This window comes from Micromonospora sp. NPDC049047, from assembly GCF_040649135.1.
In the GTDB taxonomy this organism is placed as follows: Bacteria; Actinomycetota; Actinomycetes; order Mycobacteriales; family Micromonosporaceae; genus Micromonospora.
This window is the reverse complement of record NZ_JBEZEY010000032.1, coordinates 1-55,047: the sequence shown is the minus strand read 5'-3', so window position 1 is coordinate 55,047 and position 55,047 is coordinate 1. Positions and strand designations below refer to the sequence as shown.

The 55,047-nt window shown below is 72.0% G+C and carries 57 protein-coding genes (1 of these 57 only partly in view); 36 read left to right on the top strand and 21 right to left on the bottom strand.

What is annotated here, in order from left to right; all coding sequences use genetic code 11:
- The 9 genes from AB0B86_RS31875 to AB0B86_RS31835 form a co-directional block, all read left to right on the top strand.
- Positions 1 to 24 carry the 3' portion of a GNAT family N-acyltransferase gene (locus tag AB0B86_RS31875; RefSeq protein WP_357420401.1) on the top strand. The gene continues 747 nt to the left of window position 1, outside the view, so 24 of the gene's 771 nt are visible here — the last part of the coding sequence; the start codon falls outside the window, past its left edge; it ends in the stop codon at positions 22 to 24.
- Positions 21 to 983: a lysophospholipid acyltransferase family protein gene (locus AB0B86_RS31870; RefSeq protein WP_357411153.1), complete on the top strand. Its 963-nt coding sequence runs from the start codon at positions 21 to 23 to the stop codon at positions 981 to 983. Before AB0B86_RS31875 ends, AB0B86_RS31870 begins: the two co-directional genes overlap by 4 nt.
- Before the next feature lie 380 nt (positions 984 to 1,363).
- Positions 1,364 to 2,188, top strand: coding sequence for a DUF4097 family beta strand repeat-containing protein (locus tag AB0B86_RS31865; RefSeq protein WP_357420399.1), 825 nt, complete (start codon positions 1,364 to 1,366; stop codon positions 2,186 to 2,188).
- Positions 2,185 to 2,790 carry a PadR family transcriptional regulator gene (locus AB0B86_RS31860; RefSeq protein ID WP_357420396.1) on the top strand — a complete coding sequence of 202 codons (606 nt, stop codon included), beginning with the start codon at positions 2,185 to 2,187 and terminating at the stop codon, positions 2,788 to 2,790. Before AB0B86_RS31865 ends, AB0B86_RS31860 begins: the two co-directional genes overlap by 4 nt.
- 85 nt (positions 2,791 to 2,875) lie before the next feature.
- Positions 2,876 to 3,577: a response regulator transcription factor gene (locus AB0B86_RS31855; protein WP_355033347.1), complete on the top strand. Its 702-nt coding sequence runs from the start codon at positions 2,876 to 2,878 to the stop codon at positions 3,575 to 3,577.
- On the top strand, positions 3,574 to 5,124 hold the full coding sequence (locus tag AB0B86_RS31850; protein WP_357411147.1) for a HAMP domain-containing sensor histidine kinase: 1,551 nt from the start codon (positions 3,574 to 3,576) through the stop codon (positions 5,122 to 5,124). Before AB0B86_RS31855 ends, AB0B86_RS31850 begins: the two co-directional genes overlap by 4 nt.
- 62 nt (positions 5,125 to 5,186) lie before the next feature.
- Positions 5,187 to 6,845: a trypsin-like peptidase domain-containing protein gene (locus AB0B86_RS31845; protein WP_357420394.1), complete on the top strand. Its 1,659-nt coding sequence runs from the start codon at positions 5,187 to 5,189 to the stop codon at positions 6,843 to 6,845.
- A 185-nt stretch (positions 6,846 to 7,030) separates the two neighbouring features.
- Complete coding sequence (locus AB0B86_RS31840; protein ID WP_357420392.1) at positions 7,031 to 7,702, top strand: BON domain-containing protein; 672 nt, start codon at positions 7,031 to 7,033, stop codon at positions 7,700 to 7,702.
- A gap of 159 nt (positions 7,703 to 7,861) precedes the next feature.
- Positions 7,862 to 8,917, top strand: coding sequence for a glycosyltransferase family 4 protein (locus tag AB0B86_RS31835; protein ID WP_357420410.1), 1,056 nt, complete (start codon positions 7,862 to 7,864; stop codon positions 8,915 to 8,917).
- 28 nt (positions 8,918 to 8,945) lie between these two features.
- On the opposite strand, the gene AB0B86_RS31830 is transcribed toward AB0B86_RS31835, so the two are convergent.
- On the bottom strand, positions 8,946 to 10,391 hold the full coding sequence (locus AB0B86_RS31830; protein WP_357411141.1) for a protein kinase: 1,446 nt from the start codon (positions 10,389 to 10,391) through the stop codon (positions 8,946 to 8,948).
- Between the two features lie 165 nt (positions 10,392 to 10,556).
- Here AB0B86_RS31830 and AB0B86_RS31825 point away from each other — a divergent pair, with 165 nt between their 5' ends.
- The 8 genes from AB0B86_RS31825 (at position 10,557) to AB0B86_RS31790 (ending at position 20,153) form a co-directional block, all read left to right on the top strand.
- Positions 10,557 to 11,390 (top strand): patatin-like phospholipase family protein, encoded by an 834-nt coding sequence (locus AB0B86_RS31825; protein ID WP_357411139.1) that lies wholly within the window; start codon positions 10,557 to 10,559, stop codon positions 11,388 to 11,390.
- Positions 11,390 to 12,394, top strand: coding sequence for a 1-acyl-sn-glycerol-3-phosphate acyltransferase (locus AB0B86_RS31820; protein WP_357411137.1), 1,005 nt, complete (start codon positions 11,390 to 11,392; stop codon positions 12,392 to 12,394). The genes AB0B86_RS31825 and AB0B86_RS31820 overlap by 1 nt, the downstream gene beginning before the upstream one ends.
- Before the next feature lie 73 nt (positions 12,395 to 12,467).
- Entirely contained in the window at positions 12,468 to 12,788 is a 321-nt protein-coding gene (gene cutA / locus AB0B86_RS31815; protein WP_357411135.1) for a divalent-cation tolerance protein CutA, read from the top strand.
- Positions 12,789 to 12,836: 48 nt separating this feature from the next.
- A complete protein-coding gene (locus AB0B86_RS31810) occupies positions 12,837 to 16,610 on the top strand; it encodes a hypothetical protein (protein ID WP_357411133.1) in 3,774 nt (1,257 codons plus the stop codon).
- Positions 16,611 to 16,744: 134 nt separating this feature from the next.
- On the top strand, positions 16,745 to 17,794 hold the full coding sequence (locus AB0B86_RS31805) for an acyl-CoA desaturase (protein ID WP_357411131.1): 1,050 nt from the start codon (positions 16,745 to 16,747) through the stop codon (positions 17,792 to 17,794).
- Between the two features lie 267 nt (positions 17,795 to 18,061).
- Positions 18,062 to 18,595: a barstar family protein gene (locus AB0B86_RS31800; protein ID WP_357411129.1), complete on the top strand. Its 534-nt coding sequence runs from the start codon at positions 18,062 to 18,064 to the stop codon at positions 18,593 to 18,595.
- 113 nt (positions 18,596 to 18,708) lie between these two features.
- Positions 18,709 to 19,002, top strand: coding sequence for a 4a-hydroxytetrahydrobiopterin dehydratase (locus AB0B86_RS31795; protein WP_357411127.1), 294 nt, complete (start codon positions 18,709 to 18,711; stop codon positions 19,000 to 19,002).
- Positions 18,999 to 20,153 (top strand): FHA domain-containing protein, encoded by a 1,155-nt coding sequence (locus tag AB0B86_RS31790; RefSeq protein ID WP_357411125.1) that lies wholly within the window; start codon positions 18,999 to 19,001, stop codon positions 20,151 to 20,153. The genes AB0B86_RS31795 and AB0B86_RS31790 overlap by 4 nt, the downstream gene beginning before the upstream one ends.
- Positions 20,154 to 20,338: 185 nt before the next feature.
- On the opposite strand, the gene rocD is transcribed toward AB0B86_RS31790, so the two are convergent.
- From rocD to AB0B86_RS31765, 5 genes are all read right to left on the bottom strand, one after another.
- A complete protein-coding gene (gene rocD, locus AB0B86_RS31785; RefSeq protein ID WP_357411123.1) occupies positions 20,339 to 21,553 on the bottom strand; it encodes an ornithine--oxo-acid transaminase in 1,215 nt (404 codons plus the stop codon).
- Positions 21,550 to 22,365: a dimethylargininase gene (gene ddaH, locus AB0B86_RS31780; protein WP_357411177.1), complete on the bottom strand. Its 816-nt coding sequence runs from the start codon at positions 22,363 to 22,365 to the stop codon at positions 21,550 to 21,552. Before ddaH ends, rocD begins: the two co-directional genes overlap by 4 nt.
- Before the next feature lie 432 nt (positions 22,366 to 22,797).
- Positions 22,798 to 23,724, bottom strand: coding sequence for a thrombospondin (locus tag AB0B86_RS31775; protein ID WP_357411121.1), 927 nt, complete (start codon positions 23,722 to 23,724; stop codon positions 22,798 to 22,800).
- 121 nt (positions 23,725 to 23,845) lie between these two features.
- Positions 23,846 to 24,151: a hypothetical protein gene (locus AB0B86_RS31770; protein WP_357411119.1), complete on the bottom strand. Its 306-nt coding sequence runs from the start codon at positions 24,149 to 24,151 to the stop codon at positions 23,846 to 23,848.
- The gene (locus AB0B86_RS31765; protein WP_357420389.1) at positions 24,129 to 24,317 is read right to left on the bottom strand and encodes a hypothetical protein; all 189 of its coding nucleotides are present in this window, start codon (positions 24,315 to 24,317) and stop codon (positions 24,129 to 24,131) included. Before AB0B86_RS31765 ends, AB0B86_RS31770 begins: the two co-directional genes overlap by 23 nt.
- Before the next feature lie 225 nt (positions 24,318 to 24,542).
- Here AB0B86_RS31765 and AB0B86_RS31760 point away from each other — a divergent pair, with 225 nt between their 5' ends.
- Genes AB0B86_RS31760 through AB0B86_RS31750 form a run of 3 tightly spaced genes read left to right on the top strand, consistent with a single transcriptional unit; the run spans position 24,543 to position 26,486 of the window.
- A complete protein-coding gene (locus AB0B86_RS31760) occupies positions 24,543 to 25,430 on the top strand; it encodes a helix-turn-helix transcriptional regulator (protein WP_357411117.1) in 888 nt (295 codons plus the stop codon).
- Complete coding sequence (locus tag AB0B86_RS31755) at positions 25,423 to 25,623, top strand: DUF397 domain-containing protein (RefSeq protein WP_357411115.1); 201 nt, start codon at positions 25,423 to 25,425, stop codon at positions 25,621 to 25,623. Before AB0B86_RS31760 ends, AB0B86_RS31755 begins: the two co-directional genes overlap by 8 nt.
- A 53-nt stretch (positions 25,624 to 25,676) precedes the next feature.
- Positions 25,677 to 26,486, top strand: a complete 810-nt coding sequence (locus tag AB0B86_RS31750; RefSeq protein WP_357411113.1) for a DNA-formamidopyrimidine glycosylase family protein — start codon at positions 25,677 to 25,679, stop codon at positions 26,484 to 26,486.
- A gap of 167 nt (positions 26,487 to 26,653) precedes the next feature.
- Here the strand turns inward: AB0B86_RS31750 and AB0B86_RS31745 are convergent, their stop codons facing one another.
- Positions 26,654 to 26,875: an aminoglycoside phosphotransferase family protein gene (locus AB0B86_RS31745; RefSeq protein ID WP_357411111.1), complete on the bottom strand. Its 222-nt coding sequence runs from the start codon at positions 26,873 to 26,875 to the stop codon at positions 26,654 to 26,656.
- A gap of 187 nt (positions 26,876 to 27,062) precedes the next feature.
- Between AB0B86_RS31745 and AB0B86_RS31740 the strand changes: the two genes are divergently transcribed.
- The 4 genes from AB0B86_RS31740 (at position 27,063) to AB0B86_RS31725 (ending at position 30,890) form a co-directional block, all read left to right on the top strand.
- Positions 27,063 to 27,914 carry an LLM class flavin-dependent oxidoreductase gene (locus tag AB0B86_RS31740; RefSeq protein WP_357411108.1) on the top strand — a complete coding sequence of 284 codons (852 nt, stop codon included), beginning with the start codon at positions 27,063 to 27,065 and terminating at the stop codon, positions 27,912 to 27,914.
- Positions 27,911 to 28,336 (top strand): nucleoside deaminase, encoded by a 426-nt coding sequence (locus AB0B86_RS31735; protein WP_357411106.1) that lies wholly within the window; start codon positions 27,911 to 27,913, stop codon positions 28,334 to 28,336. The genes AB0B86_RS31740 and AB0B86_RS31735 overlap by 4 nt, the downstream gene beginning before the upstream one ends.
- A 350-nt stretch (positions 28,337 to 28,686) precedes the next feature.
- Positions 28,687 to 29,952, top strand: a complete 1,266-nt coding sequence (locus AB0B86_RS31730) for an AGE family epimerase/isomerase (RefSeq protein ID WP_357420387.1) — start codon at positions 28,687 to 28,689, stop codon at positions 29,950 to 29,952.
- On the top strand, positions 29,949 to 30,890 hold the full coding sequence (locus tag AB0B86_RS31725; protein ID WP_357411102.1) for a carbohydrate kinase: 942 nt from the start codon (positions 29,949 to 29,951) through the stop codon (positions 30,888 to 30,890). The genes AB0B86_RS31730 and AB0B86_RS31725 overlap by 4 nt, the downstream gene beginning before the upstream one ends.
- 139 nt (positions 30,891 to 31,029) lie before the next feature.
- On the opposite strand, the gene AB0B86_RS31720 is transcribed toward AB0B86_RS31725, so the two are convergent.
- The 3 genes from AB0B86_RS31720 to AB0B86_RS31710 are packed head-to-tail and all read right to left on the bottom strand — an operon-like array spanning position 31,030 to position 34,619.
- Complete coding sequence (locus AB0B86_RS31720) at positions 31,030 to 32,055, bottom strand: LacI family DNA-binding transcriptional regulator (RefSeq protein WP_357411100.1); 1,026 nt, start codon at positions 32,053 to 32,055, stop codon at positions 31,030 to 31,032.
- Positions 32,056 to 32,081: 26 nt separating this feature from the next.
- Positions 32,082 to 33,461: an FAD-dependent oxidoreductase gene (locus AB0B86_RS31715; RefSeq protein ID WP_357411098.1), complete on the bottom strand. Its 1,380-nt coding sequence runs from the start codon at positions 33,459 to 33,461 to the stop codon at positions 32,082 to 32,084.
- Between the two features lie 21 nt (positions 33,462 to 33,482).
- Positions 33,483 to 34,619, bottom strand: a complete 1,137-nt coding sequence (locus AB0B86_RS31710; protein WP_357420385.1) for a glutamate--cysteine ligase — start codon at positions 34,617 to 34,619, stop codon at positions 33,483 to 33,485.
- Between the two features lie 149 nt (positions 34,620 to 34,768).
- Here AB0B86_RS31710 and AB0B86_RS31705 point away from each other — a divergent pair, with 149 nt between their 5' ends.
- Both AB0B86_RS31705 and AB0B86_RS31700 read left to right on the top strand, forming a co-directional pair.
- Positions 34,769 to 35,062 carry a DUF6412 domain-containing protein gene (locus AB0B86_RS31705; protein ID WP_357411094.1) on the top strand — a complete coding sequence of 98 codons (294 nt, stop codon included), beginning with the start codon at positions 34,769 to 34,771 and terminating at the stop codon, positions 35,060 to 35,062.
- A 100-nt stretch (positions 35,063 to 35,162) separates the two neighbouring features.
- Positions 35,163 to 35,909 carry a membrane protein insertase YidC gene (locus AB0B86_RS31700; protein WP_357420383.1) on the top strand — a complete coding sequence of 249 codons (747 nt, stop codon included), beginning with the start codon at positions 35,163 to 35,165 and terminating at the stop codon, positions 35,907 to 35,909.
- 4 nt (positions 35,910 to 35,913) lie between these two features.
- On the opposite strand, the gene AB0B86_RS31695 is transcribed toward AB0B86_RS31700, so the two are convergent.
- Positions 35,914 to 36,585: a DedA family protein gene (locus AB0B86_RS31695; RefSeq protein ID WP_357420381.1), complete on the bottom strand. Its 672-nt coding sequence runs from the start codon at positions 36,583 to 36,585 to the stop codon at positions 35,914 to 35,916.
- A 57-nt stretch (positions 36,586 to 36,642) separates the two neighbouring features.
- Positions 36,643 to 37,257, bottom strand: a complete 615-nt coding sequence (locus tag AB0B86_RS31690) for a DUF1349 domain-containing protein (RefSeq protein ID WP_357420379.1) — start codon at positions 37,255 to 37,257, stop codon at positions 36,643 to 36,645.
- Between the two features lie 57 nt (positions 37,258 to 37,314).
- Between AB0B86_RS31690 and AB0B86_RS31685 the strand changes: the two genes are divergently transcribed.
- Together AB0B86_RS31685 and fabG are read left to right on the top strand one after the other, a co-directional pair.
- Positions 37,315 to 38,967, top strand: a complete 1,653-nt coding sequence (locus tag AB0B86_RS31685) for an alpha-amylase family protein (RefSeq protein WP_357411175.1) — start codon at positions 37,315 to 37,317, stop codon at positions 38,965 to 38,967.
- A 43-nt stretch (positions 38,968 to 39,010) separates the two neighbouring features.
- Entirely contained in the window at positions 39,011 to 39,769 is a 759-nt protein-coding gene (gene fabG, locus AB0B86_RS31680; protein ID WP_357411086.1) for a 3-oxoacyl-ACP reductase FabG, read from the top strand.
- 29 nt (positions 39,770 to 39,798) lie between these two features.
- Here fabG and AB0B86_RS31675 read toward each other — a convergent pair whose 3' ends face one another.
- From AB0B86_RS31675 to AB0B86_RS31665, 3 genes are all read right to left on the bottom strand, one after another.
- Positions 39,799 to 40,215, bottom strand: coding sequence for a hypothetical protein (locus tag AB0B86_RS31675; protein WP_357411084.1), 417 nt, complete (start codon positions 40,213 to 40,215; stop codon positions 39,799 to 39,801).
- On the bottom strand, positions 40,208 to 40,600 hold the full coding sequence (locus tag AB0B86_RS31670) for a hypothetical protein (RefSeq protein WP_357411082.1): 393 nt from the start codon (positions 40,598 to 40,600) through the stop codon (positions 40,208 to 40,210). The genes AB0B86_RS31675 and AB0B86_RS31670 overlap by 8 nt, the downstream gene beginning before the upstream one ends.
- A gap of 115 nt (positions 40,601 to 40,715) precedes the next feature.
- Positions 40,716 to 41,078, bottom strand: coding sequence for a cupin domain-containing protein (locus AB0B86_RS31665; RefSeq protein WP_357420377.1), 363 nt, complete (start codon positions 41,076 to 41,078; stop codon positions 40,716 to 40,718).
- 186 nt (positions 41,079 to 41,264) lie between these two features.
- On the opposite strand from AB0B86_RS31665, the gene AB0B86_RS31660 reads away from it, so the two are divergent.
- Complete coding sequence (locus AB0B86_RS31660) at positions 41,265 to 42,236, top strand: Gfo/Idh/MocA family oxidoreductase (protein WP_357420374.1); 972 nt, start codon at positions 41,265 to 41,267, stop codon at positions 42,234 to 42,236.
- Positions 42,237 to 42,253: 17 nt separating this feature from the next.
- Here the strand turns inward: AB0B86_RS31660 and AB0B86_RS31655 are convergent, their stop codons facing one another.
- The gene (locus tag AB0B86_RS31655) at positions 42,254 to 42,445 is read right to left on the bottom strand and encodes a DUF2795 domain-containing protein (protein ID WP_357411076.1); all 192 of its coding nucleotides are present in this window, start codon (positions 42,443 to 42,445) and stop codon (positions 42,254 to 42,256) included.
- A gap of 128 nt (positions 42,446 to 42,573) precedes the next feature.
- On the opposite strand from AB0B86_RS31655, the gene AB0B86_RS31650 reads away from it, so the two are divergent.
- A complete protein-coding gene (locus AB0B86_RS31650; protein ID WP_357411074.1) occupies positions 42,574 to 43,830 on the top strand; it encodes an erythromycin esterase family protein in 1,257 nt (418 codons plus the stop codon).
- 99 nt (positions 43,831 to 43,929) lie between these two features.
- Here the strand turns inward: AB0B86_RS31650 and AB0B86_RS31645 are convergent, their stop codons facing one another.
- From AB0B86_RS31645 to AB0B86_RS31635, 3 genes are all read right to left on the bottom strand, one after another.
- Positions 43,930 to 46,131: an MMPL family transporter gene (locus tag AB0B86_RS31645; protein ID WP_357411072.1), complete on the bottom strand. Its 2,202-nt coding sequence runs from the start codon at positions 46,129 to 46,131 to the stop codon at positions 43,930 to 43,932.
- The gene (locus tag AB0B86_RS31640; RefSeq protein WP_357411069.1) at positions 46,131 to 46,718 is read right to left on the bottom strand and encodes a TetR/AcrR family transcriptional regulator; all 588 of its coding nucleotides are present in this window, start codon (positions 46,716 to 46,718) and stop codon (positions 46,131 to 46,133) included. The genes AB0B86_RS31645 and AB0B86_RS31640 overlap by 1 nt, the downstream gene beginning before the upstream one ends.
- A 100-nt stretch (positions 46,719 to 46,818) precedes the next feature.
- A complete protein-coding gene (locus tag AB0B86_RS31635) occupies positions 46,819 to 47,253 on the bottom strand; it encodes a helix-turn-helix domain-containing protein (protein WP_357411174.1) in 435 nt (144 codons plus the stop codon).
- Positions 47,254 to 47,328: 75 nt separating this feature from the next.
- On the opposite strand from AB0B86_RS31635, the gene AB0B86_RS31630 reads away from it, so the two are divergent.
- The 5 genes from AB0B86_RS31630 (at position 47,329) to AB0B86_RS31610 (ending at position 53,172) form a co-directional block, all read left to right on the top strand.
- Positions 47,329 to 48,834 (top strand): MFS transporter, encoded by a 1,506-nt coding sequence (locus AB0B86_RS31630; RefSeq protein ID WP_357411067.1) that lies wholly within the window; start codon positions 47,329 to 47,331, stop codon positions 48,832 to 48,834.
- 31 nt (positions 48,835 to 48,865) lie between these two features.
- Positions 48,866 to 49,825 carry an ATP-dependent DNA ligase gene (locus tag AB0B86_RS31625; protein ID WP_357411065.1) on the top strand — a complete coding sequence of 320 codons (960 nt, stop codon included), beginning with the start codon at positions 48,866 to 48,868 and terminating at the stop codon, positions 49,823 to 49,825.
- 71 nt (positions 49,826 to 49,896) lie between these two features.
- Positions 49,897 to 50,346 carry a helix-turn-helix transcriptional regulator gene (locus AB0B86_RS31620; protein ID WP_357411063.1) on the top strand — a complete coding sequence of 150 codons (450 nt, stop codon included), beginning with the start codon at positions 49,897 to 49,899 and terminating at the stop codon, positions 50,344 to 50,346.
- A 5-nt stretch (positions 50,347 to 50,351) separates the two neighbouring features.
- Positions 50,352 to 50,762, top strand: coding sequence for a VOC family protein (locus AB0B86_RS31615; protein ID WP_357411061.1), 411 nt, complete (start codon positions 50,352 to 50,354; stop codon positions 50,760 to 50,762).
- 28 nt (positions 50,763 to 50,790) lie between these two features.
- Positions 50,791 to 53,172, top strand: a complete 2,382-nt coding sequence (locus AB0B86_RS31610) for an excinuclease ABC subunit UvrA (RefSeq protein WP_357411059.1) — start codon at positions 50,791 to 50,793, stop codon at positions 53,170 to 53,172.
- Positions 53,173 to 53,260: 88 nt separating this feature from the next.
- On the opposite strand, the gene AB0B86_RS31605 is transcribed toward AB0B86_RS31610, so the two are convergent.
- A complete protein-coding gene (locus AB0B86_RS31605) occupies positions 53,261 to 53,899 on the bottom strand; it encodes a helix-turn-helix domain-containing protein (protein WP_357411057.1) in 639 nt (212 codons plus the stop codon).
- A 61-nt stretch (positions 53,900 to 53,960) separates the two neighbouring features.
- Here AB0B86_RS31605 and AB0B86_RS31600 point away from each other — a divergent pair, with 61 nt between their 5' ends.
- Positions 53,961 to 54,629, top strand: coding sequence for a class I SAM-dependent methyltransferase (locus AB0B86_RS31600; RefSeq protein WP_357411055.1), 669 nt, complete (start codon positions 53,961 to 53,963; stop codon positions 54,627 to 54,629).
- Positions 54,630 to 54,644: 15 nt separating this feature from the next.
- Here AB0B86_RS31600 and AB0B86_RS31595 read toward each other — a convergent pair whose 3' ends face one another.
- Entirely contained in the window at positions 54,645 to 54,893 is a 249-nt protein-coding gene (locus AB0B86_RS31595; RefSeq protein WP_357411053.1) for a hypothetical protein, read from the bottom strand.
- Positions 54,894 to 55,047: the final 154 nt, after the last annotated feature.

Here is a 55,047-nt window from a genome sequence, read left to right as displayed (position 1 = left end):
TTCCTGGGCGAGGCGCACCGGTGACCGCCGGGTCGCACGACCTGTGGCGGCCGTCGTCGGGTTGCGACGACGACTGTCTGCCGCCGTACGGAGCGGTGCCCACCGTGTCGGTGCCTCGTCGGGTGCTGCGGTTGGCTGCCGTGGCCGGCATGCTGCTGGCCGGCGTCGGCCTGGTGCTGCTGCTGCCCGTGCTGCCGGTGCGGGAACGGCAGGCGGCGGTGCGCGGTTGGGCCCGGTTCACCGCACGGGCCTTCGGGGTCCGGCTGGTGATCCGGGGTCGGCTGCCCCGGCGGCGGGCGCTGCTTGTCGCCAACCATGTTTCGTGGCTGGACATCCTCGCGGTGCTTGCCGTCGCGCCCACCCGGATGGTGGCGAAGCGGGAGATCCGCTCCTGGCCGGTGTTCGGCCTGCTCGCCGCCGCGGCGGGGACCGTCTTCGTGGACCGGGCGCGGCCGCGGGCGCTGCCGGCCATGGTCGGCCGGGTCGCCGACACGCTGCGCGCCGGCCGGTCGGTGGCGGTCTTTCCGGAGGGGACGACCTGGTGCGCCGGTGCCGGTGCCGCCGACTGCCGTCCGGGCGGCGGTTTCCGGCCGGCGACCTTCCAGGCGGCCATCGACACGGGCAGCCCGGTGGTGCCGCTGCGGCTCGGCTACGCCTGCGCGGCCACCGGTACGACCACCACGGCCGCCGCCTTCCTCGGCGCTGACACGTTGCTGCGATCGGTGCTCCGGGTGGTAACGGCACGGGAGCTGGTGGTGTCGGTGACGGTCGCCGCCGCCCTGCATCCGGCCCGTACCGCCGATCGGCGGTTGCTGGCCCGGGCCGCCGAGTCGGCAGTACACCTGGTGCCGGCGGCGGGTGCGGCGACGCGGCCCCGGCTACATCCGGTGCCCACGGCGACCCCAGCGATCCCCGGGGTGCCCACGGCGACCCCGGCGGCGCCGCCGCCGGCCGACGGCGGCGAGTTGGATCTGGCGGCCTGAGGACGGCGCCCCCACGCCCGCACCCGCCACGATCGTGCTCGATCGCCCGCACCCGCCACGATCGTGCTCGATCGCCCGCACCCGCCACGATCGTGCACGATCGTGCACGACGCCACGATCGTGCTCGATCCAGGAAGTAGTGGCCTCGCCGACGTGGGATGCCACTGGTGCCACGATCGAGCACGATCTTGGCGGGTGGCGGGTGGCGGGTGGCGGGTGGCGGGCGGCGGGCGGCGAGCGAGCGGGCGGGCGGGATCGCAACGCGGGTCGTGGCGAGGTGGGCACGGTCAACTCGCGACCTGTCTTGTCGTGTCGCGATGTATCGCGTTACTGTGCTCCCTGTCAGGCGCGGATCCGCGCGCTGTCGAGAGGGGGACGCCATGGCCGGATGGACTGTCGAGAGCCCGCAGCGACTCACCGTGGACGGGCCGGTCACCCGACTGGACGTCCGCCTGGTCAGTGGGCGGCTCAACGTGGTCGCCGCCGACGGCCCGGCCCGGATCGACGTCGCCCAGGTGGGTCGCCGGCCGGTCCTGATCGACCATGCCGACGGCCGGCTCACCATCCGTCAGGAGCGCGGCCGGGGCTGGTCGGACGTCCTGCGGTGGTTCCGGATGTTCCACAGGTATCCACGGGTTGACGTCTCCGTCGCCGTGCCCGCCGACGTCCTCGCCGACCTGGGCCTGGTTGCCGGCTCGGTGGTCGCCTCCGGCCTGCGCCGGCAGACCCGGGTCAACGTCACCGCCGGCCAGATCACCCTGATGGGGCTGCGCGGCAACACCGACGCGCACATCACCTCCGGCCCGCTGGAGGCGCTCGGCGTCCGCGGGGACCTCACCCTGCAGACGGTCTCCGGGGAGGTGATCCTCGCCGACAGTGCCGCCGACCGGGTACGGGCGCAGACCGTCTCCGGCGCCATCACCTGCGACCTGGACAACCCCCGGCACAGCGAGATCCAGCTGACCACGATCTCGGGCCGCATCACCGTCCGGGTCCGCGAGGACAGCGACCTCGCCGTCCAGCTGCAGACCGCCGCCGGGCGGATCACCAGTGGCTTCCCGCAGGTGCGTGCCTCGACGTTCCCGCAGTCCAACTGTGCGGGAGTGATCGGCGCCGGCAACGGTAAGCTCTGGGCTTCCGCGACCTCGGGGAGCATCGCCCTGCTCGCCCGAGCTGTCGACAATGAGGGGGAGGAGCTGCCGTGACCTCCGTGTTCAGCCACGGGCGGCTCCGGCTCTACCTGCTCAAGCTGCTCGACGACGGCCCCAAGCACGGCTACGAGCTGATCCGTCTGCTGGAGGACCGGTTCCTCGGGCTCTACGCGCCCAGCGCCGGCACCATCTACCCCCGCCTGCAACGGTTGGAGGTCGAGGGTCTGGTCAGCCACACCGCCGCCGGGGGCCGCAAGACGTACGAGATCACCGACGCCGGCCGGGCGGAGCTGCACCAGCGGGCCGGTGAGCTGGTGGCACTGGAGGCGGACATCGCGGCCTCGGTGGCGGATCTCTCCACCCTGGCCGGCGACATCCGCAACGAGGTACGAGGCTCGGTGCGCGACCTCAAGCGGGAGCTGAGCGAGGCCACCCGGCAGACCCGGCGCACCCGGTGGGACGCGGCGCCACCCCGGCCGGCGTCGACCGGCGGGCCGCAGGCTGAGCTGCTCGACGAACTCGACAGACGCCTGCACGCGTTCAGCGCCGAGGTGAGCCGGTTGACGCGCGCCCGGCAGTTCAGCGACAGCCAGTTGCGCACCGCGATCCGGCTGCTCGACGGCGCCCTGGACGGGTTGCGCCGCCTGCTGCGCTGAGCGGCGTCGTCGAACTGCGACGACTCACAGGGTTTTTCCAGGAAGCGTCCAGCGCCGGTGCAGTGAGGTCACCGATGATGGGCCCATGCCCGCTACCCAGACCGAGGCGCGACTTCTCGTCGTCGAGGACGACCCCAACATCCTCGAACTGCTCTCCGCGAGCCTGCGCTTCGCGGGCTTCGACGTGGCCACCGCGACAAGCGGCAGCGCGGCCCTCAACGCCGCCAAGGACCACCGGCCCGACCTCGTCGTGCTCGACGTGATGCTGCCGGACCTGGACGGCTTCGAGGTCATCCGGATGCTGCGCGAGGGTGGCACCCGCACCCCGGTGGTCTTCCTGACCGCTCGGGACGCCACCGACGACAAGATCCGTGGGCTGACCCTGGGTGGTGACGACTACGTCACCAAGCCGTTCAGCCTGGAGGAGTTGACCGCCCGGATCCGGGCCGTGCTGCGCCGCACCACGACCGGCGGGCAGGCGCCCTCCCGGCTCACCTTCGCCGACCTGGAGTTGGACGAGGAGACCCACGAGGTGCACCGGGCCGGGCAGCGGGTGCAGCTCTCGCCCACCGAGTTCAAGCTGCTGCGCTACCTGATGCTCAACGCCAACCGGGTGCTGTCCAAGGCGCAGATCCTCGACCACGTCTGGAACTACGACTTCCGTGGTGACGACAACATCGTCGAGTCGTACATCTCGTACCTGCGGCGCAAGGTCGACACCACCCAACCCCGGTTGATCCACACGCTGCGTGGCGTCGGGTACGTGCTGCGCAAGCCGGCGGCGTGAACACGGTCCAGCAGGCGAAGGGACGGCTGCGGGGCGTACCGCTGCGGGTCAAGCTGGTGACCGCGGTGCTGCTGCTCGTCGCCGCCGCGCTGCTGGTGATCAGTTCGCTCACCACCGTTTTTCTGCGCAGCTACCTGGTCACCCAGGTCGACAGCGAGCTGACTGGTTACGCGCGCACCATCGAGAACGCTGTCGTCACCCCCCAGCAGGGCACTCTGGGGGTGCCGACCGACTATCTGGTGGTCATCATCAGCCCGAACCAGCCCCGGATCGTGATCTACGACGACAAGCGATTCGTCCCGGACGACCTACCACCGTGGCCGCCGGACGCCGCCGGTTTCGAGAAGTTGGAGGGTAAACCCTTCAACGTCCCGGCCCGGGACGGCAAGGTGCGCTGGCGAATGCGCTACATCGAGCTGCCAAACGGTCAGCTCGCGGCCATCGGTCAGCACCTCACCGACGTCGACCAGGCGGTGAAGCGCCTGGTCTGGATCGACCTGCTGGTCGGTGGCTCGGTGTTGATCATGCTGGCCTCGGTGGGCGCGGCGATCGTCCGGACCAGCCTCAAACCGCTCGTGGAGATCGAACGGACCGCCGCCGCCATCGCCGGCGGCGACCTGACCCGGCGCGTGCCCGACCCGGAGGAGGGTCAGGCCGAGCCCACCTCGGAGCTGGGCCGGCTCTCGCGTGCGCTGAACGCGATGCTCACCCAGATCGAGGCGGCGTTCACCGCCAGAGCCGCCTCGGAGATGTCGGCGCGTTCGGCGGAGAGCTCCGCCCGGGACGCCGCCTACGCCGCTCAGGCGTCCGAGGCGCGGGCCATCCGCTCCGAGGAACGGATGCGGCGGTTCGTCGCGGACGCCTCGCACGAACTACGGACCCCGCTGACCACCATCCGCGGTTTCGCCGAGCTGTACCGGCAGGGCGCGGCCCGGGAGCCGGAGCAGACCGCCGGCCTGCTGCGTCGCATCGAGGACGAGGCGGCCCGGATGGGGCTGCTGGTGGAGGATCTGCTGCTGCTCGCCCGGTTGGACCGGGAACGGCCACTCGCACTGACCCCGGTGGAGTTGCCGGTGCTCGCGTCCGACGCGGTGCAGGCCGCTCGGGTGATCGCCCCGGACCGCCGGATCGAGTTGGAGATCGTTCCCGGATCGGGCCCGCTCGTCGTCTCCGCCGACGACGCGCGGCTGCGTCAGGTGATCGGCAACCTGGTCACCAACGCGCTCACCCACACCCCGCCGGACGCCGAGATCCGGGTGCGGTTGCGGGCCGAGCCGGGCGGCCACGCCGTCATCGAGGTGGCCGACACCGGCCCGGGCCTCTCCCCGGAGCAGGCCGAACGGGTCTTCGAGCGGTTCTACCGGGCGGACGCGGCGCGCACCCGGCGGGCCGACGGCAACACCGGCACCGGCCTCGGCCTGGCGATCGTGGCGGCCCTTGTCGCCGCGCACGACGGCACTGTCGAGGTGGCCGAGACACCCGGCGGAGGGGCCACCTTCCGGGTCCGGCTGCCGCTTGTCGCACCGGTCGACGACGTCGCAGAGTGACTTTCAGCTAACTTCCAGGACGGTTCCAGGTTGATTGCAGTGCCGAGGGAGAAGGTAGTGCCATGACCGAGTACGAGTCCGACCCGCAGCGCCGGCCGGCCCCCACCGACGCCGAGCCGTCGCACCCCACCGCCGAGCTGCCACGCGACGAGCGCGCGCAGTCCGACTCCCCGACCACTCCCGTCCAGGTCGTGCCGGCGACCGGTGACGCGCAGCCCACAAGTGACCTGCGGGCCACCGGCGACGCGCAGCCGACCAGTGCCGCGCAGGCCAGTGGTGACACGCAGGCCACCGAGGCCGCACCCGCCGCCTTCGGTACGCAGCCGACCGGGTACGAGCCGCCGGCCGCCACCCCCTCCGCGCCGCCGTACCCGGTCTCCGGCTACCCGGCCCCCGGCCAGTCCGGTTACCCCGCGCCCGGCCAGCCCGGCTACCCGCAGCCGCACGCCGGCGGGCACCCCTGGTACGCGGGTCAGCAGTCCGGCTGGGCCGGCGGGGGCCAGCCGGGCATGGCGTACCCGCAGCAGCAGCACGCCCAGCACCCCGGGCAGCACGCCCAGCACCCGCAGCACCCCGGCCAGCACACCCAGCACCCCGGGCAGCACCCGGGCCAGCCGGTCCCGCCGTGGGGTCCGCAGGTCGCGCCGCCCGGTAGCGGTCCCCGGCCCAGCCGGATCGCCAAGTTCGCCGGTGCCGGCGTCGCGGTGTTCGCGCTGATGCTCGGCTCCGGCGTGGCCGGCGGGGCGCTCGCCCTCGCCCTGGACGGCGACAGCGGCGGCGTCACCCGCACCTACACCGCAGCCCCGGTGCTCAACAGCGCCGACCTGCCGAAGATCGCCGCTTCCGTGCAGGACAGCGTCGTCTCCATCACCACCGGCAGCGGCGAGGGCTCCGGGGTGGTGCTCACCGCCGACGGCTACGTCCTGAGCAACAACCACGTGGTCGCCTCGGCAAACGGTGACAGCGTCGAGGTGGTCTTCGCCGACGGCACGAAGGCACCGGCGAAGATCATTGGCACCGACCCGAAGACCGACCTGGCCGTGGTCAAGGCCGACGGGGTCGCCAACCTCAAGCCGGCCAAGTTCGGCGACAGCGACGCCATGCAGGTCGGCGACCAGGTGCTCGCTCTGGGCAGCCCGCTCGGCCTCCAGGGGTCGGTGACCGCCGGCATCCTCAGCGCCCGGGACCGCACCATCCGGGCCGGCGACGGCCAACAGCAGGACCCGACCCAGCAGAGCCAGCCCATCAGCTCGATCTCCGGCCTGCTCCAGACCGACGCGCCGATCAACCCGGGCAACTCCGGCGGCGCGCTTGTCAACACCCGGGGTGAGGTGATCGGCGTCAACACCGCCATCGCGACCTCCGGGCAGAGCACCGGCAACATCGGTGTCGGCTTCGCCATCCCCAGCAACAAGGCAAAGGACGTCGCGGGCAAGCTCCAGCGCGGCGAGAAGGTCAGCCACCCGTCGCTCGGCGTGGGCGTCAACCAGGCCGAGGGCGGCGGCGCGCTTGTCGCGTCGATCACCCCGGGCAGCCCGGCCGAGAAGGCCGGCCTCCAGCGCGGCGACGTCGTCACCCGGTTCGGCGACAAGCTGGTGAACGACTCGGACGACCTGGTCGGCGCGGTGCAGGCCGGCAAGGTCGGCGACCGGGTCGAGGTGCACTTCAAGCGCAACGGCGCCGAGAAGTCGGTGACCGTGACGCTCGCCGAGACGTCCTGACCGACAACTGAACCTGCTTCCCTCCTCCGGCGGCGGGTGGCGGGGCCGAGGGGGTCGGCTCCGTCACCCGCCGCGCTTTTCGCCTAGGACGGCGGTTCACCCGGATCGGGTGAACCGCCGTCACCCGTGTGCCAGGCAGCTTTCGGTGAGTGGGTCTCGGCGACCGGAACCGGGGGTGGGGTGCCATGACCGAGGTGATGGACGTCCGCGACGACGAGCGGATCCAACGCGACGTCCTGGCCGAGTTGGCCTGGGACGCCCGACTGCAACCGAACGAGATCGGCGTGACAGTCGACAGAGGCGTGGTCACCCTGACCGGGTACGTGGACGGTGCCGCCCGCGGTTGGGCGGCGACCAGGTGCGCCCAGCGGGTGCGTGGCGTACGGGCGGTGGCCGACGAGATCGAGGTCCGGCTGCCCGGCACGCCGGGGCGTACCGACGCGGAGCTTGCCGTCGCCGCCTCCCGTGCCCTGGAGTGGGACAGCTTCGTGCCCGCCGAACGGCTCGACGTGACGGTGGCGAACGGCTGGCTGGTGCTGCGCGGTGAGGTCGAGTCCGGGTGGCAGCGGCGGGCCGCCGAGGGGGAGCTGCGCCGGCTCGACGGCGTACGGGGGATAACCAACCTGGTCGAGGTACGACCGCTGGCCTCGCCGGCCGCAGCCCGACTGCGCCAGGACGTCCAGCGGGCGCTGGCCCGCACTATCGGCGCCGATCGGGTGACCGTCGAGGTGGACGGCGACACGCTGGTCCTCGCCGGGGTGGTCCGGTCCTGGTGGGAACGCGACCAGGTCGAGCGGGTCGCCTGGTGCGCGCCGGGAGTGCGGGTGGTGCACGACCAACTTCTGGTAGGCGGGTGAGCCGTCCGCCTTGTCCGGTTTACCCGGGACGCCACCGGGAATCCGCCGCCGACCACGCCCGGTCGGCGGTCACGCCGTACCGGAGATCAACGGGGAGGACTCGTGGCCGTGAACCACCCGCCCGCGGGCCGTCCTCCGGAGCGGTCGCTTCGCGTCGCGATGGTGGTTCCGCCGTGGCTGTCCGTGCCGCCGCCCGGCTACGGCGGCCTTGAGCAGGTCGTCGCCGCCCTGGTGGACGCGTTGAGCAGCCACGGACACGCGGTGACCCTGTTCGGTGCCGGCAGCCACCACGGCACCGACGCCGACGGCTTCGTCTCGACAGTGCCGGAGGTCCAGTACGAGCGGCTCGGCGAGTCACTGCCCGAACTGGCCCACCTGGCTCGGGTGAACCGGCTGATCACGGCGGCCGACTTCGACGTGATCCACGACCACACCACGATCGGCCCGCTGATCGCCGGGCGCCGGGCCGTGCCGACTGTCGCGACAGTGCACGGCAACCCGGTGGGGGAGTACGGCGATGTGCTCAGCGAGATCGACGCGGGGGTGGCCCTGGTGGCGATCTCGCACGCCCAGCGCCAGCTGAACCCGAACCTGCCCTGGGCCGGCACCGTGCACAACGCACTCGACATCCGCGGCTTTCCGCGTAAGACCGCCCCCGGCCGGGGGCCGGTGCTGTGGCTTGCCCGGTTCAGCCCGGACAAGGGCCCCGACCTCGCCATTCAGGCCTGCCGGGAGGCCGGGCTGCCCCTGCTGCTCGCCGGGAAGTGCAACGAACCGGCCGAGCGCCGCTACTACGAGCAGGTCGTCGCCCCGCTCGTCGACGAGAACGTGACTGTCGTCCTCAACGCCGACCGCGCGGAGACGCTGCGGATGCTCGTCGACGCCCGTTGCCTGATCATGCCGATCCAGTGGGATGAGCCATTCGGCATGGTCATGTTGGAGGCGATGGCGACCGGGACTCCGGTGGTCGCGCTCAACCGTGGTGCGGTGCCGGAACTGGTTCGGCCCGGGGTGACCGGGCTGGCCTGCGCGCACCCGGCGGAGCTGCCTGCGGCCCTGCGCGCGGCGGAGCAACTCGACCCGGAGGACTGCGTGGCGCACGTCGCGCGGAACTTCTCGGTCGAGCGGATGGCGTACGGCTATGCGGAGATCTACCGGCGTTTCGCCACCGCCGGCCCCGAGGTGCGCGAATCGGCCCGGGTGTCGGCCCGCTGACCCGGCCCGTCGCGGCGTCGCCGGGCGGTCAGACCCGGGCCGTGCCCAGCTCGGCGATGGCGGCGTCGAGTTGCCGCGCGTACGCCGCACTGATGCCACCCTCGCCGAGGCGGACCGCGACCTTCGCGCGCAGTCGGGCCACCGGTGGTGCCAGCGCGTCGTGGCCGGAGCTGACCGCGGCGGTCAGGTTGCGGAGCTCGTTGCGCAGGTCGAGGCCGACGTCGTCACGGATCTCGCCGGCGCTCAGCCCGGCCGCGATCAGCTCGTCGACCCGGTTGGCCGCCTCCATCAGGGTGCCCGGGTCGGAGCGGGACGACGGGGTCTCCGGCCCGGCTGACGGCGTCGTCGTCGGCTCGGACGGGGCGGTGCTCGGTGGGGCGGTGGCGGGAGTTGTCACCGGACTTGCCGAGGGCTGCGCCTGCCGGGTGGGCTGCCGCTCGGGGAGCAGGGCCACGCCGATCAGCACCACCGCGACCGCCAGGACCACGGGCACCAGCAGCAGCGCCAGTCGCCGCCGCGACCAGCGCGACCCGGTGGCCGTCTCTGCGCCGGTGGGCTCACCGTTGGCCGCCGGCACGGGCACCGGCTGCGGCGGCAGGGGTTCGGCGGGCAGCCGAACCGTGGCGGGTGGCGGGTCGTCCGGCACCAACTGGTCGCGAAGCGTGTTGGCGACCTGTCGGGCGGTCGGCCGGTCCGCCGGGTTGCGGGCCAGGCTGCGCAGGCAGATCTCGGCCACCCCCGGGGGCAGCTCCGGCAGCTCGGCGAGCGTCGGCGCCGGGCCGCTGGCCAGCGCGGCGCTGAGCTGCTCCCAGGTCTCCGCCGGGTACGGAACCCGACCGGTGAGCGCCTCGTGCAGCAGGACGCCGAGCGAGTACACGTCGGTGGACGGCTGGGCCGGTGCGCCGTCGAGCCGTTCCGGGGCGACGTACGCCGGAGTGCCGAAGGTCCCGCCGTCCTCGTCCTCGTCGGGGGCGCCGATCCGGGTGGCGATGCCGAAGTCGAGGACCTTGACCCCCGAACCGGTCATCATCACGTTCGCCGGAGTGATGTCCCGGTGCACGATGCCGAGCCGGTGCGCGGCGGCGAGCGCGTCCGCTACCTGCGCGCCCACCTGGACCGCCTCGGCCCACGGCAACGGCCCCTCGGTCAGTCGCAGCTCCAACTCCTCGCCGCTGAGCAGCTCCATCACCACGAACGAGGTGATCGAACCGTCCGGGGCGACAGTCTCGCCGTAGTCGTGCACCGAGGTCACGTGCGGGTGCACCAACTGGGCGGCGGCCCGCGCCTCGTCCCGCACCATGCCCCGGAAGCGCGCGTCCGCGGCCAGCGAGGGAGCGAGCACCTTGAGCGCGACGACCCGGTCCAGCACCTCGTCGTGGGCACGCCAGATCACTGACATGCCGCCGGCGCCGATCTGGTCGAGAAGTCGGTATCTGTGGGCCAGCAACCGGCCCGGATGCAGTGCTGCCTTCACCGATCGCACCTGCCTCAGGGGTGGGAGCGGTATCAGGTTGCGCGAATGCGTTCGGCCTGTCAACGCCGGTGCCGGCTCCGGTCGCCGGGCGGTGTCTGGCGTGCGCCAACCGCCAGCCGCCGACGGCTGGCTGGTCGGCTGCGGGCCCGTGCCAGGATGAAGGGCATGGCGGCGGGACCTGTGGCATTCGTGCTCGGTGGCGGGGGAGTGCTCGGCGCGGTCGAGGTGGGCATGTTGCGCGCGTTGTTCCGCGCCGGCATCCAGCCCGACGTGGTGCTCGGCACCTCGATCGGCGCGGTGAACGGCGCGCTCGTCGCCGCCGACCCGTCGGAGGCGGTGACCGACCGGCTGGTCCGGCTCTGGGCCTCACCGGAGGCGAGCGAGGTGTACGGCGACTCGGTCGCCCGACAGTTGCGTCGCTTCGCCGCCCGTACCCACCTGCACTCGCCCCGGCCGCTGCGTCGCCTGCTCGAAACCGAGCTGGGGGTGGACACCACCTTCGCCGATCTGCGGGTGCCGTTCCGCTGCTGCGCCGCGCACATCGAGCGGGCCGCCGAGCACTGGTTCGACAGCGGTCCGGTGGTGCCGGCGGTGCTGGCGTCGGCCTCGGTGCCGGGGCTGCTCCCACCCATGGAGATCAACGGCGCGCACTACGTGGACGGCGGCATCGTCAACTCCATCCCGATCGGCGAGGCGGTGGCCGTCGGTGCCCGCCGGATCTACGTCCTCCAGGTGGGCCGGATCGAACGCGAGCTGACCCCGCCCCGCCGGCCGTGGGAGATCGCGCAGGTCGCCTTCGAGATATCCCGCCGGCACCGCTTCTTCCGGGAGATGGCCGCGCTGCCCGAGGGGGTGGAGGTGCACGTGCTGCCGACCGGGGGGCTCAACCCGCGAGACGACACCCCGTGGGCGTACCGGGACATGGCGGCGGTGGGACGGCGGATCAGTCGGGCGTACACCGCGTCCCGGCGCTACCTCGCCACCCACCTGGAGCCGTGATGCCGCTGCCCCCCAGGTGGCTTCGCCGGTTGCTGTTCGCGCCCGCAGTGGTGGCACTCGCCGTCGTCGTGGTCACCACACTGCCCGTCTGGGCGCTGCTCGCCGCGGCCGCGTCGCCGCTGGTCCCGGGGCGGTTGCGCCCGTTGCGGCTGCTCTGGATCGGCTGCGTCTACCTGGTCTGGGACGCCGCCGCGCTTGTCGCGCTCTTCCTGCTCTGGGTCGTGTCCGGTTTCGGCTGGCGGACCCGGTCGCCGACCTTCCAACGCGCGCACTACGTGCTGGCCGGCTGGTTCCTGCGGGTGCTGTTCTGGCAGGCCCGCTGGACCCTGCGGTTGCGCATCGACGTGGTGGGCACCGACCCGGACACCGCGCTGCCCGGCCGGCCCGAGCTGGTGCTGTGCCGGCACGCCGGGCCGGGCGACTCGTTCATCCTGATCCACGGCCTGGTCAACTGGTTCCACCGGGAGCCGCGGATCGTCCTCAAGGACAGCCTCCAGTGGGACCCCGCGATCGACGTGCTGCTCAACAGGCTGCCCAACCGCTTCATCGCGCCGACGCCGGAGCGCGGCGAGGAGACGGTACGCCAGGTGGGTCACCTCGCCGCCGGCCTGGACGACAACGACGCGTTCGTGATCTTCCCGGAGGGCGGCAACTTCACCCCCAAGCGCCGACTGCGCGCCATCGCCCGGCTGCGTTCCCTCGGCCTGGAACGGATGGCGCTGCGCGCCGAACGGATGCGGCACGTGCTCGCCCCGCAACCCGGCGGAATGCTCGCCGCGCTTGACGCCGCCCCGGACGCCGGGATCATCTTCGTCGCCCACACCGGACTGGACCGGATGCTCACCGTCGCCGATGTGTGGCGGGAACTGCCGATGGACAAGCAGATCGTGATGCGGTTCTGGTCGGTGCCGCCGGAGGAGGTGCCGACCGGGCGGCAGCAACGCATCGACTGGCTGTTCGACTGGTGGGCGCGGATCGACGAGTGGATCGCGGCAAATCGATGAGCGTGCGCAGCGCGGCCTCGCGGTCGGGAGTGAAAAGCCGGCTCACGGGGGTGGTGCCGCGTAGGGTGCGGGCGTGGACCAGATCTGCGTGGTGACGACTGTGGTTGATGCGCGCTCGGTCGCCGACGTGCTGGCGGCCGCGGCCGTTGCCGGCCGGCTCGCCGCCTGCGCCCAGGTGGGCGGTCAGGTGGACAGCACCTACTGGTGGCGGTCCGGAGTGGAGACCAGCTCCGAGTGGTCGGTGCAGTTCAAGACCGCGCCGGACCGGTTGACGGCGTTGGTGGATCAGATCCGGGTCAGTCACCCGTACGAGGTGCCGGAGATCCTGGTGTCCCGAGTGGACAGTGGTGATCCCGCCTATGCGACCTGGGTGTACGAGCACACCCGACCCTGAGTACGCGGACTCTGGGCCGGGTTCCGGTGGGCTGCCGATGATGGCCGGGTGGATGACACCCGCTATCCCTGCCCGGCCTGTCGCACCCCGGCCGACCTGAGCACCGGCTGCACCGGCTGCGGGCGGGCACCCGATCCGATCGCCGCCGAGGTGGTCCGGCTGGGCCGGGAGGTCGCCCAGCTCGAACCGGAGGTGGAGCAGGCCCGCCGCACGTACACCGAACTGGCTGACCGCCTGTCGGCCACCTCGCGGCGGCGGGCCGAGCTGGCAGCGGTCGTCCGGGCGGGGCTGGCGGTGCCGGCGGTGGCGGGCTCCGCGCCGGTCGGCGGTCCGGTGCCGGTGGTGGCGGGCTCCGCGCCGGTCGGCGGGCCGGTGCCGGTCGGTGGCACCGGTGCTCCGGTGGGTGCGGCACCGGGTGCGGCGGAGACCTCCACCCGGACCGTCCAGGGTCTGCTCTTCGTCCTCGGTGGACTGCTGCTGGCCACTGCGGCTGTGGTGTTCACCGCGGTGGCCTGGGCGTCGGTGGGGGTCGGTGGGCGGGCGTTGATCCTGGCCGCGTTCACCGCGCTGATGCTGACCGTGCCGCTGCTGGCGGTCCGGCGGGGGCTGCGCGGCACTGCGGAGACGTTCGCCGCGGTCGGGCTGCTGTTGGTGGTGCTGGACGGCTACGCGGCCTGGTCGGTGGACCTGGCCGGGGTGGCCGACTGGCCGGGCAGCCGGTACGCCGCGCTGGTCGGGGTGGCCAGCGCGGCGGTCGCCGTGGCGTACGGGCGGGGGAGCAGGTTGACCGGGCCCTGGTTCGCCGCGCTGCTCGCCGCCCAGCCGGTGCTGCCGCTGCTCGCCGTCGCGGCCGAACCGGACGCGGCCGGATGGGTGCTGGTGCTGCTCGCCGTGGCGCTGCTGGACCTGGCCGTGCTCGTCGCACTGCGCGGCCGGCGCGGCGTGGCGTCGCTTGTCGGCCGGGCGTCGGCGGCGGTCGGCCACGTGGGTGCGCTCGTCGGTGCCGCGGGTTGCGCCCTGGTGCCGCTGGTTGTCGGGCGGGCGGCGGGCTCGCCGCTGCTGGCCGGATTGCCGCTGGTGCTCGTCGCGCTGACCGGGCTCGGCGCGGCCTGGTTGGTCGGCGGACCGGCGCTGCGGGCGGTGGGCGGTGGGCTGCTGGTGCCGGTGCTCGCCGCCGCGCTGCTCCGTCCGGTGGCCGAGCTGCGGCCGGCACTGCTGCTGATCGCGGCGGCGGCGGTGGCCCTCGGGTTGGCCGGTGCGGTGCGGCTACTGCCGGCGGCGGTGCGCCCAGAGCTGCCGGTGCGGGAGTCGCCGGGCGTCATCGGGCGGCAGGAGTCCGGGCGGCCCGCCGCAGTGGTCGGGGGTTGGCAGGCCGGCCCGCGCGCCGGTGCGCTGCTGGTCGGGGGTTGGCAGGCCGGCCCGCGCGCCGGTGCGCTGCTGGTCGCGGCCGGGATGGCCCAGCTGACCGCGCTGATCACCGCGGTGCTCGCGGTCGCGGCCGTGAGCCGCTCGCTGCCGCCGTGGCGCGGGGCCGCAATGGGGCCGGACCTGGACTGGGGGTGGCAGCTGGCACCCGCCGTGGCGTTGGCGCTCGGCGCGGCGGTGCTGCTGCTGCCCCGGCGGGTGCGAGCGGTGTTCGCAGTGACCGGCGCGGTGGCGGTGCTGCTCGCCGTGCCCGCCGGATGGGCGGCCCCCTGGCCGGCGGTGGTGGCCGTCGACCTGGTCGGCGGGGTCGCGCTGCTCGTCGCCGTACCGGCCCGCCCGGCGGCCCGCCCCGCCGTGCTGCGTACCGGTGCGCTCGGCGGTGCCGTCCTGCTCGCGCACGGTTCGCTTGTCGCAGTGGCCAGTGCCACAGGTGCCCTGGTGGCGCTCGGCAGCATCGCCGCTGTCGGTCTGGCGCTCGCCGCCCGACGGGGCGCCGGGCCGTACCAACCGGTGGCCGGCGTGGGGCTGCTCGCCGCCCAGCTCGCGCTGCCCGGGATCGCCGCGGTGGCGCTGTTCGCCGCCGGTGCGCCCCCCTGGTGGCAGGCCCGGCTGGCCCTTGTCGCCGCCGGGCTATCGCTTGTCGCGGTGCTCGCTGTGGGTCGCCACCGGATGGAGCTGACCGGGTACGCCGTGACCGGTGCCGTGCTCGCGGTGACCGGACCCGCCCTCACGCCGCCGGTCCTGGCGGGCGACGAGCCACTTCCGTTGTACGCCGCCCTGGCGGCGCTCGGCGTGGTGCTCGTCGTCCGCTGGGACCGGCCGGCGGCGCTCGCCCACCGGCCGGCCCGGTCGAGCGAGTCACCGGTCGGGGGGCCGCCGGTGCTCGTCCGGTCCGGCCCGGTGCGGGCGGTGGGTGGCGCGCTCGCGCTCGTCGCTGTCCTGGCGGCGCTGCCGAGACTGGTGACCGCGCTCGTGTCGCCGTTCGGCGGTCCGGCAGAAATCTGGTCGGGGGTGCCCACGGCCGCCGCCGAACCGGCGGCGTGGCCCGTCGGGTTGGCGTTTGTCGTGCTGGCGGCGGCCGTGGTGCTCGCCGGTTACCGGCCGGCCCACCCGCCAACGCCGCCGGCCGCCGCTGCGGCGTTGCCGGCTGCCGGTGCGCCGCTGCCGGCCGCCGCAGCGCCGCTGCCAACGTTGCGGGTCGCTGCTGCGGCGTTGCCGGCTGCCGATGCGCCGGTGCCGCCGCTGCCGGCTGCCGCTGCGGCGTTGCGGGTCGCTGCTGCGGCGTTGCCCGCGCTGCCGTTCGTCGCGGCCGCGCTGCCGGTGCTGCTCGTCGCGGCCGGCACGCCGTGGCCGGTGCTGCCGGCGGTCGTCCTGCTCGCCGGGGTGGCCGCGCTGCTGCTCGCCGCGCTGGCCGTGCCCCGTCCGACGCTCGCACCGGTCGCCGTGCCGGTGGGGGTGGTGCTCACCGCCTCCGGTGTGGCGGGGCTGCTGGCCACCCGCGCCGGCACGCTCGCCGCGCAGGGAGTGCTGCTGGTGGTGGCAGTTGTCGTCGCCGTCGGGGCGCGCGCGGTCGAGGTGCGGGTCACCGGTTGGTTGGCCGCGGTGGGGGCGGCTGCCGCGCTGGCGGTGACCGCCCCGCTCGCCGGTGGGCTGCCGCTGCGGGTCGCGGCGTACCCGCTGCTGGGGGTGGCCGCGCTGGTGCTGGCCGTCGCCGCGGTGGTCCCGGCGCGGGAGCGGGTCGGGCGGGTGCTCGACGCTGCCGCGCAGGCGGTGGCGCTGGTGGCGGCCGTGCTCGCCGTCGAGGAGGCGCGGCACCTCGCCACCGTCTGCGTGCTCTGGGGAGCGGCCGTCGCGCTGCGGCTGCTGCGCCGGGGCGAGCCGGCCGGCCGGCGGTGGGCGTACGCCGGCATCGCCGCCGGCAGCGAGCTGCTCGGCGCGTGGGTGCTGCTGGTGGCGGGCGGGGTGACAGTGCTTGAGGCGTACACCCTGCCGGCCTCGGCGCTCGCCCTCGGCGCGGGTCTGCTGGCGCTGCGCACCCGGCCGGGGCTGACCAGTTGGCCGGCCCTCGGCCCGGGGCTTGTCGCGGCGCTGCTACCGAGTCTCGTGTCGGTGCTGGCCGGGGCGGACCCGCAGCCGTGGCGGCGACTGTTCCTCGGCGCGGCGGCCCTCGGCGCGGTACTGCTCGGCGCCACCCGCCGGTGGCAGGCGCCGGTGCTGCTCGGCGGGGGTGTGCTGGCGCTGTTGGCGTTGCACGAGGTGGCCCGGGGTTGGGACCTGCTGCCCCGGTGGATCTACCTCGGGGTGGGTGGGCTGGCGCTCGTCGGGCTGGCCGCCACCTACGAGCGGCGGCGGCGTGACCTGGCTCGACTGCGGGCCACGGTGGCCCGGCTGGGCTGAGTCGGACCAGGGGGTAGGGCCTGCCCTACCCCCCTTTCGGGGGCTGTCGGGGTTACTCAGCGCTACCGCGATCCGGAGACTTGGCAGTGAGCCCGAACCGCCCCGGTTCAGGCACGAGCGGATCGGGAGCAGCAATGGTGCTCGGAGCGGTGGCGGAACCGCCAGTACGGCGGCGAGGCAGTGACTACGCACAGTTGTCGCGGCGGATCAGCCAGGCGGGCCTGCTGGAGCGCCGTCCCGGCTGGTACGTGACCCGCATCGCGCTCACCCTCGGCGCCTTCGTGGCCGGCTGGGTCGCGGTGTTCCTGCTCGGCGACTCCTGGTGGCAGCTGCCGCTCGCGGCCCTGATGGCGGTGGCCACCACCCAGGTCGCGTTCCTCGGTCACGACGCCGGGCACCGGCAGATGTTCCGCCGTCGTGGGCCCAGCGAGCTGGTCGGGTTGCTCGCCGGCAACCTGGCGGTGGGGCTCAGCTACGGCTGGTGGGTGGACAAGCACAACCGGCACCACGCCAACCCGAACCACGAGGACGAGGACCCGGACGTCGGCGCGGGCGCCCTGGTCTGGACCCACGAGCAGGCGCTGGAAACCAGGGGATTCGGCCGCTGGATGGCGAAGCGGCAGGCGTACTTCTTCTTCCCGATGCTGCTCCTTGAGGGTCTGAACCTGCACGTGGCGAGCATCCGGGCGATCGTGGGCCGGGCGGACGGCGGGTACGCCGTCCCGATGCGACACCGGGCGGCCGAGGCGGCGCTGCTCGTCGTGCACACAGTCGGTTACGTGGCGCTGCTGTTGGCGGTCATGTCCCCGGTCAAGGCGCTGCTCTTCGCGGTCGTGCACCAGGCGCTGTGGGGCCTCTACATGGGGTGCGCGTTCGCGCCGAACCACAAGGGCATGCCCATGCCGACCGCCGAGGACGAGCTGGACTTCCTGCGTAAGCAGGTGCTGACCTCCCGCAACGTGCGGGGCAGCCGGGTTGTCGACACCGCACTTGGTGGGCTCAACTACCAGATCGAGCACCACCTGTTCCCGAACATGCCCCGTGCCAACCTGCGGCGGGCCCAGCCGATCGTTCGGGCCTACTGCGTCGAGCAGGGCATCCCGTACGCCGAGACCGGGCTGATCGAGTCGTACCGGCAGGCGCTCGGTCACCTGCACGAGGTGGGTCGGCCGCTGCGCGGCTGAACGGGAACGGCCGTTGGGCGGCTGCGGTGAGGACTTTGCGGTGGGGCGGGCATCAGCAGATGCCCGCCCCACAGTCGTATGCCCGGACCGCGGTTAGCGGTGGATCGGGGCCGGGCAACTGCTCGGCGATCTCATCATCGCGGGCAGCGTCGGTCGCGCTGTTGGACCGCCCTGGGAGAAGCTGGTCGCCACGTTTCCTGAATCGCCGTGGGGTCCACGTTCCACCCCCTCACCATTACGGCACCTTCTATCACATCGGAGATATCCGTGACATCGTTCGACCTCGCGTCGCCGATCGGGCCCTGGGTGGTCGTCGCGCTGAACGACGACCGCGTGGCCCACGAGAGGGTGGCGGCACTTGCACCCGGCGGCGTCGTCCGGAGATTGAACTCTCGGAGCATGGTCGATGCCGCTGGCCTCTTCGCTGAGTTCGCGGACAAGCTGGAATTCCCCTCGTACTTCGGCCACAACTGGTATGCGCTCGTGGATTGTCTCGATGACCTCCACGGCAGTTGGCACGGCAAGCGCCCTGTCGTCGTTCTTGTGGAGGAGGCTGACGTACTGGTGGGAAAGGATTTCTTTCCGCTATTCATCGCCCTGCTGTGCGAGGCTGCGGAACGAGCCAACCTTTCTCTCGATGCCGATGGAATTCCCCGGGATCGCCCACCGTTTCCACTCCACTTCATGTTCTTCCTGGTGCATCGTGACGTTCGGGAGGTGGCTACGGTTCTGAGCACGCGAGACGACATGCTGATTCGCCAATCCGATGGCCGTCTGCTGGTGTGGTCCCAATCCGAGTGATTTGACGCGGCAGGGGCTACGCCCGTACGAGCTGCTGCTCCCTACCGCTACTGGGCGATCGACGGAAGGTGGCGCGTCCGGCTCGCTGACCGCGCCACCGGTAGGGTCTGCTCATGGCAGACCTGCTCACCGCGGACGCGGTGCGAGAAGAGCTGGGCCGGTTGGCCGACTGGTCGGGTGACCCGACCGGCATCGGTCGCACCGCCCAGCTCGGCAGTTTCCCGGCGGCCATCGCGGTGGTGGACCGGGTGGCGGCGGTGGCCGAGGAACTCGACCACCATCCCGACATCGACATCCGATGGCGGACCCTGACCTTTCGCTGTGTCACGCACTCGGCCGGTGGCGTCACCCACCTGGACATCGAGTTGGCCCGGCGGATCGACGACATCGTCCGGAGCGCGGCATGAGATTCGAGATCAGCAAAGTTCTGGACGCCATCGAGGGACGGGTCTGCACCGATCCGTCGCTGGCCCGAGCCGTGATCGACCTGGCCGAGGTGATCCGCTACCAGGACATCGACGGTGGTCGGCCGGCCAGCCTGCTGCGCCTCGGCATGGTCATCGACGCGCTCTCCCGCGAGTTGGAGGAGGACAGCGTCCAGGTCTACGCGGTGGTGCACCGGGCGTTGCTCTCCGACGCCGACCTGACCTCCAACGAGCGGATGGTGGTGCGCCGCTGGGCCGACGACGGGCTCGTCGAGGTGCTCGACAACCCGGGTGACCGGATGTTGGAGGTGGCCGACCTGCTCGGGTTGCCGGTGCTCAGCCGGGTGCGCTTCGACGGGCTGCGCGGGCGGTTCCCGTGGCTTGTCGAGCAGCCCGGCCGGGTGGTCGCGCCGGTGCCCGGCGCTGGCGGGCCGGTGTTCATCGCGCACGTCGGTGGTGGGCACGCGCCGGTCGCCGGCAAGCGCTCGCCGACCGGGGTGAAGCTGCTGGCCCGCCAGTGGCGCTGCCCGGAGTCGGGTTGCGCGCTGTTCGGCGGCGGTGGCGGGGGTGGCGCGTTCGCCGACCTGGCCGGTGGTGCCGACCGCAGCCCGGCCGCCCAGCCGCCGCCGTCACTGCGCAACGGGGTGCCGACCTGCCCCCGGCACGGCGCGCGGCTCGGCGACGCCGGCCCGCGTCCGCGTACCGAGGTGCTCGCGGTGCGCGTCGGTGGTCTGGTCCGGCGGCGGTTCGTGCTCAGCGAGGAGAAGCCGGTGGTGGCTGGCCGGGCGCCCGAGCAGGACGGCGGGATCATGCTCGGGCAGTGGCTCAACGACGAGGCCCGGCGGTGGATCAGCCGTGGTCACGTCCAGTTCGAGCTGCGGGTCGGCGAGGTGATCGTGACCGACATCAGCACCAACGGCTCCGGCATCCGTCCGGCCGGCTCGATGACCGAGTCGGACCGGATTCCGCTGGCCCCACAGCAGTCCCGGGTGCTGGGCGAGAACGACATGATCGAGCTGTACCCGGGCGTGCAGATCGGCCGCGCCGAGGAACTGCCGACGGGCGCCCCCTTCACTCCCACCTCGGTAATGGCCGAAGCCCCCACGATGGCCATGCGCCTACCCCGCCCGTAACCCCACCCCGCGCCTCCAGCGCGCTCCCGCGCCCCCGGTGCTCCCGCGCCCTCCGGTGCTCCCGCGCCCTCCGGTGCTCCCGCGCCCCCCCGGTTGATCATGAAGTTATTGCCACGACACGCCGCGGTGGCGGGCAATAACTTCATGATCAACGCGCGGGGATTCAGGCGGCCGGCGCCGGGGGTTCAGGCGGCCAGCACCTCGGTTAGCGTGGTTACCGCCTGGTCGATCTCCTTTTCGGTGATCACCAGGGGTGGGGCTAGCCGGATCGTCGAGCCGTGGGTGTCCTTCGCGAGGATGCCGCGCTCCATCAGGCGCTCGCACGCCTCCCGGCCGCTCATCAGCGCCGGGTCGATGTCCAGGCCGGCCCAGAGACCACGGACGCGTACGCCGACCAGGCCCTTGCCGAGCAGCCCTTCCAGGCCGGCGCGCAGCCGTTCACCAAGTTCGGCCGAGCGGCGCTGGAACTCGCCGGTGGCCAGCAGCCGGACCACCTCGATCGCCACCGCGCAGGCGAGCGGGTTGCCGCCGAAGGTGGAGCCGTGCTGGCCGGGCTTGAGCACGCCGAGCACGTCGGCGTTCGCGGCCACCGCGGAGACCGGCACGATGCCGCCGCCGAGCGCCTTGCCGAGCAGGTACATGTCGGGCACGACGCCCTCGTGGTCACAGGCGAAGGTCTCGCCGGTACGCCCCAGACCCGACTGGATCTCGTCGGCGATGAACAGCACGTTGCGGTCGGTGCAGACCTGGCGCACCCCGGGCAGGTAGCCCTCCGGCGGCACCACCACGCCCTGTTCGCCCTGGATCGGCTCCAGCAGCACCGCCACGGTGTTCTCGTCGATCGCGGCGGTCAGCGCGGCCAGGTCGCCGTACGGCACGACAGTGAACCCCGGGGTGTACGGCCCGAAGTCGGCGCGGGCGTCCTCGTCGGTGGAGAAGCTCACGATGGTGGTGGTGCGGCCGTGGAAGTTGCCCTCGGCGACCACGATGTTGGCCTGCCCGGCGGGCACCCCCTTGACCTGGTAGCCCCACTTGCGGGCCACCTTGATCCCGGTCTCCACCGCCTCGGCGCCGGTGTTCATCGGCAGCACCAGGTCCTTGCCGCACAGCTCGGCCAGCTCGCGGCAGAAGTCGGCGAACTGGTCGTGGATGAACGCCCGGCTGGTAAGCGTGAGCCGGTCCAGTTGGGCGTGCGCGGCGGCGATCAGCTGCGGGTGCCGGTGGCCGAAGTTCAGCGCCGAGTAGCCGGCCAGGCAGTCCAGGTAGCGCTTGCCGTCCACGTCGGTGAGCCAGGCGCCCTCCGCCGACGAGATCACCACCGGCAGCGGGTGGTAGTTGTGCGCTGTGTACTTCTCCGCGTCGCGCACGGCGGACGGGGTCCGCAGCATGTCCTCAATCACTTGCTTGCCTTTCCCTGACGGAGTCGCAGCGTGCAGCACTTCGGTCCGCCGCCGGCCTTACGCAGCTCGGACAGGTCGACACCGATGGTTTCGTAGCCCCGGTCGCGCAGTTTGGCGGCCAGGTCGGTGGCCTGTGCGGGCAGCACCACGTGCCGGCCGTCGCTCACCGCGTTGAGGCCCAGTACCTCGGCGTCGGCCATTGTGGCGTGCACGGCGTCGGGGAAGAGCCGACGCAGCACGGCCTGGCTGCCGGGGGAGAACGCTTCCGGCAGGTACGCCACGGTCCGCTCGTCGAGCACGGTAAGCGCGGTGTCCAGGTGGTAGAAGCGTGGGTCGACGAGCTGCATGGTGATCACCGGGTAGCCGAAGACCTCCTGCAACTGGGCGTGCGAGGCGTGCGCGGTGCGGAACCCGGTGCCGGCCAGCAGGTGGTCGCCGGCCAGCAGGACGTCGCCCTCGCCCTCGTTGACGTGCTTCGGGTCGTACATCTCGAAGCCCGCGTCCTCGAACCAGGCCCGGTAGGCCGGTGCCTCGTCGGCGCGCTGCGGGTCGCGGAACTGCACGGCCATCGCCTTGCCGTCGATCACGGTGCCGCCGTTTGCGGCGAAGACCATGTCGGGAAGGCCGGGCACCGCGGTGATCTCCTCGACGGTGTGGCCCAGATCAAGGTACGTCTGGCGCAGCTGCTCCCACTGCCGGATGGCCAGCGCGGTGTCCACCGGCGCGCTCGGGTCCATCCAAGGGTTGATCGCGTAGTCGACGGCGAAGTACGTCGGCCGGCACATCAACAGGCGCTGGCTGGTGGCGTCCATCGTCATTGTCCTGCTCCCAGGGTCGGGCGCGCCCGGCCACCGTGGCCCACGGGCTGGCGCCGTTGCTCAACGCTATGCGGCCTCAGCGGCAGGATCCACCACCGAGAGTTGCGCAGACCGAACATTCGTTGCGTCTGCGCGGCCGGGGGGAGCGATTCGTTGTGTCAGCGCGTTGCGGTGATCGACTCGTGTTTCCGGAAAGCGCGGTATCGGGGCGACCGGGACAGCCCGACTTCCGGGAAGCCGAGTGGATCAGGTCAGGCCGAGTCGATCAGGTCAAGCCGGGTGGGTCAGGTTCAGAAAACACTTCAGGGGCGGCGAACCGCCGCCCCTGAAAGGGTGTCTGCCCGGCCGGTGAACCACCGGTTGGTCGGGCTACCGGCGAACCGCCGGTGTTTGCCGGTGCATCACCGGCGAGCGGAACAGTGCCCGCTAGAAACGATCGACAAACTGTGAGTCAAGCCACTCCCGGAAGCGCTGCACCCAGTCGCCGTCGGTGGTCGGCCAGTCGAACTGCCCGGTCATCGCGAGCACTCCGATCACCACTGCGGCCAGCCCGATCAGCACGCCGAAGAGCGCGTCGGTCTTGCCGGCGACGTGCCGCCGGCGGGTGGCCATCAGGCCGAGCACCGCGAGCACCGCGCCGAAGGCGCCGAGCCCGATGCCGTACCCGGCCAGGGTGCCGGTCAGCACGAACATCGCGCCGGCGACGGAGACGATCAGCCCGAGGGTGGCGAGCAGGCTGGCCCGTGGCTTCGGGCCGCGGGTCACCGACGGCTCGGGCGTGGTCACGCCCGGGGTCGGGTCGACCGGGCGGTCGGTGGTGACCCGGTTTGTCGGGTCGACCGGGCGGTCGGTGGTGACCCGGTCTGTCGGGTCGGGCCGCGTGGTGGTGTTGTCGAGGTCGGCGTCCCGCTCGGTGGTGCGCGCCAGGGTGGGGGCGGTGCCGGCGCGGGACTCGGTCGCCACCGGGGTGGCGGTCCGGGAGTCCGTCTCGACCGGGCCGGCGGTGTCGGTCCGGGTCTCGCTCGTCACCGGGCGGGCGGTGCCGGTCCGGGTCTCGCTCTCGACCGGGCGGGCGGTGGCGGCTCGGGCCACCGCGGCGCGATCGGCGGCCCGCCGCTCGGCCTCGCCGGTCTGCCCGCCGGGCGTGGCGGCGCTGCGGTACGTCGTCTGGTCGGCGTCCCGGTCGGTGACCGTCGGTCGGCCGGCGACATCGTCGGACCGGCCCGGGTCGCTGGCCGCCGTGCTGTCCCGGTCGGCGATCTGGGTGTCGCGGCCGTCAACGCGGCCGTCGAGGTTCTCGTCCCGCGTCGGTGCCGGCTCGGACCGGCGGGACAGCGAAGGAATCCTGACCACTACACACCTCCTGATAAATGCGTGGTGGCCGATGAAGGGGGTGGCACCCACGCGGTTCTGCCCTGAAATACCCACCTGGGCGTTTCCTGACACCAATCCCGGGTACGGGGTCGGGCTCCGATCAACGGCGGGCCGGACCGACCTGCCTGGTGGGCTTTCTCGACCTGCCCGTCGTGGGCGCGGACCTGGGCGTGGGTGTGGGCGCGGCGGGGAGCAACAGCACCCCGGCCTGCTGCACGAACACCTCCCGCTTGTCGACGGCCCGGCCCTTGCCATCGAGTACGTAGCCCGTCAGCCAGACCCATCCCTGGTACGTCGGGCGCGGGTCCACGCTCACCAGCCGGAGGTGGAGCGCCCGCTCACCGGCGAACTGCACCGAGCACGCCGCGCCGATCAGCAGTAGGTCACCGGGTTTCCACTCGGTCATGTCGGCCAGTGGTCGCGTTGATCGGGATGCGGTGGCGGGCCCGGCAGGGCAGGTCGCCGCCGCAGCGGCACACGGTGCGCCAGCGCACCCAACTCCACACCGGTCGGTGCCGGCGGGCGAGGGTCAGCGCGGTGACCAAGAGATATTCGTTGTACGACACGCGCATGGCGGTGTCCTTCCGAGCAATGGTGTTCCGCCGGCCTTGTGCTGACGCTATTCCCGAAATTGTTTTCTGGGAGGGGCCAGCGCGTGACAGCATGTTCCATCCTGGCCCCCTTGTGCAATCCGCACCACCGCCCTAATGTCAGGCCACATTGACGCACGATGAATGGAATGGAATTGCGTGCGGGGCGAAACATTCGGTGTTGCAGGAGGGACGCGGTGATGTTGCATGACGGATGAAACAAGCGGTTCCACGGTCCCTCGGCGGCAGCTCGGACGGCTGCTCACGCAGCTCCGCGTGGATGCCTCGGTCTCGCTGGACGCCGCGGCCGAAGCGCTCGACTGCTCCCGGCAGAAGGTGTGGCGCATCGAGAAGGGCTTGGTCCCGGTGCGGGTGGTGGACGCCCGAGCGATGTGTGCCCTCTATCGGGTGCCCGACGCCATGGGCGAGATCGTGGCCGGGTTGGCGAAGGAGACCCGCGCCAGAGGTTGGTGGCACTCGTACGGCGATGTCGTCCCGTCGTGGTTCTCGCTGTATGTCGGCCTGGAATCCGCCGCAACGCTGATTCGCCGATATGACTCGGAACTGATCCCCGGGCTCCTGCAAACCCGGGAGTACGCAAGCGAGCTGTTCCGTCGGAAGAACCCGACGATGCGCGCGGAGGATCGGGAGAAGCTGGTCGAGGTCCGCCTGCAACGGCAGGGCATCCTCGTGCGCCGGCTGCCCACCGCACCCACCCTGCGGGTCGTCCTGAGCGAGGCGGTGCTGCGACGCACCATCCCCGATCGCCGGGCGATGGCTCAGCAGCTACGGCACCTGCTCGACGTTGCCGCACTGCCGACGGTGAGTTTGCGGGTCCTGCCGCTCGCCGCCGGTCCGCCGTTGGCGAGCGAGACCGGCACCTTCGTCCTCCTGGACTTCCCGCAGGCCTTCGGGAGGGCGTCCACCGAGCCGACCACCGTCTACGTGGAGAACATCACCGGGGCGCTCTATCTGGACAAGCCGGCCGAGGTGGCCGCCTACGAACATGTCTGGTCGGACCTGGAAGCCCTTGCCCCGGGTGAGGCAGAATCAGAGAAATTGATCACTACGATCATCGAGGAGCATCATGACTGACCTTGCCGGTGCGACCTGGCGCAAGAGCACCCGCAGCGGCGGGAGCGGCGGTGACTGCGTCGAGGTGGCCGACAAGCTGCCCGGCGTGGTGGGCGTACGGGACAGCAAGGACCCGGCCGGTCCGGCGCTGACCTTCGCGCCCGCCGCCTGGGCCGCGTTCCTGGTAGACGTCCCGCGCCACCGCCAGGGCTGACCGTCGCGCGGCTCACTCGGCCCGGGCTGGGCGGCTGACTATCCTTGGCACCCGTGCCAGAGGGACACACGATCCACCGCCTGGCGGCCCGGCACGCCGAGTTGTTCGCCGGGGACAAGGTGCACGCCACCAGCCCGCAGGGTCGCTTTGCCGACGGTGCCGCCCGGCTCTCCGGCACCCTGTTGGAGGGCACCGAGGCGTACGGGAAGCACCTGCTGCACCACTACGCCGGTGAACTGACCCTGCACGTGCACCTCGGCTTGTACGGCAAGGTCACCGACGGGCCGGGGGAGCCGCCCGAGCCGGTCGGTCAGGTGCGGCTGCGCCTGGCCAGCGACCGACACTGGCTGGACCTGCGCGGACCCACCGCCTGCGAGCTGCTCACCCCACCCGAGGTGGCCGCACTGCGGGACCGCCTCGGGCCGGATCCGCTGCGGGCCGACGCCGACCCGGAGCGGGCGTACCGGCGGATCTCCCGCAGCCCGACGCCCCTCGCGGCGCTGCTGCTGGACCAGTCGGTGGTGGCCGGCACCGGGCTGATCTTCGTGACCGAGGCGTTGTTCCGGGCCGGGCTGCCGCCGACGATGCCCGGCCGGCGGCTCGGCCGTGCCGGCTGGGACGCGCTCTGGGCCGACCTTGTCGCGCTGATGCGGCTCGCGGTCGAGCACGGCCGGATCGACACCGTGCGGGACGCGCACCTGCCGGAGGCGATGGGCCGGGCGGCGCGGGTGGACCGGCACGGTGGCGAGGTGTACGTCTACCGCCGCCCCGGAGCGCCCTGCCACGTCTGCGGCACCGAGGTCAGCCGCGGTGAGCTGGCCGGGCGCAACCTCTACTGGTGTGGTAGTTGCCAGGCCGGCTGATCCACCGCGGCGGGTGTCCACGCCGTGCCTGATCCCACCGAGGTGGGCGTCCACGCCGTGCCTGATCCCACCGAGGTGGGCGTCCACGCCGGGCTTGATCGTGCTCGATCGTGGTTGTTGTGGTGTTGGGGTGGGTTGGAGGGGACTCGAACCTGGATCGGGCGTGATCATGGGAGGGGCGGCCAGGTCGGTGAGCAGGTCGAGCGCCGCGTCCAGTGCCAGGTCCATCGGCAGTTCGTGCAGGGGCTGCCGGGTCGGCAGCGCTCCACCAGCAGGGCGCGGCGTTCCGGGTCGTGGGCGAGCAGCCGGATCGCGCCGTCGCCGTCCCAGTGGGCCAGCGCGTCTGCTTCGCGTCGGCTGTCGTCGTCCGGGTACTGGAGCTTCAGCACCGCCGCCGTGCCGTCCGGCAGGCCTGCCGGCAGCGCCAGCGAGGCGTAGGCCTGCGGGAAGGGCGGGCCGAGCCGCAGCGACCGCTGCTCGGCGCACTCCGCCAGCCACCCCGGGAGAGTGGCCAGCCAGGCTCGGCCGGTAGATCATGGTGTTCACATGTCGATCCACAGTGGTTAGCGTGGGGACGTGCAGATCGGCGTGAACGTCCCGAACTTCGGCCCGGGCACCGACCCCGACGTGCTGCGACGGTGGGCGCTGACGATCGAGGGTCTCGGGTTCGACCTGCTGATGGTCTCCGACCACATCGCGATCACCCCGGACGTGGCCGAGCAGTATCCTGCGCCGTTCTACGAGCCGTTCACCACGTTGTCCTGGCTGGCCGGGGCGACCCACCGGGTCAAGCTGGGCACCACCGTGCTCATCGTCCCGTACCGGCACCCGCTGCTCACCGCCCGGATGGCGGCGAACCTCAACCGGCTCAGCGGCGGCCGGCTCGTCCTCGGGGTCGGGGTCGGCTGGGCCCGGCAGGAGTTCGAGGCGCTTGGCGTGCCGTTCCAGCGGCGCGGCGCGCTGACCGACGAGTACCTGCGCGTGATGCGCGACGCCTGGCACCACACCGACGACTACGACAGCCCGGCGATCCCGCTCTGGGTCGGCGGCAACAGTGACGCCGGCATGCGGCGCGCGGTCCGACTCGGCGACGCCTGGCACCCGCTGCGGTTCACGCCCGGGAAGCTCACGGAGGCGGTCGGCCGGCTCGGCGCCGTCGCCGACGAACTGGGCCGCCCCAAACCGGCGGTGACGCCGCGCATCGCGCTCCAGGAAACCCGCGAACCGGTCACCGACCCGGACCGGCCAGCCGGTGTCGGCACCATCGACCAGATCATCGCCGACCTTGAGCAGATCCGGCTGCTCGGCGCGGAGGCGGTGGTGCTCGACCCGTTCAACGACGACCTGACCGAGATCCGCCAACCTGAGCGCGCCTGGCGGACCCTCGCGGCCGTTGCCGCCTACGCCAAGACCCAGGAGGTCCGATGACACCAGACGACGAGAGGTTTCTCCGCCGCGCCGTGGAGATCGCCAGCCGGGCCGGTGCGTCAGGCGAACGGCCGTTCGGGTCGCTGCTTGTCGGGGCGGACGGCACCGTGCTGATCGAGGACCACAACACTGTGGTCTCCGACTCGGACATCACCGCGCATCCGGAGCTCAAGCTGGCCCGCTGGGCCGCCCGGGAACTCGCCCCGGAGGTGGCCGCGGGCACCACCATGTTCACAAGCTGCCAGCCCTGCCCGATGTGCGCGACAGCGATCGACCGCTCCGGTCTCGGCCGGGTGGTGTACGCCCTGTCCAGCGAGCAGTTCGAGGAGGTCAAGCCGGCCACCCCGGCGCTGCCTCCGGTCCGCTACGAGGGGCCGGCGTTGTTCGACGAGGCGCGTCAGCCGATCGACAACTACTACTGACCGGGGCGGTGGGGACGGCCGTCGGCCTCTGTCGGCGGCTCAGTCGGGCTTCAATCGGGAACGCAGCCGGGCCGGCCGGACGTGGCTGAGGTCGCGTCAGCGGGGGGATCACCTCAGGCTCGCCTCCTGAGATTGCGGTGTGACGCAAGCGAAATTGACAGTCGACCGCAGCCGGAGCAGGGTTGAGAGGTGACAACGATGTCAACGGGCAAACAGGAGGAAACGCACCGCGTTCCTCCGGTGTGGCTGCGGCCCCACGCCGTACCGTTGACGGTTTTGCGGCGCAGACCCGGTCCGTCCGCCGATCCTGGCCGTATGTCCCTTTCCCCATCCGACGGTGACCAGCTGAAATGAGCGACGTGCCCCGATCCGACGCCACCACCACCCCCGCGCCCGCAGGGTCGCCCGACCTGCCCGACCTGGACGACTTCCTCGCCGGCCAGGCCCGCACACTGCTCGACACGGCTCGTCGCGCGGTCCGGGCCGAGGGCGGCTTCTGGTGGTTGACCGACGACCGCACTCCGGACCGTGGCGAACCGGTGTACACCTGGATCACCTGCCGGATGACCCACGTCGCCGCCCTCGCCCACCGCAACGGCGACCCGGACGCCGCCGCCCTGGTCGACCACGGAATCGCCGCGCTCAGCACCCTGCTGCGGGACAGCCGGTTCGGCGGTTGGTTCAGCGCGGTGGACCAGCAGGGCACGCCCGTCGACGACCACAAGGCCGGCTACGACCACGCGTTCGTGCTGCTCGCCGCGTCCAGCGCCGCCCGCGCCGGGCGGCCCGGCGCGCAGGAGTTGCTCGCCGACGTGCTGAGCGTGGTGCGGGACCGGTTCTGGGACGACGAGGCGGGCGCGGTCCGCGAATCGTGGAACCGGGACTGGACGGTCACCGAGGACTACCGGGGCGCGAACAGCAGCATGCACATGGTCGAGGCGTTCCTCGCCGCTGCCGCCGCCACCGGCGACACCAACTGGACCGACCGCGCCCTGCGGATCGCCCACCACCTGGTGCACACCGAGGCCGCCCGGCACGACTGGCGGCTGCCCGAGCACTTCACCGCCGACTGGACGCCGCTGCTCGACTACAACCGGGACCAGCCCGCCGACCAGTTCCGGCCGTACGGCTCGACAATGGGCCATTGGCTGGAGTGGGCCCGGCTGCTGCTGGAGTTGGAGGCGGTCCTCCCGCAGCCGCCACGCTGGCTGCTCGCCGACGCCCGTCAGCTGTTCGCCGCCGCCGTACGCCGGGGTTGGGCGGTGGACGGCGCGGACGGCTTCGTCTACACGATCGACTGGGACGACCGGCCGGTGGTGCGCTCCCGGATGCACTGGGTGCTCGCCGAAGCCGTCGGTGCGGCGGTGACCCTGCACCGGCGCACCGGCGACGACGCCTACGCCGACTGGTACCGGGTCTTCTGGGCGTACGCGCGTCGCTACCTGGTCGACGCCACCGGCTGGCGGCACGAGTTGGACCCACAGAACCTGCCCGCCGACACGGTCTGGCACGGTCGGCCGGACGTCTACCACGCATACCAGGCGGTGCTGCTGTCCCGCTCGGCCAACGGGCTCGGTGGCCCCGGCCCGCTCGCGCCGGGCGAGGTGGCCGCATGATCGTGGTCGCGGGTGAGGCGCTCATCGACCTGGTGGTCAGCGCCGACGGGCAGCGCGCCGTGCCGGGTGGGTCCCCGGCCAACGTGGCGGTCACCCTGGCCCGGCTGGACCAGCGGGTACGGCTGCTGGCCCGCTTCGGCGACGACGAGTACGGCCGGCAGCTCGCCGAGCACCTGAGCGCCAACCAGGTGGAGCTGGACTGGGCGGTCCACGCCCCGGAGCCCACCTCGGTGGCGGTGGCCACGTTGGACGCCGCCGGTCAGGCCAGCTACGAGTTCCGGCTGACTGGCACGGCGGACTGGCAGTGGACGCCGGGGGAGTTGCCCGACCTGGCCGGTACGCCGGCGACCGCGCTGCACACCGGGTCCCTCGCGCTCGCGCTGGCGCCCGGGGCGCGGGTGCTGACGGACCTGCTCGCCCGGGAACGCCGCCGCGACGGGCTTACCGTCTCGATCGACCTCAACCTTCGGCCGAGCATCGTCACCGACCGGGCGGCCGAGCAGGCCAGGGTACGACGCCAGGTGCCCCTCGCGAACCTGGTGAAGGCCAGCGACGAGGACCTGGCATGGCTCTACCCGGGCCGCCCGGTGGGTGACGTGCTGGCCGAGTGGCACGACGCCGGGGTGTCCTGCGCTGTGGTGACCCGGGGTGGTGAGGGCGCCTGGCTGCTCGCTCCGAACGGATCGCTGCACGAGCAGCCGGCGGTACGCACCACTGTTGTCGACACCGTCGGGGCCGGTGACTCGTTCACCGGAGGCCTGCTGGCGGCGCTCGCCGACCTCGACGCGCTCGGCGACCGGCCGGCCGACCGGCTCGCCGAGGTCACCGAGCAGCAGTGGGACGCGGTGCTCCGGCAAGCCGCCACGGTTGCCGCGCTCACCTGCGCCCGCCGGGGCGCCGACCCACCCCGCCGTGCCGAGGTCGACGCCCTGCTCTGACACGCGTCGATCATGGAGTTGTGGCGCCTGACTTGACGTGATTCAGGCGCTTTGTCACCCACCACAACTCCATGATCAACGCAGGGGTCGGGGCAGGGGTCGGGGCAAGGGTGGGGCAGGGGTCGGGGCGGGGTGGGGATCAGCGCGGGGGGGTTAGGCCTCGGGGGCGCAGGCTGGTGGGGAGCACGATTGTTGACGGCGGGGTGTCGTCGTCGCCGGCGATCCGTTGGAACAACCGCTCGGTGGCGACCCGCGCCAGCTCCCGGGTGTCGTAGGCGACGACGGTCAGCGGCCGGGGCATCAGGTGGGACAGCTCGAAGTCGTCGAAGCCGACAAGCGCGGCGGTGCTGCCCCGGCGGTGCAGCTCCTGAAGCGCGCCGACGGTGAGCCGGTTGTTGGCGCAGAAGAACGCCGTCGGCGGGTCCGCCCGGTCCAGCAGCGCGGCGACCGCCCGCCCGGCCTCCTCGGGCGCGATGAGCCGCTCGCAGACAAGCGACTCGTCAGGTGCGACCCCGGCCGCGGCCAGTGCCGCCCGCGCCCCCGCCAACCGCTCGCGCATCGTGGACACGCTCGGCGCACCGAGCAGCATGCCCACCCGGCGGTGCCCCTCGTCGAGCAACGCGCCGACAGCGGCGTGGCTGCCGCCCCGGTTGTCCAACAGCACGGCGTCGGCGTGCAGCCCCTGCGGCGGCCGGTCCAGGAACACCACAGGCATCCCCAGCTCGACCTCACGCCGCAGGAACGAGTGGTCCAGGCCCGCCGGCACCACAAGCAGCCCGTCGACCCGGCGCTGGGTGAAGTCCTGGAGCAGGGCGCGTTCCCGCTCCGGGTCCTCCTCCGACGAGGCGGTGATCAGCATCGTGCCGTGGGCGGCGGCGATCTCGGCGGCGACGCTGGCGATCGTCGCGTAGAACGGGTTCGCGATCTCCTCGATGAGCAGCCCGACTGTCGCGTTGAGCTGCCGGGAGCGCAGGTTGCGGGCGATGTCGTTGCGCCGGAAGCCCAGCTCGGCGATGGCGGCCAGCACCCGGCCGACCAGCTCCTGACCCACCGGCTCGTCGTTCACCACCCGGGAAACCGTCTTCAGGCTCACCCCGGCGTGCCGGGCCACGTCGACCATTGTCGGGCGCCGACGCGTCGTCGGCCGGGCCGGAGTCTGGGTCACGGATGGTCCTCCACGGCGGGCACCGGTCAGCGGTCGAGGGCAGCGAGCGCGTCGACCGCCTTCCGGGCGGCGACGAGCACCGGATCCCACACCGGCGCGTACGGCGGAGCGTAGCCCAGGTCCAGTGACGTCATATCGTCCACCGTCATGCCGTTCCAGAGTGCCACGGCCAGTGTGTCGATCCGTTTGGCCGCCTCGGACCAACCGACGATCTGCGCGCCGAGCAGCCGGCCGCTGGGCCGCTCCGCGATCAACTTGACGGTCATCGGCCGGGCACCGGGGTAGTAGCCGGCCCGGCTCGTCGACTCGGCGATCACCGACACGAAGTCGAAGCCGGCCAGGGTGGCCTCCCGCTCCCGCAGGCCGGTACGCCCCACCTCCAGGTCGCAGACCTTGGTCACGGCAGTGCCGATCACGCCGGCGAAGGTGGCGTACCCGCCGCCGATGTTGATCCCCGCCGCGCGGCCCTGCTTGTTGGCGTGCGTGCCCAGCGGCACGTGCACCGGCATCCCGCTGACCCGGTGCAACGTCTCCACGCAGTCGCCCGCCGCCCAGACGCCGGACAGCCCGGCCACCCGCATCCGGCGATCCACCCGGATCCCGCCGGTCGGCCCGATCGGGAAACCGGCAGCCTCGGCGAGCGCGGTGTTCGGGCGTACTCCCAGGCCCAGGACCACGACGTCGGTCGGGATCGGCCCCTCGGCCGTGACCACTGCGGACACCCGGCCGTCCCGCTGCTCCAGGCCGGTCACCGACAGGCCGGTGCGGATCGTCACCCCCAGGCCACGCATCGCCTCGGCGACCAGCTCGGCCATGTCGCCGTCGACTGTCGCCATGGGCTGGGCGCCCGCCTCGACAAGGGTCACCGACAGGCCCCGCTGGATCAACGCCTCGGCCATCTCGACGCCGATGTAGCCGCCACCGACCACCACGGCCCGGCGCGGCCGGGGCTCACCTTCCAGCCAGTCGCGCAGCGCCGCACCGTCGTCGAGAGTCTGCATGCCGAACACGCCGCCCGCGTCGGTGGCCGCCCAGGGTGGCTGCTTCGGCACCGCGCCGGTGGCGTACATCAGGTCGTCGAAGTGCTCGCGGACCTCGCCGCCGCCCTCCAGGTCCCGGGCGACCACCTCGCGGCGGTCCAGGTCGATGGAGGTGACCTCGTGGCGCAGCCGGACGTCCATCGCGTACTTCGTCCGGAACGTCTCCGGGTCGCGGGCGATCAACACCTCCGGGTCGGGCACCAGACCACTGATCCAGTACGGGATGCCGCACGCCGAGTAGGAGGTGAAGTGACCCCGATCGAAGACCAGGATCTCCAGGTCGTCGCTGTCGCGGCGGCGTCGGGCCTGCGACGCCGCCGACATGCCGGCGGCGTCCCCACCGATGACGATCAACCGTTGCGCCACAGGCTCATCCTGCCACGGTGATCAGCCACGGGTCTGTCGTGCGACGTCCCGCACCACGTCGGTGAGGCGGCCGGTGCGCTCGAACACCGCGCGCTGCCGGGCCGCTCCGCTGCCGTGTCGGCGCAACCCGCCCAGCAGATCGGTCACCTCGGCCCAGTCGCCGTGCTGCTCAAGCGCCGGCCGTAGCCGCTCGACGAACCGGTCCAGCAGCTCCCAGGCCGGGCGCAGCTCGCCGGTGGTGACATCGACGGCGTCGCCCTCCAAGCCGTCGTGTGCGGCCCGCCAGTGCGCGCCGACCAGCAGGTGGTGGTCGGTCCGCAACGCCGGCCGGTCGGCCTCGACATCCGCCATCGCGGTGGCCACCAGGGCCCGGACCAGGGCGGCGACAAGCACCGCGTCGTCCACCGACGGGCAGACGTCACCGATCCGCAGCTCCACCGTCGGGTACTTCGCGGACAGCCGGGCGTACCAGTAGAGCATCCCCTCGTCGAGCATCACCCCACTGGAGATCAACTGTCGGATCAGCCGCTGGTAGTGCTCGTGCGACTCCAGAAACGGCGTCGGCGCCACCGAGGGCCAGCGCTCCCACTCCACCGAGCGCCAACTCGCGTAGCCGGTGTCCTCACCCCCGGCGAACGGGGAGTTGGTGGTCACCGCGTGCAGCATCGGCAGCCAGGGGCGGACGTGGTTGAGGACCTGCACACCGGTGTCCGGATCGGGGACACCGACGTGCACGTGCATGCCGTTGTTGCCGGGACCGGGGACGAGGAGCCGGAACCGCTCGACCATCCGGTCGAAGCGGGGCTTGTCCACCACCGGTGGCACCGGACCGTCCACCGGACCCGTGCCGATGGCGAGCAGTCGTACGCCGGCCCGCTCGGCGGCATCGGAGAGAGCCCGACGCAGCACGCCGAGGGAGTGCCGGATCGACGACAACTCCAGCCCAGGTGGGCTGCCGATCTCGATCTGACTGGTCTGGAACTCCCGCTCCACCTGCCCGCGAAGTTCGGCCGGCACCTGCTCCATCACCAGGTCGACGGCCGGGACCGCGGCCCCGGTGTGCGGGTCGACGAGCAGGAACTCCTCCTCGACACCCACGGTGAGCAATCCGGTCGCCGCAGCCATCTCGCCGGGCGCCTCCGCCACCTGACCGGTCATCGACCCCACCGTCCGTTCCTGCCGCCGCGGTCCATCCGCATCGGTCCGTCGTCTGGTTACCCAACGTGGTGGCACCGGGAAACGTGGCGTGCTCGGGCACCCTGGCGGTTTCGCCGGGGCGACGTGACAACGGGTCCTATGCTGGGCCCGTGCCGGTGCCACTGGGGTTTGTCGGGGTCGCGTGGGTTACCGCGTTCGCCCAGCTCACCCTGCTCGCTGCCCGGCCGACCGACCTGCTCGCGAATGCCGCGCTGACCGCCCTGGTGCTGCTCGCCGTGGGGCTCGCGGCGCGGGTGCTCGGCAGGTCCGGCACGCCCGGCCCCGGGCCGCGGTGGGCTGGGCTGCGGGCCCGGTCCCGTGGACGGCGAGTGCCCCGGCAGCTCGACCCGGACGCCCCCGGTCGCCCTCGTCCCCGTGCCCCGGGACACCCCTCGGCCGCGTAGCGCCACGCCGCCGCGCGGCCGATCCCGCCGTCACCGGTTCCCCCGTCGAGCGGACGCCGCCCGGGGAGGACCTCACCGGAATCGGACCGAGGGGTTGTCCATGCTTGCCTTCGCACCACTGCACGACGTTGTCGGCGTTGCCGGCACGGCCCTGTCCTGGCTCACCGACCTGCTCGAACCGCTGGCCGGCGGAACGGCGACCGCCGCCGCCATCGTGCTGTTCACCATCGCCGTCCGGCTGCTGATCTCGCCGCTCACCGTCGCGCAGGTCCGCGGCGAGCGGCGCCGCGCGGCGCTCGCCCCGCAGGTGCGGGACCTCCAGCAGCGGTACGCCGACGACCCGGCGAAGCTCCAGCGCGAGGTGTTCGGGTTGTACCGGGAGGCCGGCGCGAACCCGATCGCCGGCTGCCTGCCGCTGCTGCTCCAGGCGCCGTTCCTGCTGGTGCTGTACCGACTGTTCACCACGAACGAGGGCGGCACCAGGCTGCTCGAGGAGCGGCTCGTCGGGGTGCCGCTGGGCCACCATCTCAGCGACGGGGTGGCCGGGGCGGCCGGCCCGCTCTTCGCCGTGCTGCTGGCCGTGCTGCTCGCGGTGGCCTGGTGGTCGTCGCGACGGGCACGGCGGGCGTCGGCGGCCGTCGGCACGGTGGCCGGTACGCCCACCGAGGGGCCGGGGGCGGCCGTGCTCGCCCGGCTGCTGCCCCTGCTGCCGTTCGCGACGGTGCTGGTGGCGCTGGTGCTGCCGCTCGCCGCGGTCATCTACCTGACGACCACGAGCCTGTGGTCGGCGGCCGAGCAGGCGGTGCTGCGCCGGCCACAGGCGATGCCTGCGCCAGCCGACAGGTAGCGGTTCAACGACCGGCGGTCACCGACCGCCGGTCGTCGCGCTCCCGGCGTCGGCGGACCTTACGGACCACCCAGGTGACCACCATGACGACGAAGACCGCGACGATCGCGTAGTTGAACCAGTCGCTGTAGCGCGCCACGTCCTGCCAACGGCTTCCCAGCGCGTACCCGGCACCGACGATGAGACCGTTCCAGAGGCCGCTACCGATGGTGGTGAGCAGGATGAACTCGCCAAGCGGCATCCGGTTGGCCCCGGCCGGTACGGAGACCAGGCTGCGGACCACCGGCACCACCCGACCGAACAGCACCGCCCACCGGCCGTGCCGCTCGAACCACCTGTCGGCCTTCTCCAGGTCGTCCCTGTCGACAAGCGGGATGTGGTCCAGCCACCGCTTCAGTCGCTCCTCGCCGAGTGCCGCGCCGAGCCAGTACAGCACCAACGCGCCGACAAGCGAACCGACAGTCGCGGCCAGGCCCACGAGCAGGACGTTGAACTGACCCTCGTGGGCCAGGAAACCGGCGAGCGCCAACACGATCTCGCTGGGGATCGGCGGGACGATGCTCTCCAACGCCACAAGCAGCGCCACGCCCACTGGGCCCATCGCCTCGATCACGGCGGCCACCCAACCGGTCAGACCGGTGAACTGGGACGGGTCGCCGCTCTGGGCGTACGCCATTGTCGTCCTTCCGCGTCGGTGCTCGGGATCGTACGGTCATACCCCCCGGAGCAGTCGTTACACCTCCGGGTGCAGCGCGGTGTCCGCCGGCCCCTGCCGCCAGCCGGTGAACACCACTGTCAGGCCGGCACGCGACGGCGCGCAGCAGAACGGGCCGGCCACCGCCTCGGCCGCCGGGTCCAGTGGGGCGAGCCGGACCAGCCGCCATGGTTCGTCGTCGGCGCGGGCGCGGACGGTAAGCGCGTCACCGGCCCGGCTGACCCGGACGCTCACCTCCCGGCCCGCCCACCGCGGCACCGGCGCCACCGACCAGTCGGAGAACTCGCGGGTCACCACCGCGCCGAGCTGCGGCTCGCCGTCGCTGAGCTCGACGCCGGCCTTGGTCCAGGTTCGTTCGTCGACCCGGACTAGCGCGCCGGCCTGGTCGAACTGCGCAGCGAAGTCGAGCCGGAAACTCACCTCCATGGCGGTGCCGACCGGCAGCGGTGCCAGCAGCGCCGGGCCGTCGTCGTGGACGAAGCCGTAGCTGGTCTGCCGCCAGAAGTCACTCTCCGCCGCCGGTTCGACGACGAGGTGGCCGGCCGGGCCCTGCTCGACGCGTACCGGTGGGTGCAGCCAGCTGCCCGCGGACCAGTCCAGCGGCTCGCTCGGCGGTACGAGGTCGTTTTCCATGACCGGCACGATAACCAAGGGTTTGCCGCGGTGATCGATCGGAGATGTTCCTCCGGCATGGGTGACCGTTGGTATTCCGAAGCCGTCGTCTACTGCCTCGACATCGACACGTACGCCGACTCCGACGGCGACGGGGTCGGTGACATCCGGGGGCTGATCGGGAGACTCGACTATCTGGCCCGGCTCGGGGTGACCTGCCTGTGGCTGCACCCGATCCACCCGTCGCCCAACCGCGACGACGGCTACGACGTCACCGACTTCTACAACGTCGACCCGCGCTTCGGCACCCTCGGCGACTTCGCCGAGCTGCTGCACCAGGCCCAGAACCGGGGCATCCGGGTGATCATCGACCTGGTGGTCAACCACACCTCCGACGAGCACCCGTGGTTCCAGTCCGCCCGCTCGTCGCCGGACTCGCCGTACCGGGACTGGTTCGTCTGGTCCGACACCGAGCCGGACGACCGGCACCAGGGCATGGTCTTCCCCGGCGAGCAGAAGGAGACCTGGAGCTACGACCGGACCGCCAAGGCGTGGTTCTACCACCGGTTCTACAAGTTCCAGCCGGACCTCAACTTCGCCAACCCGCAGGTCCGGGCCGAGGTCAAGAAGATCATGTCGTTCTGGCTCCAGCTCGGGGTCTCCGGCTTCCGGATGGACGCGGTGCCGTTCATCATCGAGCTGACCGAGCCGGGCAACCCGAACTCGCCGAAGGACTTCGAGTTCCTCTCCGACCTGCGCCAGCACGTGCAGTGGCGGCGCGGCGACGCCGTCCTGCTGGCCGAGGCCAACGTCGAGCCCGATGCGCTCCCGACGTTCTTCGGCGACGGCAGCGGTTCCGGCAACCGGATCCACATGCTCTTCGACTTCATGCTCAACGGCCGGCTCATTCTCGCCCTGGCCCGCCAGGACCCGGAGTCGCTCATCGAGGCGTTGCGCGACACCCCGAAGCTGCCCGTCGGCGGGCAGTGGGCCACCTTCCTGCGCAACCACGACGAGATCGACCTGTCCCGGTTGACGACCGAACAACGCAACCAGGTGTACGAGCAGTTCGGCCCGGACGAGAACATGCGCATCTACGACCGGGGCATCCGTCGCCGGCTCGCCCCGATGCTCGGCAACGACCGGCGGCGCATCGAGCTGGCGTACGCGCTGCAGTTCTCCATGCGCGGCACGCCGGTGCTGCGCTACGGCGAGGAGATCGGGATGGGCGAGGACCTGTCGCTGCACGGCCGGGATGCGATCCGTACCCCGATGCAGTGGTCGTACCAGCCGAACGCCGGCTTCTCCACCGCCGACCCGGAGAAGCTGGTCCGCCCGGTGATCGACAAGGGTGAGTTCGGCTACCAGAACGTCAACGTCACCGCCCAGCGCGGCGACCCGAAGTCGCTGCTGGCCTGGTTCGAGCGCATGATCCGTACCCTGCGGGAGGCCCCCGAGATCGGCTCCGGCTCGACCACCCACATCGACGTGGCGATGCCGGCCGGGGTGCTGGCGCACCGGGCCGACGGGCCGACCGGAACGATGGTCTTCGTGCACAACCTGGGCACCGACGACGTCGAGGTGGACCTGAGCAGTCTCGAACCGGAGGCCGACATGCCTATCGACGTGCTCACCGACCGCGGCTACGGCGAGTTGGGCAAGCTCGGCGCGGTGAAGGTTTCCGGGCACGGATACCGGTGGATTCGCCTATGCCGGGGTCGGGGGTTCTGACGTTAAGCTCCTCCGATCGACCCCACGTTACCGGGAGGTAATCATGTCGGAGGAGCCCCGCGTCGCCATCGTCACCGGAGCCGCGCGCGGCATCGGCGCGGCCACCGCCCGGCGGTTGGCCGCCGACGGAATGGCCGTCGCCGTGGTCGACATCGAGGAGGCCGCCACCAAGGAGACGGTGGACGCCATCGCCGGTGCGGGCGGCCGGGCGCTCGGGGTGGGCGCCGACGTGTCCGACCGGGACCAGGTCGAGGCCGCCGTCGAGCGGGTCGCCGCCGAACTGGGCGCGCCCACGGTGCTTGTCAACAACGCCGGTGTGCTCCGCGACAACCTGCTGTTCAAGATGACGAACGCCGACTGGGACACGGTGATGGGGGTGCACCTGCGCGGCGCGTTCCTGTTCAGCCAGGCCGCCCAGAAGCACATGGTGGACCGCAAGTGGGGGCGGATCGTCAACCTGTCCAGCACCTCCGCGCTGGGCAACCGGGGGCAGGCGAACTACGCCGCCGCCAAGGCCGGCCTCCAGGGCTTCACCAAGACGCTCGCCATCGAGCTGGGGCCGTTCGGGGTGACAGTCAACGCGGTCGCGCCCGGGTTCATCGTCACCGACATGACAGCGGCCACCGCCGCCCGGATGAAGGTCGACTTCGAGGACTTCAAGAAGCACGCGGCGGCCGAGATCCCGGTGCGTCGCCCCGGGTTCCCGGAGGACGTCGCGCACACCATCTCGTTCCTGACCAGCGAGGGTGCCGGGTTCGTCTCCGGTCAGGTCATCTACGTCGCCGGCGGCCCACGGGACTGACGCGCGCCCTCGTCACGCGGCCCGGCCGGTCAGGCCGGGTCGCGGCGGGTGCGCCAGAGCCAGATCAGGCCGAGCACCGGCAACACCAGCGGGATGTAGCCGTACCCGCTGCCGAACTGCGACCAGACCGTCTCGTCCGGGAAGAGTTCCTTGTCGACAAGGCTCAGGACGCCGACCGCGACCACCCCGACCAGCTCCACCGAGCAGCACGCCAGCGCGACCCGTCGGCCGGTGTGCCCGGCGCGGGCCAACCCCACCGCCGCCACGATGTAGATGAGCGCGGCCACCCCGGAGAGCAGGTACGCCACCGGCGCCTCGTCGAACTTGGTGGCGATCTGCAGCCCCGCCCGACTCGTGGCCGCGATGGCGAAGAGCAGGTAGACCGCGATCAGCAGCCGACCGGGGCCGGAGTTCGTACGCCGGGGGGCCGGCTCTGTCTCAACCACCGAGCATCTCCCAGGTCTGCTGCAACCGGACCACCACCACCGGGGTCACCAGGCAGACCGCGCAGACGATCGCCGAGCCCCAGCGGGTCGGTTCCATCCGGGCCAGCACCCAGGCCAACGGTGGCAGGCACACAAGCGTGACCAGGTAGCCGAAGAAGGCGCCGGGCTCGCCGGGCCGGTCCCCGCCGCCGACCGCGACCAGGGCCAGCACGCTCAACACCAGCAACGCCAGTTCGAGTACGGCCAGACCGACGAACTGCACCCGGTCCGGTGGCCGGTGGCGTACCGCCGCCACCAGCGCCCACACCGCCACGAGCAGGGACAGCACGATCGGCACTGTCGCGACGATCCCATCCACCGGCGAGTTGGCGCCCACGCTGGTCACCGGCACCACCCGGTCGTTGCCTCGGTCACCGGCACAGCCTACTAACCGTCGTAGTAAACGGGTGCTCTGCCTCTCCGCGTGTGACGCGCGCCGGCTGCCGCTGTCCGCGGAGGCGTCAGTCGCCTGCTCGCATCCAGTAGACGGAGACGGCACTCAACGGATCCGGCCCGTCGTTGCGAATCCGGTGCGGCACCCTGCTGTCGAACGCCACGACGTCGCCGGCCCGCAACACGGCCGTCTGGTCGCCGAACGTCACGGTGCCGGTTCCGGACACGATGATCCACACCTCGCGGGACCGGTGGACATCGAGGTCGTTGGAGGTGTGCGGGGCGACCGACCAACGAGCGAGCTCGAACGGCGCGGGGTCCGTCGCCGGAAACGGCAGCAGCGCACTGTGCACGGGGCCGCCCTCGGTGAAGTCGTACCAGTGTTCAAACGTCGCGACACCGCTGGTCATCACCGGATTCGTGGTTGGCATGCGTCGAGACTCCCTCGCCGCACCGGGGGTGTCTGGCGGCATTCGGACCTGACGTTGCGGCGGGCCCGGAACGGCGGTGAGCTGCTTCGATTGGTCCAACCCGCCGCCGTCGTGACCACCGGGGCGACTAGCGTGGATCAGGCCCGTGGCGTTGCCGCGGTGCGGGAAAAAACGGCGGAGGTACACGTGCTGCGATTCGGCTTGTTCGGCACCGGTCACTGGGCGATCGAGACGCACGGGAAGGCGTTGCACGCCCATCCGGACGCGGAGTTGGTCGGGGTGTGGGGCCGCAACCCGGAGCGGGCCTCCGCGCTGGCCGAGCGGTACGGCGTGCCGGCGTACGCCGACGTCGACGCGCTGATCGAGCAGTGCGAGGCGGTCGCTGTCGCGCTGCCGCCGGACGTCCAGGCCGACATCGCGGTCCGGGCCGCCTCGGCCGGGCGGCACCTGCTGCTGGACAAGCCGCTGGCGCTCAGCGTGGAGGACGCCGACCGGGTGGTGGCCGCCGCCGACGAGTCCGGGGTCGCCTCGGTCGTCTTCTTCACCCAACGGTTCCAGCCGAACGTGACAGCGTTCCTCGCCGCCACCGCTGCCGCCGGCGGTTGGCAGCACGGTCGGACCACCGCGTTCGCCTCGATCTTCCAGGACGGCAGCCCGTACGGCGGCTCGTTGTGGCGTCGGGAGCACGGTGCGCTCTGGGACATCGCCCCGCACGCGCTGTCCATTCTCCTGCCGGTGCTGGGCCGGGTGACCCAGGTGGCGGCGATGGACGGGCCGAACGGCATGGTGCACCTGCTGCTCACCCACGAGGGCGGCGCCACGAGCAGCGCCTCGCTCGCCCTGGACGCCCCGCCGGAGTCGATGGCCCGGGAGTTCGTGTTCTACGGCGAGAACGGCATCGAGACCGTCCCGTTCGGCGAGAACGACGCCGCCACGGCGTTCGGCGTCGCGATCGACCAGCTCGTCGAGCAGGTCCGGGCCGGCACCCGCGACCACCGCTGTGACGTGCACTTCGGCCGTGAGGTCGTCGGCATCCTCGCCGCCGCCGAAACCGCCCGAACCGAATCCCGCACAATTCCCCTCCCCCGACCCCCGGCCCCCTCAGACCCTGGTGATCATGAAGTTAGCGCCGTCCGGCCCGGCGTGTCGCGGCGCTAACTTCATGATCACCGAGGTCAGGTCGGGGTGGTCAGGGCGGCGTTCAACTCGTCGGGGGAGTTGAACTGCTCCGGCGGTAGGGCCTGCAACATCTGCAACAGGGCGGTGCTGGCCCCGTTCTCCTGGCCCCAGCGGACCAGGTCCTCCCGGGAGACCGGGTAGTCGAGCCCGGCCAGGTACTCCTGCAACTGAACGCCGGTGACGGTCATGTCGGCCGGCTACCCGCTCGCGGTGGACGTACACCGTCCTGGCCGGTGCCTGAGACGGCCCGGCGGTCGGCGTGTCGGCCCGCGACGCGCCCACGGTTTGTGCCAGCGGCGGTCGGGTAGCCGCTTGCATGCTGGTTCAGCGGCTCGGCGCGCCGAGCGACTTCGACCCGTTGCTGGAACGCGTCCGGGACGCCCGGGTGGTGATGATCGGCGAGTCCACCCACGGCAGCTACGACTACTACCGGCTGCGGGAGCAGCTCACCCGCCGCTTGATCGCGGAGTGCGGCTTCTCCTTCGTCGCCGTGGAGGGCGACTGGCCCGACTGTGACCGGGTGCACCGGTCGGTGACCGCCGCACCCGACGGCGCGCTCCAGCCACAGCTCGCCCTCGACCAGTTCGAGCGGTGGCCGACCTGGATGTGGGCCAACGCCGAGGTGGCCCGGTTCGCCAACTGGTTGCGGGCCTGGAATCTGGAGCGGCCGGAGGAACGACGCGCCGGGTTCCACGGGCTCGACGTGTACAGCCTCTGGGAGTCGATGCAGGCGATCTTCGACTACCTGGGGGAGGAGGACCCGAAGTCGCTTGAGGCGGCGCAGGACGCGTACCGCTGCTTCGAGCCGTACGGCAAGCGGGTCGAGGAGTACGGCGCGGCGTCCAGGTTCGTCTCCGCCCGGTGCGAGGAGGAGGTGGTCCGGCTGCTCGCCCGGACCCGCGAGCATGCCCTCTCCGACGGGCCGGATCGCTTCTCGGCCTGGCAGAACGCCGAGGTGGTGGCCGGCGCGGAACGGTACTACCGGGCGATGGTCGCCGGCGGGCCCGACTCGTGGAACATCCGGGACACCCACATGCAGGACACCCTGGACCGGCTGCTCGACCGGTACGGCCCGGACGCCCGGGGCATCGTCTGGGCCCACAACACGCACGTCGGGGATGCGCGGGCCACCGACATGGCCGCGGACGGGATGGTCAACATTGGTCAGTTGGCCCGGGAACGGCACGGCGACGACGCGGTGGCGCTGATCGGCTTCGGCAGCTACCGGGGCACGGTGATCGCCGCCCCCCGGTGGGGCTCACCGCCGGAGCCGATGGTCGTACCACCGGCTCGGGAGGGCTCCGTTGAGCGGCGGCTGCACGAGCTGATGCCGGACCGGGCTGTGCTGATCTTCGGCGGTGACGACCAGCCGGGCTGGGTGACCGACACGGTGGACCACCGGGCGATCGGGGTCGTCTACGACCCGTCCTTCGAGTCCTGGGGCAACTACGTGCCGACGCGGCTGGGCGACAGGTACGACGCCTTCATCTGGTGCGACGAGACGAGCGCGCTGCACCCGCTGCCGGTGCCGGCCACCCCGGGCGAGATGGAAACGTACCCGGCCGGGGTCTGACCGCATCGGCCCGCGCCGATCATGGAGTTGTGGTGCCGGACCAACGCCCCGGGCCGGGGCAATCCGGACACCACAACTCCATGATCGACCGGGTGGGCCTCAGACCCGCGTGGGGCTCCGGTCCTCCAGGTGCTCGCGCAGGCCCTCGCCCTCGATGTCCACGTTGGGCAGGGCGCGGTTGAGCCAGCGGGGGAGCCACCAGGCACGGTCGCCGAGCAGGGACATCACCGCCGGCACGATGGTCATCCGGACCACGAACGCGTCGATGGCCACGCCGATGGCGAGCGCGAAGCCCATCGACTTGATGATCGGGTCGTCGAGGAACACGAAGCCGCCGAAGACGGACATCATGATCAGCGCGGCGGCGGTGACCACCCGGGCACCGTGGCCCATGCCGCTGATCGTGGCTTCACGCGCGGTGTCGCCGTGGACGAAGTCCTCCCGCATCCGGGAGACCAGGAACACCTCGTAGTCCATGGCCAGCCCGAACAGGATGCCGATCAGCAGGATGGGCAGGAAGCTGACCAGCGGGGCCGGCGTGTCCAGGCCGACCAGGTCGGCGAGGTGACCCTGCTGGAAGATCGCCACCGTGATGCCGAACGTGGCGGCCACGGTGAGCAGGAAGCCCAGCGCCGCCTTGAGCGGCACCAGCAGCGAGCGGAACACCAGCATCAGCAGCAGCACCGACAGCCCGACGACCAGCAGCAGGTAGATCGGCAGCGCGTCCGAGAGCTTCTCCGAGACGTCGATACCGACCGCTGTGGCACCGGTGAGCAGCACCTCGACGCCCTTGACCCCGCCGACCGCGTCGCGCACGTCGTGCACCAGGGTCTCGGTGGCCTCGTCGGTCGGGCCGGTCTTCGGAATCACGCCGAGCAGGGCGGTCTTACCGTCCGGGCTCAGCTGCGGCGGCGCCACGGCCAGGACGTTCTCGGTGCGCTGGATCATCGCGGTCACCTGCGGCACGGCAGCCGCTGTCGCCTGCGCGTCGTCGCCCGCGACGACCACCGCGAGTCGGCCGGTGAAGCCCGGACCGAAGCCCTCGGTGGTGAGGTCGCTCGCCACCCGGGCCGGTGAGCCCTCCGTCGCCGTGCTGGCGTCCGGCAGGGCCAGCCGCATGTCCGGCGTGGGCAGCGCGAGCAGCCCCAGGCCGAGCAACGAGACCAGGATGACCGGCACCCGGAAGCGGGTGACGAACCGCGCCCAGCGGAAGCCGAACCCGGAGCGGTCCTCGGCCGGCAGCGTCTCTTCGCCCACGGGCTCGCCCGGGGCGGCGGCGGCAACCGTGGAACGCAGCCGGCGCGGCAGTACCCGGTTGCCGGCGAAGCCGAGCAGTGCCGGCTGGAGGGTGATCGCGACGAGCACGGCGATCGTGACGGTGCCGGCGGCGGCGAGACCCATCACGGTGAGGAACGGAATGTTCACCACGGCCAGCCCGGCGAGGGCGATGACCACTGTGGCGCCCGCGAAGACCACTGCGGAACCGGCGGTGCCCACCGCGCGGCCGACCGCCTCCTCCGGGGACAGGCCTTCGAGCAGGTTCTGTCGGTGCCGGGAGGTGATGAACAACGAGTAGTCGATGCCGACGGCGAGGCCGAGCATCAGCGCCAGGATCGGCGCGGTGCTGGTCAACTCGATGACGCCGCTCAGCGCGAACAGACCGGCCATGCCGACGCCCACGCCGATCAGCGCGTTGAGCATTGTCATTCCGGCGGCGACCAGTGAACCGAACGTGATGATCAGGACGATCGCGGCAACCAGTACGCCGATCGCCTCGGTCGAACCGATCTCCGGCTCACCACCGAGCACCTCGCCGCCCGGGGCAACCTGCCAGCCCTTCGCCTCGACGGAAGCGCCGACCTCCTCGTACGCGGTGCGCTGCTCGTCGGTCACCTCGTCGCCGCCGGTCGCGAACTGGACCTGGACCAGCGCGTACCGGCCGTTGGGCGAGACCGCGCCGACCTGGAACGGGTTGACCGCGCCGACCACGCCGGGCAGTGTCGAGGCCTCCTGGACCAGCTCCTGCACCACGGCCTGCCCCTCGGGGGTGGCCAATTGACCGTCGGCCGGTGCCTTGACCGCGATGGTGCCGGTGGCGCCGCTGGCCGCGGGGAACTGCTCGCTGAGCAGGTCGAGCGCGCGCTGGCTCTCGGTACCGGGCATTGTGAAGTTGCTCGCCGTCGGGCCGCGCAGGGTCGCCGCGGCCAGGCCGGCGACGACGAGTACGACGAGCCAGAGCGCGACGACGAGCCGTCGCCGGCGCAACGCGCCCCGGCCGAGCCGGTAGAGCAGGGTGGCCATCAGGAGTCCTTGTCCTCGGTCGTGGGTTGTTGGGGCAGGGCTGCGTCGACGGGTTCGACGGCCCGCCGGACCAGGGTGAGCAGGGCGGATCGCAGGTCGTCGTCGGCGATGTCGGCGAACTCGCCGCACGCCTCGGAGATCCCGGCGAGCAGCACCAGTGCGGCGATCCGCGCGCCGGGCCGTTCGGAGTGCCCGGCCAACGCGTCCCGCAGCCGGTCGGAGATCTGCTGGATGTGCGCGAAGGCCGGCTGGCACAGCAGTTCCGGGAACTCGCCGCGCAGCACGGCGATCTCCCGCCGGAACCGGACCGCGAGGTCGACGAAGCCCTGTGCGGCGACCTCCTGGGCGGCTGAGCCGGTCAGGCCGGTGAGTCGGTCGTCGAGGTCCCGCAGTACGCCGATCGCCGGAGCCATCAGCTCGGCGAGCAGGGCTTCCTTGTTGGCGAAGTGGTAGAGCACCGTGGCCTTGGAGCAACCGACCTCACGGGCGATGTCCTGCAGGGAGGTGCCCCGGTAGCCGGTCACCGTGAACTGCCGAGCCGCCGCGGCGAGAATCTCACCGTGCGTGTCGGACACCGCTCTGACCATGGCCGGTCCACCTCCCGCAACCAGCATGCCTGACCGATCGGTCAGACCCTGACCGATCGGTCAGAGGGAAGCGGTGGCGTTCACCACACCACTGTCGGGTTTATCCGGCGTGCTCGGCGTCGTACCTGGTCCGCGCCTCGGCGATGGCGCGTCGGTGCCGCTCGGCCCAAGCGGTCAGCGCCACCAGCGACTCGTAGAGCTCCAGCGCCATCGGGGTCGCGGTGTACTCGACCTTGGGCGGAACTGTCGGATAGACGGTGCGGTGCAGCAGGCCGTCGCGCTCCAGGTTGCGCAGCGTCAGGGTGAGCATCCGGCGACTGATCCCCTCGATGTGCCGCTCCAGCTCGGTGAAGCGCACCGGACCGTGCGAGGCGGCCACCAGGATGCTGATGCTCCACTTGCCGCCGACCCGGTCGAGCACCTCCCGGACGGTGCAGGCCCGAGCCTGCCCGGGGGTGAACGGGATGTTCTCGGCCGCGCAGGCCACCTCGGCCGCTACCAGCGCGGACACATCGCTGTTCCCCTGGGACATCAGAGTGCCTCCTTCCGCTCCGGTTCATGGTCACAGACCATGGCCTCGGTAACAAACCGTGCACCAAGGAGGAGTTTCATGGAACGGGTCGTCCCCTCCCGCTGGCCCGCGCTGCTCGTGCTCTGCGCCGGCAGCCTGATGATCATTCTGGACGGCACCGTCGTGGCGGTGGCACTGCCGGCCGTCCAACGCGATCTGGGCTTCACCGCCGCCGGCCTGGCCTGGGTGGTCAACGCGTACCTTGTCGCGTTCGGCGGGCTGCTGCTGCTCGCCGGCCGACTCGGCGACCTGCTCGGCCGGCGGACGGTCTTCCTGGCCGGCGTCGCGCTGTTCACGGTGGCCTCGCTTGCCTGCGCGCTCGCCACCGGCCCGACGTTGCTCGTCGCCGCCCGCTTCGGTCAGGGTGTCGGTGGAGCGCTGGCCATGGCGGTAAGCCTTGGCATGATCGTCCGGCTGTACCCCGAACCCGCCGAACGGGCCCGGGCGATCGCCGTGTTCAGCTTCACCGGCGCGGCCGGCGCGTCGGTCGGCACCGTCGCCGGCGGAGTGCTCACCGAGGCGGCCGGATGGCGGGCGATCTTCCTGGTCAACCTGCCGATCGGGGCGGCCATCCTGCTCGCGGCCATCCGCCGGCTCCCGGCCGAACGGGGCAGCGGCCTGCGGGCCGGCCTGGACCTGCCCGGCGCGCTGCTCGTCACCGCCGGCCTGATGGCCGCCGTGCTGGGCATCGTGGGCACCGGCGAACACGGCTGGACCAGTCCGCGTACCCTCGGCGCCCTCGCCCTCGCGGCGCTGCTGCTCGGCGCGTTCGTGCTGCGCCAACGGACGGCGGCGACCCCGCTGGTGCCGGCCCGGGTGCTGCGCGTCCCGGGTCTGGTGGCGGCGAACGCCGTGCAGTTCCTCATGGTCTGCGCGTACTTCGGCTTCCAGTTCCTGCTCGCCGTGGAGCTGCAACTGGTGCACGGCCTGGACGCCGCCGCTACCGGCTGGGCCTTCCTGCCCACCCCGGTGGTGATCGCGGTGGTGTCGCTCGGCCTGGCCGGTCGGCTGATCGCCGGCTGGGGCGCCCGGACCGTGCTGCTGACCGGGCTCGGCTTCGCCGTCGTCGGCTTCCTGCTGCTCGCCCGGTTGCCCGCCGACGGGGCCTACCTCACCGCAGTGCTCCCGGCGATGCTGATCTTCGGTATGGCCGGCGGCCTGACCCTGCCGGCCGTCACCACACTGGCCATGGTCGGTGCTACCGACACGGACGCCGGGCTCGCCTCCGGTCTGGCCAACACCACCCAGCAGGTGGGTGGGGCGGTCGGCCTGGCCGCGCTGGCCACCCTGGCCGCCGCCCGCAGCGACGGGCTGCGGGCCGCCGGCTGGGCTGAGAGCGCCGCGCTCGCCGGTGGCTACCGGACCGCGTTCGCCGTGGCCGCCGGTCTGGTGGTCGCCGCCTGGCTGGTGGCGCTCACCACCCTGCCCGGACGGCCAACCACCCTGCCCGGACGCCCGACCGGACCGTTGTCGACGGCCGATCCGTCGGGTCCGGCCGCGGTGGGCGCCGAAGTCGATCCGTACCGAAGCGCCGCGTCCGGTTGACCGACGGCACCGGGGCCGGGAGGGTGGTCGGGTGAGTGAGGCCGACGAAACCCGGGACGGCGTGGCCCTGACCAACCTGGACCAGCCGCTGTCCGACCGCGACGACGCGACGAAGCGAGACCTGGTCGACTACCTCGACGCCGTCAGCGGGCGGATCCTTCCCCAGTTGCGGGACCGCCCGCTGTCGGTGATCCGGGTCCGCCCCGGCCAGCCGCCCTTCATGCAGAAGAACCTGCCTCGCTACACCCCGGACTGGGTGCGCCGGGTGCCGGTGTGGGCGGAGGCGTCGCACCGGGAGATCTCGTACGCCCTCTGCGACGACCGGCGCACCCTGCTCTGGTTCGCCAACCAGCGGGCTGTGGAGTACCACCCGACGCTGGCCACCACCGCCGACCTGCACCGTCCGACGCACCTGGTGATCGACCTGGACCCGCCGGAGGGTGACGGCTTCCGGGCGGCTGTCGAGGCGGCCCTGCTGGTCCGCCAGGCACTCGCCGACGCCGGCCTGGCCGGTGCGGTCAAGACCAGCGGCGCCAAGGGGGTGCACGTCTTCGTCCCGGTCGCCGACGGACCCGGCGCGGAGGAGTTGGCCGCCGCCACCCGGGCGCTCGCGGTTCGCGCCGAGCGGCTCGACCCGGCGCTGGCCACCACCGCGTACATCAAGGAGGACCGGGGTGGCCGGGTCTTCGTGGACGCCACCCGCGCGGGTGGCGCGACGGTGGTGGCGACGTACAGCCCTCGGCTGCGCCCCGGGATGCCGGTCTCCTTCCCGGTCGACTGGGCCGACCTGACCGAGGTGACCCCTGCCGACTTCACCATCCGGACCGCGCCGTCGCTGCTCGGCGACGGTGATCCGTGGGCCGCGCTGATGCCGGCGCCGCAGCCGCTCCCGGCCGACCTGGTCGCCGAGGGCCGGACCATCCCGGTGGCCCGGGTGCAGGCCATGCACGAAGGGAGGCGCCGGGCCCGCGCCCGCCGCGAGGCCGGCTGACCAGGCTCCCCGGCCCCCGCCCGGGCCCGGCGACCGGCTGGTTGTCGGTGGGTTGTGGCACGATTTCCCAGGTGAGCACCAAAGCCGATGCGACCCAGCGCCTCGCCGACCTGGCGCGGCTGCGCCGGGTCCGCGACCGGATCGACAGGGAATACGCGCAGCCGCTCGACGTCGAGGCGCTCGCCCGGGGCGCGCACATGTCGGCCGGGCACCTCAGCCGGGAGTTCCGCCTCGCCTACGGCGAATCTCCCTACAGCTACCTGATGACCCGGCGCATCGAGCGGGCGATGGCTCTGCTGCGTCGTGGCGACCTCAGCGTCACCGCTGTCTGTTTCGCGGTCGGCTGTTCGTCGTTGGGCACCTTCAGCACCCGCTTCACCGAGCTGGTCGGCGTGCCACCGAGCGTCTACCGACGGCAGGTGGGGCAGGCGACGGCGGGGATGCCGTCGTGCGTGGAGAAGCAGGTGACCAGACCGATCAGGAATCGAGAAGCGCAGGTCACCGAAGCGCAACTAGCGTGACGGCCATGGACATCACCATTCACTCAAGCTTCCTTCCGCACACCGACCCGGAGGCCTCGCTGGCCTTCTACCGCGACATCCTCGGCTTCGAGGTCCGCCTCGACGTCGGGTACGAGGGGATGCGGTGGATCACGGTCGGGCCGGTGGGCCAGCCCAGCACCGCCATCGTCCTGCACCCGCCGGCCGCCAATCCCGGCATCACCGACGACGAGCGGCAGACCATCCTCGAGCTGATGGCCAAGGGCAGCTACTTCGGCGTCAACCTGGCCACCACCGACCTGGACGCCACCTTCGACAAGCTGGCGGCCAGCGACGCCGAGGTCGTCCAGGAGCCGACCGAGCAGCCGTACGGCGTACGCGACTGTGCCTTCCGGGACCCGGCGGGCAATATGATCCGCATCCAGCAAGTGCGCTGAGCCGTCCGGCCCGACAGATGGAGACACGATGAGCACGGCCCCCCAGCCGTCCGCGCCGCACGTTGCCGACAGCCACGACCTGATCCGCGTGCAGGGCGCACGCGTCAACAACCTCAGGGATGTCAGCGTCGAGATCCCGAAGCGGCGGCTGACGGTGTTCACCGGTGTCTCCGGCTCCGGCAAGAGCTCGCTGGTGTTCGGCACCATCGCCGCCGAGTCGCAGCGGATGATCAACGAGACGTACAGCGCGTTCGTGCAGGGCTTCATGCCGACGCTGGCACGGCCCGACGTCGACCTGCTGGACGGCCTGACCACGGCGATCATCGTGGACCAGGAGCGGATGGGGGCCAACGCCCGGTCCACAGTGGGCACCGCCACCGACGCCAACGCGATGCTGCGCATCCTGTTCAGCCGCCTCGCGCAGCCGCAGATCGGCTCGCCCAACGCGTACTCCTTCAACGTCCCGTCGGTGAAGGCCACCGGTGCGATCACGGTCGAGCGGGGTGCCGGCAGGACGAAGACCGAGAAGGCGACGTTCACCCGGCTCGGCGGGATGTGCCCGCGCTGCGAGGGCATGGGGTCGGTCACCGACATCGACCTGTCGGCGCTCTACGACGACAGCCGCTCGCTGAACGAGGGCGCGATCACGATCCCGGGTTACAGCATGGAGGGTTGGTACGGCCGGATCTTCCGCGGCTGCGGCTACTTCGACCCGGACAAGCCGATCGCCAAGTACACCAAGCGGGAGCAGCACGACCTGCTGTACCGGGAGCCCACCAAGATCAAGGTCGACGGGATCAACCTGACGTACTCCGGGCTGATCCCGTCGATCCAGAAGTCCTTCCTCGCCAAGGACATCGACGCGTTGCAGCCGCACATCCGCGCCTTCGTGGAGCGGGCGGTGACCTTCACGACCTGCCCCGACTGCGCCGGCACCCGGCTCGGCCCGGAGGCCCGGTCGTCGAAGATCAAGGGAAAGAACATCGCCGACGCCTGTGCGATGCAGATAAGTGATCTCGCCGCCTGGGTCCGGGAGATCGAGGACCCGTCGGTGGCCCCGCTGCTGGCGGGGCTGCAACACCTCCTCGACTCGTTCGAGGCGATCGGGCTGGGTTACCTCTCGCTCGACCGGCCGTCGGGCACCCTCTCCGGTGGCGAGGCGCAGCGCACCAAGATGATCCGCCACCTCGGCTCCTCACTCACCGACGTCACCTACGTCTTCGACGAGCCGACGATCGGGCTGCACCCGCACGACATCCAGCGGATGAACAAGCTTCTGCTCCAACTGCGCGACAAGGGCAACACGGTCCTGGTCGTGGAGCACAAGCCGGAGGCCATCGCCATCGCCGACCACGTCGTCGACCTCGGGCCCGGCGCCGGCACGGACGGCGGCACCGTCTGCTACGAGGGCGACCTGGAGGGTCTGCGGGCCAGCGGCACCAGCACCGGTCGCCACCTGGACGACCGGGCCGCTCTCAAGCAGACGGTACGCACACCCACCGGCAAACTGGAGATCCGCGGCGCGACCGCCAACAACCTCCAGGACGTGAATGTCGACGTACCGCTCGGGGTGCTCGTCGTCGTCACAGGTGTCGCCGGGTCCGGCAAGAGTTCACTCGTACGCGGGTCGATCCCCGCCGGTGCCGGCGTGGTGTCGATCGACCAGGGCGCGATCCGTGGCTCGCGGCGCAGCAACCCGGCCACGTACACCGGGTTGCTCGACCCGATCCGCAAGGCGTTCGCGAAGGCCAACGGGGTGAAGCCGGCGCTGTTCAGCGCCAACTCCGAGGGCGCCTGCCCGAGCTGCAACGGCGCCGGTGTCATCTACACCGACCTGGGGATGATGGCCGGTGTCGCCGCCCCCTGCGAGGACTGCGAGGGCAGGCGGTTCCAGGCGTCGGTGCTGGAATACCGCTTCGGCGGTCGCGACATCAGCGAGGTGCTCGCCATGTCGGTGACCGAGGCCGAGAAGTTCTTCGGTGCCGGCGAGGCGCGTACGCCAGCCGCGCACGCCATCCTCGACCGGCTCGCCGACGTCGGGCTCGGCTACCTCAGCCTGGGCCAACCGCTCACCACCCTGTCCGGCGGCGAGCGGCAGCGCCTCAAGCTGGCCACCCACATGGCCGAGAAGGGCGGCGTCTACGTCCTCGACGAGCCGACCACCGGCCTGCACCTGGCCGACGTCGAGCAACTGCTCGGGCTGCTCGACCGCCTCGTCGACGCCGGCAAGTCGGTGATCGTCATCGAGCACCACCAGGCGGTCATGGCCCACGCCGACTGGATCATCGACCTCGGTCCCGGGGCCGGCCACGACGGAGGCCGGATCGTCTTCGAAGGCACCCCCGCCGACCTCGTCGCCGGTCGCTCCACCCTCACCGGCGAACACCTGGCGGCGTACGTCAGCAACTGAGAGCGTTCTTCCCTGGACAGGAGGAATGATCGATCAAGGGCTGTCCTCATGATCAGCCGGCTCGGTGCCACCGCCTCGCAGGTTGAAGCTAGTCGGGGTCGGCGCAGAGTTGGGAGGTCAAGGTGGTGCGGGCCCACTCTTCCCACCTGTCCGGCGACCAGTCGCGGTCGCGGACGAAGATCAGGTACAGCTCCGGGCTGAGCAGGCCGAACAGCAGGTCCGCCGCCACCTCGACGGAGAGGCCGGGGCGGGTGTCGGGCTTTTCGGTCAGGGCCTTGGCCGCCGCGTACTGCACCGTGTAACGCGGGTCGGGGCCGTCCGGCCACTGTGCGGCGATCTCCGGGTCGGTGGCTGCGGCGGCCGCGATCAGCGGCATGATCGGGGCGACTCGGCCCAGGACCTCGCCGGTGCCGTGGACGTGCGCGCGTAGTTGCCCAGCCGCGGTGGGTTCGGCGCACGCGGCGCGAAACCACTCACGATCCATTGTGGCGACCGGCTCGCTGTCCCCGGCGATGGACGTGTCGACGACGGCCTTGAACAGGCTGCGCTTGTTGTGGAAGACGAAGTAGACCGTCTGGACGGCCACGCCCGCCCGGTCCGCGACCTCCTGCAGGCTCGTCGCCCCGTAACCCTGCGCGACGAACAGCTCGCGAGCCGCGTCGACGACCTTGTCCCGGGTGCGGCGTGAGCGTTCGGCTCGCTTGTCCGGCCGCTTGACCTTGTCCATGTTGCGAGTCTACATCTAGAGTATGTAACTAGAGTTCCACTCTAAACTCTTGGAGGAGACGATGGACCAGCCAAACGCCACCCGGAAGCCGGAGCCGGACCTGGCCCCAACGCAGCGAGACGTGGCGGAGGAGGAGGCCGTCCGCCACGCACTGGAAAGCTATTACGGCACCGGCAAGCCGCCGTGGGACACCGGCGTGACGCCGCCCGAGCTGGTCGATCTGGTCGAAGGACACGGCGCGCTGGCGCCCGGCCGCGCCCTCGAACTCGGCTGCGGCACCGGAACCAACGCCACCTACCTCGCTCGGCACGGCTGGGAGGTGGCGGCCGTCGACCTGATCGACAGCGCCGTCGACCTGGCCCGGGAGAAGGCTGCGGCGGCGGGAGTCTCGGTACGACTGCTACACGGAGACGCCACCCGCCTCGACGAACTGGACGTGCCGGGCCCCTTCGACCTGTTCTTCGACCTGAGCTGCTACTGCGGGGTCCCGCTGCACCGCCGCGACGCCTACGCCGCCGGGCTCACGCACCGCGCTGCGCCCGGCGCCCGGCTGCTGATGTTCGGGTACGGCCCCGAACCACTCGGCAGTTCGACCACCGAGATCACGTCGTGGGTGGCGGGCGTCACCGCCGACGAACTCCGCGCCAGGTTTCTCGGCTGGGAACTCGTCGACGTGACGCCGGGCACCAACTCGGTGCCGACCTTCTGGTTCACGCTGCACCGCCGCTGACGGCCGGACAACTCCTCATCGGGTCGGCTGGCCGACCTGTCGTCGATCCACGCCCGCCGACAGTGCGCCGCGCGTTCCGCCTCCAGGTGCCACCACCGGCGGCAGCGCCGCCGCCATGCGCTCGCGGAAGTCGGCATCGCTTGCGGTACGGCCGGTCGCCGCCCACTCCGTGTCCGGGACGGTTCCTGTCGTCTGCGGCAGCAACTCGCGGCGCAGCCGCTGTAGCGACTGAGCCGCCGCGCTGCTGTCCGTGGCGCCCGCCACGGAGACGGTGGCCAGGAAGGCTGGTTTCAGAGTGGGGCATGGCCCGAGTGTTCGTGCAAATGGTGCCCCCGGCAGGATTCGAACCTGCGCCCCCGCCTCCGGAGGGGGGTGTGCCTTCCGGTCGTATACCCGCCCTGACCTGGCCCGGCGCGAG

Bases quoted from the DNA above. Each gene is read 5' to 3' on its own strand.
- AB0B86_RS31865 (WP_357420399.1), top strand. From the start codon at position 1,364: ATGGCCGGATGGACTGTCGAGAGCCCGCAGCGACTCACCGTGGACGGG.
- AB0B86_RS31855 (WP_355033347.1), top strand. From the start codon at position 2,876: ATGCCCGCTACCCAGACCGAGGCGCGACTTCTCGTCGTCGAGGACGAC.
- AB0B86_RS31845 (WP_357420394.1), top strand. From the start codon at position 5,187: ATGACCGAGTACGAGTCCGACCCGCAGCGCCGGCCGGCCCCCACCGAC.
- AB0B86_RS31840 (WP_357420392.1), top strand. From the start codon at position 7,031: ATGACCGAGGTGATGGACGTCCGCGACGACGAGCGGATCCAACGCGAC.
- AB0B86_RS31835 (WP_357420410.1), top strand. From the start codon at position 7,862: ATGGTGGTTCCGCCGTGGCTGTCCGTGCCGCCGCCCGGCTACGGCGGC.
- AB0B86_RS31825 (WP_357411139.1), top strand. From the start codon at position 10,557: ATGGCGGCGGGACCTGTGGCATTCGTGCTCGGTGGCGGGGGAGTGCTC.
- AB0B86_RS31820 (WP_357411137.1), top strand. From the start codon at position 11,390: ATGCCGCTGCCCCCCAGGTGGCTTCGCCGGTTGCTGTTCGCGCCCGCA.
- AB0B86_RS31805 (WP_357411131.1), top strand. From the start codon at position 16,745: ATGGTGCTCGGAGCGGTGGCGGAACCGCCAGTACGGCGGCGAGGCAGT.
- AB0B86_RS31795 (WP_357411127.1), top strand. From the start codon at position 18,709: ATGGCAGACCTGCTCACCGCGGACGCGGTGCGAGAAGAGCTGGGCCGG.
- AB0B86_RS31790 (WP_357411125.1), top strand. From the start codon at position 18,999: ATGAGATTCGAGATCAGCAAAGTTCTGGACGCCATCGAGGGACGGGTC.
- ddaH (WP_357411177.1), bottom strand. From the start codon at position 22,365: ATGGACGCCACCAGCCAGCGCCTGTTGATGTGCCGGCCGACGTACTTC.
- AB0B86_RS31770 (WP_357411119.1), bottom strand. From the start codon at position 24,151: ATGACCGAGTGGAAACCCGGTGACCTACTGCTGATCGGCGCGGCGTGC.
- AB0B86_RS31765 (WP_357420389.1), bottom strand. From the start codon at position 24,317: ATGCGCGTGTCGTACAACGAATATCTCTTGGTCACCGCGCTGACCCTC.
- AB0B86_RS31760 (WP_357411117.1), top strand. From the start codon at position 24,543: ATGACGGATGAAACAAGCGGTTCCACGGTCCCTCGGCGGCAGCTCGGA.
- AB0B86_RS31755 (WP_357411115.1), top strand. From the start codon at position 25,423: ATGACTGACCTTGCCGGTGCGACCTGGCGCAAGAGCACCCGCAGCGGC.
- AB0B86_RS31735 (WP_357411106.1), top strand. From the start codon at position 27,911: ATGACACCAGACGACGAGAGGTTTCTCCGCCGCGCCGTGGAGATCGCC.
- AB0B86_RS31730 (WP_357420387.1), top strand. From the start codon at position 28,687: ATGAGCGACGTGCCCCGATCCGACGCCACCACCACCCCCGCGCCCGCA.
- AB0B86_RS31725 (WP_357411102.1), top strand. From the start codon at position 29,949: ATGATCGTGGTCGCGGGTGAGGCGCTCATCGACCTGGTGGTCAGCGCC.
- AB0B86_RS31710 (WP_357420385.1), bottom strand. From the start codon at position 34,619: ATGACCGGTCAGGTGGCGGAGGCGCCCGGCGAGATGGCTGCGGCGACC.
- AB0B86_RS31700 (WP_357420383.1), top strand. From the start codon at position 35,163: ATGCTTGCCTTCGCACCACTGCACGACGTTGTCGGCGTTGCCGGCACG.
- AB0B86_RS31695 (WP_357420381.1), bottom strand. From the start codon at position 36,585: ATGGCGTACGCCCAGAGCGGCGACCCGTCCCAGTTCACCGGTCTGACC.
- AB0B86_RS31690 (WP_357420379.1), bottom strand. From the start codon at position 37,257: ATGGAAAACGACCTCGTACCGCCGAGCGAGCCGCTGGACTGGTCCGCG.
- AB0B86_RS31685 (WP_357411175.1), top strand. From the start codon at position 37,315: ATGGGTGACCGTTGGTATTCCGAAGCCGTCGTCTACTGCCTCGACATC.
- fabG (WP_357411086.1), top strand. From the start codon at position 39,011: ATGTCGGAGGAGCCCCGCGTCGCCATCGTCACCGGAGCCGCGCGCGGC.
- AB0B86_RS31665 (WP_357420377.1), bottom strand. From the start codon at position 41,078: ATGCCAACCACGAATCCGGTGATGACCAGCGGTGTCGCGACGTTTGAA.
- AB0B86_RS31655 (WP_357411076.1), bottom strand. From the start codon at position 42,445: ATGACCGTCACCGGCGTTCAGTTGCAGGAGTACCTGGCCGGGCTCGAC.
- AB0B86_RS31650 (WP_357411074.1), top strand. From the start codon at position 42,574: ATGCTGGTTCAGCGGCTCGGCGCGCCGAGCGACTTCGACCCGTTGCTG.
- AB0B86_RS31645 (WP_357411072.1), bottom strand. From the start codon at position 46,131: ATGGCCACCCTGCTCTACCGGCTCGGCCGGGGCGCGTTGCGCCGGCGA.
- AB0B86_RS31640 (WP_357411069.1), bottom strand. From the start codon at position 46,718: ATGGTCAGAGCGGTGTCCGACACGCACGGTGAGATTCTCGCCGCGGCG.
- AB0B86_RS31630 (WP_357411067.1), top strand. From the start codon at position 47,329: ATGGAACGGGTCGTCCCCTCCCGCTGGCCCGCGCTGCTCGTGCTCTGC.
- AB0B86_RS31615 (WP_357411061.1), top strand. From the start codon at position 50,352: ATGGACATCACCATTCACTCAAGCTTCCTTCCGCACACCGACCCGGAG.
- AB0B86_RS31610 (WP_357411059.1), top strand. From the start codon at position 50,791: ATGAGCACGGCCCCCCAGCCGTCCGCGCCGCACGTTGCCGACAGCCAC.
- AB0B86_RS31605 (WP_357411057.1), bottom strand. From the start codon at position 53,899: ATGGACAAGGTCAAGCGGCCGGACAAGCGAGCCGAACGCTCACGCCGC.
- AB0B86_RS31600 (WP_357411055.1), top strand. From the start codon at position 53,961: ATGGACCAGCCAAACGCCACCCGGAAGCCGGAGCCGGACCTGGCCCCA.